The sequence below is a fragment of the Limnobacter sp. genome, assembly GCF_036846585.1.
Taxonomy (GTDB): Bacteria; Pseudomonadota; Gammaproteobacteria; order Burkholderiales; family Burkholderiaceae_B; genus Limnobacter.
Genome location: NZ_DAIUBR010000004.1, coordinates 57273 through 114807 on the forward strand (window position 1 = coordinate 57273; position 57535 = coordinate 114807).

General features: G+C 53.8%; 56 protein-coding genes (2 of these 56 only partly in view). 28 read left to right on the plus strand and 28 right to left on the minus strand.

The features are described from left to right. The 4 genes in view from V7028_RS03150 to V7028_RS03165 are tightly spaced (at most 24 nt apart) and all read right to left on the minus strand, a layout consistent with a single transcriptional unit that may run on beyond the window. Positions 1-167: the start of a type II and III secretion system protein family protein gene (locus V7028_RS03150; RefSeq protein WP_334118652.1), read on the minus strand. Its footprint begins 1195 nt before the window's first position; the window shows 167 of its 1362 coding nt (coding positions 1-167); it begins with the start codon at positions 165-167; the stop codon falls past the left edge of the window. Next, positions 164-1126, minus strand: a complete 963-nt coding sequence (cpaB, locus tag V7028_RS03155) for a Flp pilus assembly protein CpaB (RefSeq protein ID WP_334118653.1) — start codon at positions 1124-1126, stop codon at positions 164-166. Before cpaB ends, V7028_RS03150 begins: the two co-directional genes overlap by 4 nt. Before the next feature lie 24 nt (positions 1127-1150). Next, a complete protein-coding gene (locus V7028_RS03160) occupies positions 1151-1645 on the minus strand; it encodes a TadE/TadG family type IV pilus assembly protein (protein WP_334118654.1) in 495 nt (164 codons plus the stop codon). 21 nt (positions 1646-1666) lie between these two features. After that, positions 1667-1852, minus strand: coding sequence for a Flp family type IVb pilin (locus tag V7028_RS03165; RefSeq protein ID WP_334118655.1), 186 nt, complete (start codon positions 1850-1852; stop codon positions 1667-1669). A gap of 250 nt (positions 1853-2102) precedes the next feature. Between V7028_RS03165 and V7028_RS03170 the strand changes: the two genes are divergently transcribed. From V7028_RS03170 to V7028_RS03190, 5 genes are all read left to right on the plus strand, one after another. Next, positions 2103-2846, plus strand: a complete 744-nt coding sequence (locus V7028_RS03170; RefSeq protein ID WP_334118656.1) for a hypothetical protein — start codon at positions 2103-2105, stop codon at positions 2844-2846. A 107-nt stretch (positions 2847-2953) separates the two neighbouring features. Beyond that, positions 2954-6541 (plus strand): indolepyruvate ferredoxin oxidoreductase family protein, encoded by a 3588-nt coding sequence (locus tag V7028_RS03175; protein ID WP_334118657.1) that lies wholly within the window; start codon positions 2954-2956, stop codon positions 6539-6541. After that, positions 6516-7451: a PPK2 family polyphosphate kinase gene (locus V7028_RS03180; RefSeq protein ID WP_334118658.1), complete on the plus strand. Its 936-nt coding sequence runs from the start codon at positions 6516-6518 to the stop codon at positions 7449-7451. Before V7028_RS03175 ends, V7028_RS03180 begins: the two co-directional genes overlap by 26 nt. Positions 7452-7496: 45 nt before the next feature. Continuing rightward, positions 7497-7841: a hypothetical protein gene (locus V7028_RS03185; RefSeq protein ID WP_334118659.1), complete on the plus strand. Its 345-nt coding sequence runs from the start codon at positions 7497-7499 to the stop codon at positions 7839-7841. A 589-nt stretch (positions 7842-8430) separates the two neighbouring features. Next, on the plus strand, positions 8431-8742 hold the full coding sequence (locus V7028_RS03190; protein WP_334118660.1) for a hypothetical protein: 312 nt from the start codon (positions 8431-8433) through the stop codon (positions 8740-8742). Between the two features lie 12 nt (positions 8743-8754). On the opposite strand, the gene rfaE2 is transcribed toward V7028_RS03190, so the two are convergent. From rfaE2 to folE2, 11 genes are all read right to left on the minus strand, one after another. Further along, entirely contained in the window at positions 8755-9249 is a 495-nt protein-coding gene (rfaE2, locus tag V7028_RS03195; protein WP_334118661.1) for a D-glycero-beta-D-manno-heptose 1-phosphate adenylyltransferase, read from the minus strand. Positions 9250-9263: 14 nt separating this feature from the next. Continuing rightward, positions 9264-10127 carry a ferritin-like domain-containing protein gene (locus tag V7028_RS03200; protein WP_334118662.1) on the minus strand — a complete coding sequence of 288 codons (864 nt, stop codon included), beginning with the start codon at positions 10125-10127 and terminating at the stop codon, positions 9264-9266. 132 nt (positions 10128-10259) lie between these two features. Continuing rightward, positions 10260-10736: a nuclear transport factor 2 family protein gene (locus V7028_RS03205; protein ID WP_334118663.1), complete on the minus strand. Its 477-nt coding sequence runs from the start codon at positions 10734-10736 to the stop codon at positions 10260-10262. Next, a complete protein-coding gene (locus V7028_RS03210; RefSeq protein WP_334118664.1) occupies positions 10733-11530 on the minus strand; it encodes an SDR family NAD(P)-dependent oxidoreductase in 798 nt (265 codons plus the stop codon). The genes V7028_RS03205 and V7028_RS03210 overlap by 4 nt, the downstream gene beginning before the upstream one ends. A gap of 12 nt (positions 11531-11542) precedes the next feature. Further along, on the minus strand, positions 11543-12109 hold the full coding sequence (locus tag V7028_RS03215; RefSeq protein WP_334118665.1) for a DUF3833 domain-containing protein: 567 nt from the start codon (positions 12107-12109) through the stop codon (positions 11543-11545). Then, positions 12106-13506, minus strand: coding sequence for an MFS transporter (locus V7028_RS03220; protein WP_334118666.1), 1401 nt, complete (start codon positions 13504-13506; stop codon positions 12106-12108). Before V7028_RS03220 ends, V7028_RS03215 begins: the two co-directional genes overlap by 4 nt. Before the next feature lie 12 nt (positions 13507-13518). Continuing rightward, positions 13519-14091: a chalcone isomerase family protein gene (locus tag V7028_RS03225; protein WP_334118667.1), complete on the minus strand. Its 573-nt coding sequence runs from the start codon at positions 14089-14091 to the stop codon at positions 13519-13521. Further along, on the minus strand, positions 14088-15314 hold the full coding sequence (locus V7028_RS03230; RefSeq protein WP_334118668.1) for a cyclopropane-fatty-acyl-phospholipid synthase family protein: 1227 nt from the start codon (positions 15312-15314) through the stop codon (positions 14088-14090). The genes V7028_RS03225 and V7028_RS03230 overlap by 4 nt, the downstream gene beginning before the upstream one ends. Then, the gene (locus tag V7028_RS03235) at positions 15311-16138 is read right to left on the minus strand and encodes a DUF1365 domain-containing protein (RefSeq protein WP_334118669.1); all 828 of its coding nucleotides are present in this window, start codon (positions 16136-16138) and stop codon (positions 15311-15313) included. The genes V7028_RS03230 and V7028_RS03235 overlap by 4 nt, the downstream gene beginning before the upstream one ends. Next, positions 16138-17451: an NAD(P)/FAD-dependent oxidoreductase gene (locus tag V7028_RS03240; RefSeq protein ID WP_334118670.1), complete on the minus strand. Its 1314-nt coding sequence runs from the start codon at positions 17449-17451 to the stop codon at positions 16138-16140. Before V7028_RS03240 ends, V7028_RS03235 begins: the two co-directional genes overlap by 1 nt. 86 nt (positions 17452-17537) lie before the next feature. Continuing rightward, the gene (gene folE2 / locus V7028_RS03245; protein WP_334118671.1) at positions 17538-18335 is read right to left on the minus strand and encodes a GTP cyclohydrolase FolE2; all 798 of its coding nucleotides are present in this window, start codon (positions 18333-18335) and stop codon (positions 17538-17540) included. A gap of 282 nt (positions 18336-18617) precedes the next feature. On the opposite strand from folE2, the gene V7028_RS03250 reads away from it, so the two are divergent. From V7028_RS03250 to V7028_RS03305, 12 genes are all read left to right on the plus strand, one after another. Next, positions 18618-19559 carry a MerR family transcriptional regulator gene (locus tag V7028_RS03250; RefSeq protein WP_334118672.1) on the plus strand — a complete coding sequence of 314 codons (942 nt, stop codon included), beginning with the start codon at positions 18618-18620 and terminating at the stop codon, positions 19557-19559. Positions 19560-19564: 5 nt separating this feature from the next. Continuing rightward, a complete protein-coding gene (locus V7028_RS03255; protein ID WP_334118673.1) occupies positions 19565-19738 on the plus strand; it encodes a DUF2256 domain-containing protein in 174 nt (57 codons plus the stop codon). 1 nt (position 19739) lies between these two features. Then, on the plus strand, positions 19740-21281 hold the full coding sequence (locus V7028_RS03260; protein ID WP_334118674.1) for a cryptochrome/photolyase family protein: 1542 nt from the start codon (positions 19740-19742) through the stop codon (positions 21279-21281). A gap of 172 nt (positions 21282-21453) precedes the next feature. After that, positions 21454-22623 (plus strand): CCA tRNA nucleotidyltransferase, encoded by a 1170-nt coding sequence (locus V7028_RS03265; RefSeq protein WP_334118675.1) that lies wholly within the window; start codon positions 21454-21456, stop codon positions 22621-22623. 13 nt (positions 22624-22636) lie between these two features. Next, a complete protein-coding gene (locus V7028_RS03270; protein WP_334118753.1) occupies positions 22637-23203 on the plus strand; it encodes a TIGR00730 family Rossman fold protein in 567 nt (188 codons plus the stop codon). 4 nt (positions 23204-23207) lie between these two features. Then, a complete protein-coding gene (locus V7028_RS03275; protein ID WP_334118676.1) occupies positions 23208-23957 on the plus strand; it encodes a sulfite exporter TauE/SafE family protein in 750 nt (249 codons plus the stop codon). A gap of 43 nt (positions 23958-24000) precedes the next feature. Continuing rightward, positions 24001-24390, plus strand: a complete 390-nt coding sequence (locus V7028_RS03280) for a hypothetical protein (RefSeq protein WP_334118677.1) — start codon at positions 24001-24003, stop codon at positions 24388-24390. Between the two features lie 4 nt (positions 24391-24394). Next, a complete protein-coding gene (locus tag V7028_RS03285) occupies positions 24395-25027 on the plus strand; it encodes an FMN-binding negative transcriptional regulator (protein ID WP_334118678.1) in 633 nt (210 codons plus the stop codon). Positions 25028-25095: 68 nt separating this feature from the next. After that, positions 25096-26349 carry a DUF2254 domain-containing protein gene (locus tag V7028_RS03290; RefSeq protein ID WP_334118679.1) on the plus strand — a complete coding sequence of 418 codons (1254 nt, stop codon included), beginning with the start codon at positions 25096-25098 and terminating at the stop codon, positions 26347-26349. 57 nt (positions 26350-26406) lie between these two features. After that, positions 26407-28146, plus strand: coding sequence for an arginine--tRNA ligase (argS, locus tag V7028_RS03295; protein WP_334118680.1), 1740 nt, complete (start codon positions 26407-26409; stop codon positions 28144-28146). Between the two features lie 130 nt (positions 28147-28276). Next, the gene (locus V7028_RS03300; RefSeq protein WP_334118681.1) at positions 28277-32257 is read left to right on the plus strand and encodes an FAD/FMN-binding oxidoreductase; all 3981 of its coding nucleotides are present in this window, start codon (positions 28277-28279) and stop codon (positions 32255-32257) included. Beyond that, on the plus strand, positions 32254-32712 hold the full coding sequence (locus V7028_RS03305) for an HIT family protein (protein WP_334118682.1): 459 nt from the start codon (positions 32254-32256) through the stop codon (positions 32710-32712). The genes V7028_RS03300 and V7028_RS03305 overlap by 4 nt, the downstream gene beginning before the upstream one ends. Before the next feature lie 35 nt (positions 32713-32747). Here the strand turns inward: V7028_RS03305 and V7028_RS03310 are convergent, their stop codons facing one another. From V7028_RS03310 to phoB, 4 genes are all read right to left on the minus strand, one after another. Continuing rightward, on the minus strand, positions 32748-33089 hold the full coding sequence (locus V7028_RS03310) for a hypothetical protein (RefSeq protein ID WP_334118683.1): 342 nt from the start codon (positions 33087-33089) through the stop codon (positions 32748-32750). After that, positions 33086-34966 (minus strand): adenylate/guanylate cyclase domain-containing protein, encoded by a 1881-nt coding sequence (locus V7028_RS03315; RefSeq protein WP_334118684.1) that lies wholly within the window; start codon positions 34964-34966, stop codon positions 33086-33088. Before V7028_RS03315 ends, V7028_RS03310 begins: the two co-directional genes overlap by 4 nt. 251 nt (positions 34967-35217) lie before the next feature. Continuing rightward, on the minus strand, positions 35218-36564 hold the full coding sequence (gene phoR / locus V7028_RS03320; protein WP_334118685.1) for a phosphate regulon sensor histidine kinase PhoR: 1347 nt from the start codon (positions 36562-36564) through the stop codon (positions 35218-35220). A gap of 40 nt (positions 36565-36604) precedes the next feature. Beyond that, on the minus strand, positions 36605-37312 hold the full coding sequence (gene phoB, locus V7028_RS03325; RefSeq protein ID WP_334118686.1) for a phosphate regulon transcriptional regulator PhoB: 708 nt from the start codon (positions 37310-37312) through the stop codon (positions 36605-36607). 184 nt (positions 37313-37496) lie between these two features. Between phoB and V7028_RS03330 the strand changes: the two genes are divergently transcribed. The 7 genes from V7028_RS03330 (at position 37497) to cysM (ending at position 44544) form a co-directional block, all read left to right on the plus strand. Continuing rightward, positions 37497-37922, plus strand: a complete 426-nt coding sequence (locus V7028_RS03330) for a DUF971 domain-containing protein (protein ID WP_305564791.1) — start codon at positions 37497-37499, stop codon at positions 37920-37922. Between the two features lie 4 nt (positions 37923-37926). Continuing rightward, on the plus strand, positions 37927-38667 hold the full coding sequence (ubiE, locus tag V7028_RS03335; protein WP_334118687.1) for a bifunctional demethylmenaquinone methyltransferase/2-methoxy-6-polyprenyl-1,4-benzoquinol methylase UbiE: 741 nt from the start codon (positions 37927-37929) through the stop codon (positions 38665-38667). After that, positions 38664-39695: a Tim44 domain-containing protein gene (locus tag V7028_RS03340; RefSeq protein WP_334118688.1), complete on the plus strand. Its 1032-nt coding sequence runs from the start codon at positions 38664-38666 to the stop codon at positions 39693-39695. Before ubiE ends, V7028_RS03340 begins: the two co-directional genes overlap by 4 nt. 77 nt (positions 39696-39772) lie before the next feature. Next, entirely contained in the window at positions 39773-40480 is a 708-nt protein-coding gene (locus tag V7028_RS03345; RefSeq protein ID WP_334118689.1) for a ubiquinone biosynthesis accessory factor UbiJ, read from the plus strand. Continuing rightward, positions 40477-42072: a ubiquinone biosynthesis regulatory protein kinase UbiB gene (gene ubiB / locus V7028_RS03350; RefSeq protein ID WP_334118690.1), complete on the plus strand. Its 1596-nt coding sequence runs from the start codon at positions 40477-40479 to the stop codon at positions 42070-42072. Before V7028_RS03345 ends, ubiB begins: the two co-directional genes overlap by 4 nt. Before the next feature lie 61 nt (positions 42073-42133). Beyond that, on the plus strand, positions 42134-43579 hold the full coding sequence (locus V7028_RS03355) for a sodium:solute symporter family protein (protein ID WP_334118691.1): 1446 nt from the start codon (positions 42134-42136) through the stop codon (positions 43577-43579). Positions 43580-43641: 62 nt separating this feature from the next. Then, the gene (gene cysM, locus V7028_RS03360) at positions 43642-44544 is read left to right on the plus strand and encodes a cysteine synthase CysM (protein WP_334118692.1); all 903 of its coding nucleotides are present in this window, start codon (positions 43642-43644) and stop codon (positions 44542-44544) included. Here the strand turns inward: cysM and mltB are convergent. Then, the gene (mltB, locus tag V7028_RS03365) at positions 44541-45596 is read right to left on the minus strand and encodes a lytic murein transglycosylase B (protein WP_334118693.1); all 1056 of its coding nucleotides are present in this window, start codon (positions 45594-45596) and stop codon (positions 44541-44543) included. The genes cysM and mltB overlap by 4 nt on opposite strands. A gap of 115 nt (positions 45597-45711) precedes the next feature. Between mltB and V7028_RS03370 the strand changes: the two genes are divergently transcribed. Further along, complete coding sequence (locus tag V7028_RS03370) at positions 45712-46635, plus strand: histone deacetylase family protein (RefSeq protein ID WP_334118694.1); 924 nt, start codon at positions 45712-45714, stop codon at positions 46633-46635. 173 nt (positions 46636-46808) lie between these two features. On the opposite strand, the gene V7028_RS03375 is transcribed toward V7028_RS03370, so the two are convergent. Both V7028_RS03375 and V7028_RS03380 read right to left on the minus strand, forming a co-directional pair. Beyond that, complete coding sequence (locus V7028_RS03375) at positions 46809-47156, minus strand: hypothetical protein (protein WP_334118695.1); 348 nt, start codon at positions 47154-47156, stop codon at positions 46809-46811. Then, positions 47153-47641 (minus strand): hypothetical protein, encoded by a 489-nt coding sequence (locus V7028_RS03380; RefSeq protein WP_334118696.1) that lies wholly within the window; start codon positions 47639-47641, stop codon positions 47153-47155. Before V7028_RS03380 ends, V7028_RS03375 begins: the two co-directional genes overlap by 4 nt. Before the next feature lie 204 nt (positions 47642-47845). Here V7028_RS03380 and V7028_RS03385 point away from each other — a divergent pair, with 204 nt between their 5' ends. From V7028_RS03385 to V7028_RS03395, 3 genes are read left to right on the plus strand one after another with little or no spacing between them, the layout of a single operon-like run. After that, positions 47846-48595 (plus strand): electron transfer flavoprotein subunit beta/FixA family protein, encoded by a 750-nt coding sequence (locus tag V7028_RS03385; protein WP_334118697.1) that lies wholly within the window; start codon positions 47846-47848, stop codon positions 48593-48595. Between the two features lie 10 nt (positions 48596-48605). Further along, a complete protein-coding gene (locus tag V7028_RS03390; protein WP_334118698.1) occupies positions 48606-49535 on the plus strand; it encodes an electron transfer flavoprotein subunit alpha/FixB family protein in 930 nt (309 codons plus the stop codon). Positions 49536-49572: 37 nt separating this feature from the next. Next, entirely contained in the window at positions 49573-51378 is a 1806-nt protein-coding gene (locus V7028_RS03395) for an acyl-CoA dehydrogenase (RefSeq protein WP_334118699.1), read from the plus strand. 9 nt (positions 51379-51387) lie between these two features. Here V7028_RS03395 and fba read toward each other — a convergent pair whose 3' ends face one another. The 6 genes in view from fba to cbbX are tightly spaced (at most 32 nt apart) and all read right to left on the minus strand, a layout consistent with a single transcriptional unit that may run on beyond the window. Further along, complete coding sequence (gene fba / locus V7028_RS03400; RefSeq protein ID WP_334118700.1) at positions 51388-52434, minus strand: class II fructose-bisphosphate aldolase; 1047 nt, start codon at positions 52432-52434, stop codon at positions 51388-51390. A 20-nt stretch (positions 52435-52454) separates the two neighbouring features. Then, entirely contained in the window at positions 52455-53153 is a 699-nt protein-coding gene (gene gph, locus V7028_RS03405) for a phosphoglycolate phosphatase (protein WP_334118701.1), read from the minus strand. After that, positions 53140-55188 carry a transketolase gene (gene tkt, locus V7028_RS03410; RefSeq protein WP_334118702.1) on the minus strand — a complete coding sequence of 683 codons (2049 nt, stop codon included), beginning with the start codon at positions 55186-55188 and terminating at the stop codon, positions 53140-53142. The genes gph and tkt overlap by 14 nt, the downstream gene beginning before the upstream one ends. A 32-nt stretch (positions 55189-55220) precedes the next feature. After that, positions 55221-56096 (minus strand): phosphoribulokinase, encoded by an 876-nt coding sequence (locus V7028_RS03415; RefSeq protein WP_334118703.1) that lies wholly within the window; start codon positions 56094-56096, stop codon positions 55221-55223. 10 nt (positions 56097-56106) lie between these two features. Next, positions 56107-57159 carry a class 1 fructose-bisphosphatase gene (locus V7028_RS03420; RefSeq protein WP_334118704.1) on the minus strand — a complete coding sequence of 351 codons (1053 nt, stop codon included), beginning with the start codon at positions 57157-57159 and terminating at the stop codon, positions 56107-56109. 25 nt (positions 57160-57184) lie between these two features. Further along, positions 57185-57535 carry the end of a CbbX protein gene (gene cbbX / locus V7028_RS03425; protein ID WP_334118705.1) on the minus strand. The gene runs 570 nt beyond the window's last position, so the window shows 351 of its 921 coding nt (coding positions 571-921); its start codon lies beyond the right edge, outside the window; it ends in the stop codon at positions 57185-57187.

The following is a 57535-nucleotide window of genomic DNA, read 5'->3' on the forward strand; positions in this document are numbered from 1 at the left end:
CTGATTACCTTTTGAAACCCAGTGCTCAGTGTCAATACGAAAGGCGCAGCGCTGGGTGCGGCTTCCGGGGTTTGCCCTGTGGCAATTTGTGGTGCAATCAATCCTGTCGATGCAATCAACGCGATTGCCGCAAGCACGCGTTTCAGTGGGACCTTTTTATTGTTCATCGCGCTGTTTCCCGGGTTGTTTCTCCACCGCGAATCATCTCCACTGTGGCAGCTTCTGCACTTCGTTGTGACGTTTGAGGTGGTTTTTTATTTTCTTTGGTGTTGCTGCTACCTGGTAACACGGTGTTGCCCAGGGAGGTACCTGCAAATGCCTTGTCGCTGGCGCTCAATTCAACCGGGGGTTGGGGCTTCAATACTTTTCCGTCGGCCGACTTCACGGGCAAGGGTTTCAGCACCGTGTCCGCTTGCGGGTATTTGGCAAGGTCCGGTACTTCTTCGTCTTCCGGGCCACGCAGCACCACAAACAACTCACCTTGCGACTGGGCAATGGCCAGTGTGTTGATGTCGGCGGTGGGTACCTCCACCATCAGGGCGCGTTGACGAACCTGTTTGTTGTTGACGTCTTTCTCGTTGGTGTTGGTGGTTTCTGGTGCGTTAACCAGTTGTTCACCCACCGACAGCACGCGCAACCTGGGCATTACCATGCGCGACAGGGTTTGTTCTACATCCCGGGTGTTGGATTTGAAAATCGAGAACACGTCCACGTAGTCGCCGGGTTTGATTTTGCCAGTCGCCACATTGTTCTCATCCAGCCGCAGGGCGAAAGCGCGGTAACCTTCACGCACTTCAGCAGCCACCGCGCCAGATTCAAAATATTGGTTGGTAACTGGCAGGCCTTTGCCGATGTTGAACAAGGGTTTTTTGCCAATGACATCGCCAATGTCTGTGAAAGCACCATTGGGTGCGATTGCAAATTTGTCCACCTTCAACATGTCGGGGGTGACAGGCTTGCCAAACTGAATCTCGGTGGTGCTGACCACCACAGGAAACCTTTCAAGCTCGGTTTTGATGGCGTCACCACTTTTTTGAACATTTTGCCCGGAAAGAAAAGCCATGACCATGAAGATCAGCCCAACGCCCAACAGCAGCAGTGCGAATATTTTTGTTTTACCTGACATGTCGCAAAAGACTCCCGGTTCAAATTAAAGTGCGTTGGTGTTTTGGTACAAAACAACGGCGGTGGCGCCCAGTTGTTGTGGCAAAAAAGTGTCCGAAAAAGGAATGTTGGATAAAAACGGATTTTCGGCAGGGTTGAAAAAACCGCGAAATTCCAGGCAATTCAATGAAGGGTTGGTGCCAGCGCCCAAGGCGTTGCCACAATCGGCTGCACCAGAAAGTTGCTGGGATGAAAAACTGAACCCCGCCGGGTAAATGGCACTCGGCAGGGAATTCAACAGCAGTTGGCGTGCTGCGGCTTCGGGGTCGGCAGTACTGCCCGCAATAGCAACACTGCGGGCGCCTTGGGAAACTGCCGAACTTAACGTGTGCTGAACCATGAACACCAGGCTGAAACCCACGATCCCGAAAATAACTGTGAGTATGATGGGCAACATCAGGGTCAACTCCACAAGCTGGGCTCCGCGCTGTTGTGAAGCGCGGTGCGTTCCTTGAAAGCTGGGCCAGGTATTGTTTGTCATCACGCTAGGTTATTCACGAAATCAGGTTGTTGCGGCAGTGATTTTAGCAATGATGGCGTCGAAAGCCGTGTCCAAACCAGTACCCAATACGGCAAATGCCGCCACCGCAATACCCACCACCAACGCTGCAATCACCGCGTACTCAATCAGTGATGCACCATCTTCTTTACGCTTCAAAACCAATCGTTTGTTTGTTACTTTGATCATGAAATTCACTCCTTCGTGAAAACATCGAACTCAAGGTCGAATATCCCCATAATAGGGGTACACCATTTGGATCAAAACAGAGATCAGAACGTAGATTTGGCCGTCTATTCACGATTTTGACCCCAAGGTTCAAAGTAATCGTAGGCAATTACACCCAAAATGATTACACCCTGTGAGTTACGATAGTAAACCAAGTCTGTAATTTGTTGCTTGTTCCTGTTAGAAACAATTTGCTTTTGATGAATTATTCATGCTGAAGACCAGTTTACCCAGAACCCTTTTGGGGCCCCTCCACGCCGCGTTTGGTTTTGTAACGGGTGGAGTGCCCGAATCCAAAGAGCCCGGCAAGGCAAAAAGGCCTTACGACCGTTCGAAGGAGATTACCCAAAAAGCCTGCGCCAAGGCGGCTGCTGTGTCGGGTGGGCTTGCCTTGCCTGTTGGTCCGCTGGGCATGTTGACCGTGTTGCCCGACCTGGTACTGGTGTGGCGCATTCAGGCACAAATGGTGGCTGACATTGCCGCGGCGTTCGGTCACGAAAAACCACTGACCGAACAAGACTTGATGAGTTGCCTGTTCAGCCATGTGGCGGGAACCGCCCTGCGGGAATATGAACGGGCCATTCCGATCGAGCACGAGGACAAGCCAGGTCAATCCATCCTTGATTTGATTGATCGTTTCACACGCAGCGGCAGCCGGGATCTGGCCGTGCGGGTTTCAAAACAAATCGGGCAAGCCGTGATTGAACGCGTGGCCAAGCGGGCGGCTTCCAGAATTGTGCCTTTGGCGGGGGCGGCCATTGTGTCGGCTTACGCTGCGCTGGACACCAAGGAAGTTGCACGCACTGCGGTGGAGATGTTCTCGGGTGACAAACTGCCTGCGCGCAAAAACAGGAAAAGCTATCCACGCGCTGAAGAAATGTTCAACGCAGACACTGTTAAAGACATCCATCTGGATGACGATGTGTTTGTAAAGCCCGACCCATCGGGGGCTTGAACGCCCATGGGCTCTGTGTAAAACTGAAGCAAGCCCCGCGCTTCCCACAAGGCAACGCGGCACCTCACATTCGCAGGAGCCTATCCGTTCCGTGGAGGATTGTGGTCATGAACGCCCCGTATCACCCGCTACACCGCGCTGTTTCGCTGCAAGACAAATACATCCTTCCGAAAGGCCGAATTTACATTACCGGCACCCAGGCACTGGTTCGCCTCACGCTGCTGCAGGCCGAGCTGGACCGCCTCAATGGGTTGAATACCGGTGGTTTTGTATCGGGTTACCGTGGTTCACCATTGGGTGGGGTAGATCAGGCTTTCTGGGCTGCCAAACAATTTATAAAGCCAGCCAACATTTATTTTCAGCCCGGTTTGAATGAAGATCTTGCCGCCACCTCGGTGTGGGGCAGCCAGCAATTGAATCTGTTTCAGGGGGCAAAGGTCGATGGCGTATTTGGCATGTGGTACGGCAAAGGGCCGGGTGTAGACCGCAGTCTGGATGTGTTCAAACATGCCAATGCGGCGGGCACGTCGAAGCACGGCGGGGTGCTGCTGGTGGCTGGTGATGACCATGCTGCGAAAAGCTCCACCTTGCCGCATCAATCGGACCACGTACTGAAAGCCGCGATGATCCCGGTGTTGTTTCCCAGCAATGTGCAGGAAATTCTTGATTTCGGCATATTGGGTTATGCCATGAGCCGTTACGCAGGTGTGTGGGTTGGCTTCAAAACCGTGGCCGATGTGGTGGAATGTTCTGCCGTGGTGGACATCGACCCACAGCGCCAACGCATTGTGTTACCCAGTGATTTCAGCATGCCTGAAGGTGGCTTGAACATTCGCTGGCCCGACACAGCGCTGGCACAGGAAGCCAGGCTGATTGACCACAAGCTGTATGCCGCGCTGGCATTTTGCCGCGCCAACAAAATCAACCGCACCGTGATTGATTCACCACACGCCCGCATCGGCATTGTGGCCACAGGCAAGGCGTACCAAGACACGCTGCAGGCTTTGAGCGACTTGGGTTTGACCCCCCAACGCTGTGCCGACATTGGTTTGCGTGTGTACAAAGTGGGCATGGTGTGGCCGCTTGATGCGGTGGGCATTCGGGAATTTGCCCAAGGCCTGCAGGAAATTCTGGTGATCGAGGAAAAGCGCCAGCTGGTGGAATACCAGATCAAGGAAGAGCTGTACGCCTGGCGGGAAGACGTTCGCCCCAAGGTGTATGGCAAGTTTGATGAACGCCTTGCACAGGACGGGCGCGAGGGTGGGGAATGGTCGCTGCCACAGGGCAATTGGCTTTTGCCAAGCCACAATGAGCTGGACCCGGCGCTGATTGCGCAGGCCATTGCCAAGCGGCTGCTGCACCTCGCGCTGCCTGAGGATATTCAGGCCTACATCGGCAACCGGATTCGCGCCATTGAACAGCGCCAGCAGGTGGGCCATGCCAATCATTTGCCCGTGGAGCGCAAACCTTACTTTTGTTCAGGTTGCCCGCACAACACCTCCACCAAAGTACCGGAAGGAAGCCGTGCCATGGCGGGCATTGGTTGCCACTACATGGCAGTGTGGATGGACCGCAGCACCGAAACATTTACGCAAATGGGGGGCGAGGGTGTGCCCTGGATCGGGCAGGCACCCTTCACGGAAACACAACATGTGTTTGCCAACCTGGGCGATGGTACCTATTTCCATTCCGGCATTCTGGCCATTCGTGCCAGTGTGTCTGCGGGCGTGAACATTACCTACAAACTGTTGTACAACGACGCGGTTGCCATGACCGGCGGGCAACACCTGGACGGCACACTAACTGTGCCGCAACTGACGCGCCAGCTGGCTGCCGAGGGCGTTGCGAAAATTGTGATTGTCAGCGACAACCCGGATGCGCACCGCCGCAATTTGCAGCACGATCTGAAAGCCGACGGCATTGATGTGTTCGATCGCCGCGAGCTGGACGCCGTACAAAAAATGCTGCGTGACACCCAAGGCACCACTGTGCTGATTTACGAACAGACCTGTGCCTCGGAAAAACGCCGCAGGCGCAAACGCACCGACCCGGCAACAGGGCAGCCACTGTTTCCCAACCCCGCCAAGCGCGTGTTGATCAACCCACGCGTGTGCGAGGGCTGTGGCGATTGTTCAAAGCATTCCAACTGTTTGTCGATTGAACCTGTTTCCACACCTTGGGGTGTGAAGCGAACCATCAACCAGTCCACCTGCAACAAAGACTACAGCTGCCTGGAAGGGCTGTGCCCAAGTTTGGTGACCGTGGAAGGCGGTGAGCTGAAACAGCATTCAGGAACTGCCGATGCGGGGGTAATTTCCAAAGCGTGTGCTGAGCTTTCTCAGCCCGAGTTCACCATTCACCCAGATGATTTGAATCACCGTTACGCCGTATTGATCAACGGTGTGGGTGGCACGGGTGTGGTGACCATCGGTGCCTGGTTGGGCATGGCGGCGCATTTGCAGGGTATGGAAGCCTTGGGGCTGGACATGGCGGGCCTCGCGCAAAAAGGCGGGGCGGTGTTCTCGCATTTTCAGTTTGCCCCAAGCGGGTTCGCACTGGCGTCATCAAAAATTCCGGTGGGCGAAGCCGACCTGATGATTGGCGGCGACCTGTTGGTGTCAGCCCATGAAAAAACGCTGGAACTTTTGAACAACAATGCCTTTGCAGTGGTAAATACCGACACCCCGCCCACCGCAGACTTCATCAGCCAGCGCGACTGGTGCGCCCCGGTGGATGCGATGCACGATGACATTGCACGCGCGTTGAGCAACCCACAAAAGCAATACCAGCCTATACGCGCCCAGTGGCTTGCAGGCCAATTGTTGGGCGACACCGTGTATGCCAACGCCCTGTTGTTGGGGGTGGCTTGGCAGCGCGGGTATTTGCCCCTGCATTTGGCTGCTTTGCGCAACGCCATTGAATTGAATGGCGTGAAAGTTGCCGAGAACTTGCTGGCCTTTGATTTGGGGCGCTTGGCTGCGCAGAACCCCGATGCCTTGAACGCACTTCTCAACAACGCGGACACCCCCCGCAAAGCTGAAACGGCAGATGACATGCTGCAACGCTACCAGGCGGAGTTGCAGCAATATCAAAACCAGGCATTGGCCGATCGGTTCAACGCCAGGGTACTGCCTTTGCGTGAGGTGTTTGAGTCGCAAGGACAGGCCCACCAGTGGGTGCGCCTGTGCAGCACGTATTTCAAACTGTTGGCATTCAAGGATGAATACGAGGTGGCCCGCCTGCACACCGACCCGGCTTGGGTGAAGGGTGCAATGGGGCAGTTTGAACCCAAGGCACGGTTGTATTTTCACTTTGCACCCACGTGGCTGGCAGGTGACAGTGCGCGCCCGCGAAAAATAAAACTGGGTCCCTGGATTCAAGTGGTGCTTAAGGCATTGGCGGCGGTGCGAGCTATTCGGGGCACCTGGATGGACCCGTTCAAGGGTAGTTTAGAGCGTAAAAACCAGACTTTACTCGTCGGCTGGTTTGAAACATGGATAGAACTGATGCACAATAATCCTTCAATGTTGCACCACAGCAAAAGTGTGGGGCAAGTACTTGACCTGTTTAACCAAGTGAAAGGTTTCGGTCAGGTACGTGTTGAATCATTTGATAAAGTGCGGTTCGAGATTCAAAAGTCCGTGGAATACAAGCCCAAGCTGGATCAGTATGACCAAAACAGACAACAAACCTGACACCAAAGTCGCCAAACGAAAAGAGTCCAAGCGCTCTGAGAAAGTACTCCCCCACGCCTTGGTGCCGGAAAGCCAGTGGGAAATTCTGGGCCAGGCCTGCATGGTCAATGGCAAGGCAGTACGTTTGCGCCAGTGGCCCACGCGCTATGGTGACATGCCTTCCAATGAGGACATGCACGAGCGGGTGGATCAATTGTCCGATCGGCTCAATGAATTGTTGACCTGCCTGTACGCGCAGGGCGAGCACAAATTGCTCGTGATTTTGCAGGGCATGGATACGTCCGGCAAAGACGGTGCGGCGCGCGCCATCATGCGTTCTGTGCACCCCATGGCTTTGCGCATGGTGTCATTCAAAGAGCCTTCTGAACAAGAGGCCGCACATGATTTCCTGTGGCGTGTTCATCCCCATGTTCCGGGTACTGGGCAGTCGGTTATTTTCAATCGCTCGCATTATGACGGCATCATCATGCCCATCATTCACAACAATGTGCCTGCCAGCTGGATTGAAGAGCGCATTCGGCAAGCCAACGACTTTGAACGGCTTTTGGTTGAAACAGACACCACTGTGCTTAAGATCTTTTTGAACATTTCACGCGAGGAACAACACCAACGCATGATCGACCGCTGGGAGTCCGTGGACAAACGGTGGAAGCTGACTGAAAAAGACCTGCATTGTGGTGAGAATTACAGCATGTATGCCAATGCATACGAGCAGGTGCTGGAAAAAACCTGCACCAAGCATGCGCCGTGGTGGATTATCCCTGCTGATCACAAAGGGCTGCGCAATATGTTGGTGGCTGAAATTCTGGTGGGCACGCTGGAGAGGATGGGGCTGGCTTGGCCGGAACCCGATCCGGCTGTGGTCAAAAGCGAGTTCTGGAAGAAAACGTCAACCGCCCATGGATCGTAATCGTTATTATGGTTCCCAAACAAACTTTGACAGGGGACTTTACTTATGAATAAAACGACTTTGAAATTCGCCATTGCTACCAGTGCGCTTGTGTTTTCTGCATCATCCATGGCTGTTGGCCTTGGGGTCAATGCAGGGGTTGGCGTGAATGCCAAGGTGCCCGGTGTATCTGTGGATGCAGACGCAAAGGCGGATGCAAATGCAAATGCCGATTTGAAAGGCAAGTCCAGTGCAGCCGTCAAGGGTGCGAAATCTCAGGGCGATGAAATGCGCAATGAGGCCGGTGCCTTGCATTCTGAAGCGAAAGGCGAGGCAGGTAAACGCACGAACCAATTGAAGTCGGCAACGGATGTGAATGCAAATGCCGACGTGAAAGCTGACAAGAAATAATTTTCAGTTAAATTGCTGTGCTTAAAGATGCCCCTTCGGGGGCATTTTTTTTGAATTTGTGGGCAGGGAATATTTTCTTCGAACATTATTCATGCCTCAGTCAAGTGATGCGTTTGTCTGGGTTTTGACGCTTTTACAGGCCCTCGATATGCTTTGAGCCAAGTTAAACGATAAGCGAGGTTGGATATGCAGTTCCGTTTGTATGCCGTGGGCTTAAATGTGGGTATTCCAAAAACCATTTTGGGAGTGGATCTGGTTTCTTTCATTTGTCTTCAATTGCGGTCGTCTGCTGGAGGGCCACAGCGCACGTACCAGATGATCGAAGGTGCTACTTGGGTAATCCCAGTGGTTCCATGTTACTAAGCGCTATCAGCACGCACTGGCACAATTTGTCGGTCGGTGAGTCCAGGGCAACAGTGACCATTCGATCATTAGACTCTGACAATCGTCCAATTCTATTCACTGAAAGAGTCGCAATTGATGTTCAAGGTGTCTTGTTGGCTGAACTGAAGTTTACTGGCAAATTCCGGTTGATGACCAAAGGATCAAGAGGTTCAGGTAATCAACAACTTAGCAAGGTTTACGGTCTGTGAAAGTTGCTCTACTCAAGGCATTTAATTTCTTTTTGTTGCTTCAGATTGCCCTGATGTGCCTTTCATTGGCATTTGTCGATCAAGCATTAATGGCTTGGTGGACAGATTCGGCCTTGAATTCCGATGAGCCTGATTTGCTGCTTATGTGGTCGCCGCCAGTTGTTTCAGCACTGGTTCTCGTCGCTGTAATCACCAAGGAGTTTAGGTTGGAGTCTATTTCAACCCGGCTGATGCTGAACATAAGCGCACTTTTGGTGTTGTTTGCTTTTGCTTATGCTTGGCTTTACTGGTCGTTACTCTATGTGTAAGAAAAATCAGGCTTAAAGTTTGCGAATTTTTTCCAGTGTGGCGGTGGTGCTGCGTTCGTGTTCAAACGCAATTGAAAGTGCGGTACCGCCCCAGCTTTGTACTTCTTTGGCACCCACCATTTTTTCAACAGGCCAATCGCCACCTTTCACCAATACATCCGGGCGTGCCGCCAAAATTGCATTCAATGGTGTGTCTTCTTCGAAGTAAGTTACCAAAGCCACGCATTCCAGTGCGGCCAACACATGCATGCGGTCAGCTTGTGTATTGATAGGGCGGTCTGGCCCTTTGCCCAGGCGCTTCACGGATTCATCCGAATTCACCGCCACAATCAGGCTTTGGCCTTCCTGGGCTGCCTGGTCCAGGTAAGTGACATGCCCGCGGTGTAGCAAATCAAAAACCCCGTTGGTGAACACCACGGGGCCTTTGAGTTGTTTGGCGCGCTCAGCCAATTCTGAGGGGTGGCACACTTTTTTTTCAAAGCGTGCCGGCTTTCCGGTTGTTGTCATGGTTTACAGGTCTGTCAGGCCGCGTTGCCAACAGGCGGTTCTGTTGCACCCAAGCGCGCCATCACTTCTTTGCGGTAGCGGTTCAGGTCTTGCACCGATTCAAAGGTGCGTTCAAACAGCAGACTCATGTTGTGCAAAATGCGGTCAATCACTTTCTTTTCCCATTCCGCATCAAACCGAATTTGACCGTCCAGCCAGTTTTCCAGCCAATCGGGGTCGGGCAAGCGGCTTTGCACCGTGTCGTTGGGGAACAAGTCTTTGTTTACATGCAAATTAGTGGGGTGCAGTGGTTTTTGGGTGCGACGGGCCGAGGCCATCAATACACCAATTTTGCTGAATGCGGCACGTGCACTGTCGCCGGCCTCCACCAAGGCTTTTTTCATGTAACGCAGGTAAGCGCCGCCGTGGCGAGCTTCATCGTGGGAAATGATTTTGTAGATCTGCTTGATCACGGGTTCGGTATGCCAATCCGAGGCGCAACGGTACCAATGGTTCAGGCGAATTTCTCCGCAGAAGTGCAGCATCAGTGTCTCATGCGGCGGGGCCGGGTCGAATTCAAAGCGCACGGCATGCAGCTCTTCTTCGGTTGGCAGCAAATCGGGGCGGAAGCGGCGCAGGTATTCCATCAAGACCAGCGAGTGCTTTTGTTCCTCGAAGAACCAGATCGACATGAATGCCGAAAAATCACTGTCGTGTTTGTTGTCGCGCAAGAACATTTCAGTGGCGGGCAGGGCCGACCACTCGGTGATCGCGTTCATCTTAATGGTTTGGGCCTGCTCTTCAGACAGCCTGGAGGCATCGAACTGGTCCCAGTGGATGTCTTTTTCCATGTTCCAACGAACGGACTCCAATGATCTGAATAATTCTGGATACAACATGTTGTTCCGCCTTCACTGAATTGATCTGACTTTATGATTTTAACAAGACATGTCATGAAGCGCATGAAGATTTGGTGACACGGGGCATTTATGTGCACATTTGTACGCTGAAAAATGCATTTACCCGTTGATTTAGCCTGCCTGTTTCTTCAGCCAGCGCATAAGCCCGCCCAGAACCGGGATCTTTTCGTAAAGTTCTTCAGCCGTATCCCAGTAGTCCCTATGGGATTGTACAAGCCCGTTTTGGTTCAACAACAGGTGTGATGAACCCTTGATGCACTGTACTTGCCCCGCCTTGAAGCGCTTCATTTCAAACAGAAAATGCCAGGCCATGAACACCTGCTGCCCCGATTCGAATGCCGTGTGCACGACAAAGCGCGGTTTGTCCACCTGGTGGAACATGTCTCCAAAAATACGTTGAATGTCTTCAACCCGGTTCACTTCGTTGAATGGGTCTTTGAAGTAAGCATTCGTCGCATAGAACGTGGGCATGTCGGCCACTGTTTGCTCGGTGATGTGTTCAAAAAAATCAATCAGCCTTCGCAGTGGAACGGACAGCTGTTGGCGTTCCAGCGGAGCCAGTCCACTTGGTTTATTTGGCGTACTCATTGCTCCGCAACCGGTTTGTTTTTGTTGGCTGTCATTTTGCGCACCGCTGCAAAATACAGGGAATACGGCAGAATTCGCAAGGTTCGCAGGGTCCGTGTGAAAGCTTTGGGGAAGTGGATCTCGAACTCGCCTTTTTCAAGGCCGGTGATGATTTCCTGTGCGGCTTTTTCAGCGGTGATCAAGAAAGGCATCGGGAATGTATTTTTGCGAGTCAGCGGGGTATCCACAAATCCTGGATTCACTACACTGACGCCCACATGGTGCGGTTGCAACTCAACATGCAATGCTTCGGCCAGGTTGATCAACGCTGCTTTGGTGGGGCCATAGGCCAGTGAATTGGGCAGACCGCGATAGCCCGCCACGCTGGAAACAATCGCGATGTGCCCCGATTGCTGTTCAAGCAATTTGGGCAACGCATTGGCCAGCACATGCATGGTGCCGTTCAGGTTCACGTCAATTTGCTGGCGCACCTTTTCAAGATTGAATTCTGTCACTGACATTTCTGAATAAGTGCCCGCCATCAGCACAATCAAATCCACACCACCCCAGGCACCCAAGACACTTTCAAATGCGATCTTCACCGCATTTTGTTGTGTAATGTCCAGCGGCAACGCGGTGGCGTGCCTCAGCTCGCCAGCCAGGGTGGCCAGTTTGTCGGTGCTGCGAGCCGACAGCATTTGCCTGCAACCCAGTTGGTCCAGCTGGCGGGCCAAAGCCTCACCAATGCCGGTGGAGGCACCTATCAACCACACGCGCTTGTTATCCCATTGTGTCAATTTCGGGTTGAAAGCCATGGCAAATCCTTTTTAGTCGCGCTTGCGAAAGCTTAACAACACTTCGCCCATTTCAATGCCAAACTTGCTCATGGTGGCGCGGTTCAGCATCACTTTGTCGTCCATCTGGTACATCCAGTCGTCAAATTGCACTTCATAGGTGCTGCCATCCACGGGCAGCAACATGGTGTACTTCCACTGAAAAGCATTGCCGGAAGTTTCGCCATTCGCCTGCCCCAGCACATCACCCGCAGTGCCGGTGTATTTGTTGCCGTCTTTTTTCAGGGTCCACACGCGTTTTTGGGTGGTGCCGTCAGAATAGGTGAAGTCTTCGTCCAGCACGCCGGTGTTGCCATCCCAAGTGCATTTCATCACCACAGTGAATCGCTTTACCACTTTGCCGGAACGGTCTTGAAACACGCCCCAGGCATCAACGGTACCATTGAAATATTCCTTCAGGTCCAGCGCTGGTTTTTCCTGTGCATAGTCGCTGGGCTGGGGGCTGGCGCAAGCGCTCAATATCAATGCCCCGGCCAGCGCCAGAAAGCCCAGTTGGAGTTGTTGAACCCATCGACGTATTGTTTGAATGCTGTTTGTCATGCGGTGCTCCCGATTGCGGTGTTGGATGTTGTGGTGTTCAGGCTGGCCAAACCACTGCGCCCCAACAATACGATGGCCAGTAATTTCAATGCGCAGGGCACCAGTGCGTAAACCCAGATCAATGGGTCGCCTGCAATTTGCTGCAGAAGACCCATGTTTTGATACGTGTCAGTTGTGGCCATGTCTGCGGAATAATTAAACCATTGCAAGGTGCCTAGTGCAAAGCTGGGGGCCAGCGCCAGGTTGAATTTGTTCACCCAGTTCCACAAGCCAAAATACGTGCCTTCGGTTTTGCCGCGTTCGCCGTTTTCCTCGATCAATCGTGCAACCAGCGCAGCGGGCAATGACAGGTCTGCACCCAATGCGAAGCCTGTCAGTACACACACCAGCAAATAGCCCGCCAAGTCGCCTTCGCCCAATACAATCACGACGATGAAAGCGGGAATGGAAATCACCATGCCCAGCAACCAGGCGCGCGCTAAACCAATTTTACTGGCCAGCCACACCCAGAATACGGTGGAGGCTGCGCCCATCAGAAAATACACGGCAAGTACCCATTGATCGGAATCGCCCAAACCCAAGCGGTCGCGCATGTAAAACGGCACCAACGTGGCAGGCAATGCAGCGGCCAGGCCATTGCACAAAAACACGCCCATCAGTTTGCGAAAGTTGCGCTGACGCATCGGCTGCACAATGTCGGCAAGGCCTTTGCGAATCGCTTTCGCGATACCAGCTTGCGCATTGTTGAATGTCTGCACCAACGCGCTTGCTGAGTGCTGTGCTGTTTGTTGGGCTGCCCGGTCAGGTTGTGGCGAAAATTTCAGCAGCAGGAACATGCCCATAACCAGCATGATTGCAAACACCATGAAAATCAGCCCGGCATTGGTTTCAAGGGCCAGCGACACGGCAAACACCACGCCCAGAATGCCCACGCCTTCACGCACGGCCACGAACGTGGACCGTTCCTTGTCGGTGTGGCCCAGTTCAGCGCCCCAGGATTGATAGGCAATGCTGGCAAAGCTGTAGCCAAGGTGCACCACAATCAGGCTGACCATCAGGCTTGCGGCGTATTCAACCGGGTTGTTGCCCAAGGGGAAAAATACACCAGCCATGCCCAGCAGCAACAGTGGCACTGCCAGCAACAAGGGAAGGGCGTAGCGGTTACCCTGTCCGCTTCGCCGGTCAACCCACAAACCAATGGCCGGGTCCAGCAAGGCATCGAGCAAACGTGAAAGCAGCAGAATAATGCCAACCCAGGCCGATGGGACTTCGTAAATTCTGGAGTACAGGTACGGCACCTGAATGTAAATGGGCACGGCCACCGCACCCAGTGCCCAACCCAGCACGCCATAATTGAGCAGGTCTTTGGCGCTGGTACGGGTGTTGGTTTGGCTCATGTTGGCTGTTGCTTAGCGTTTTTTCAATCCGATCAGTTCACGGCGCATTTCAGGCGCAGAAGTTTTGGGATCAAGCCATATTCCCATGAAGGCCTCAGCCAGTTCCGGGTCGTCTATTTTCGCCAGTGGCAATCCATTGCGAAAGAAATGGACACCCTTGCCCGGGGTGTGCAAGGCGCTCAATGAATGGCCTTTTTCTACGTTTGGCATGATGGCGGTCAACTTGGCCAGCCACACCTTGCGCTTTTCTTCGGTGCCCGCGCCGATGTCTTCCATTTCATCGATGCTGCGCTCGGCAATGTCGCTGCCGTCAAAGCTGCGCGCGTATTTCAGTTCAAGCCACGACGGGTCGCGTTTGTAATTAAACCCTTCGGGCTCAGCACTGGACCACAGCTGCCCGTCGTATACACGCAGGCCAAACCAGCGCAAGGTGCCCCAACCCATCAGCTTGGCGTTCTCGATGGTTTGGGTGACTTGCTTGGGTGGGGGGTTCAAATTCTCATTGGCATTGGTCGCAGGTGCCAGGCCCAGCAGGGCGGCACACAGCAATACATGTTGAATAATTTGAGCCGGGTAAAACTTCATTGGTTCTCCACTTTTTCAAGGTAAAACTGAATCACGTCTGTGCTTTCATATTCGAAACCGGCTTCGCAGTACGCCAGATAAAATTCCCAGGTGCGAATGAAGGGGGCGTCGAATCCCTGGTTTTTCACTTGCTCCAGCGTTTTCATGAACTGGGCACGCCACTGGCGTAATGTTTCAGCATAATCTTTCCCGAATGCTTTTTCGGCGACCACGCGCAAACCGTGCTTTTCTGCCATCGATCTGAATCTGGCCGGTGAGGGCAGCATGCCGCCCGGGAAAATATATTGCTGAATAAAGTCGGTTGATTTGCGGTAGCGTTCAAACAAGGCGTCGTCAATCACGATGGTTTGAATGGCGGCCTTGCCACCGGTTTTCAGCAAACGGTTCACCGATTGAAAATACGCAGGCCAGTATTCTTCACCCACGGCCTCAAACATTTCAATGGATGCAATGTGGTCAAATTGGCCGCGGCAATCGCGGTAATCCTGAAGGCGGAAATCGGCCTGTTCGCCAAAGCCCTGTAGGGCCAGGCGCGTTTTTGCGTAGGCCAACTGCTCAGTGGACAAGGTCAGTCCGACCAAGTTTGCACCAGCTTCGCAAGCCTTTTCGGCAAACCCACCCCAGCCACATCCAATTTCCAGCACCTGCTCACCGGCTTGCGGGTTCAGATAATTCACCATGGCCATGTACTTGGCGTGTTGTGCCTGTTCCAGGCTCAGGCTGGTGTCGCCATCAAACAGCGCGCTGGAATAGGTCATGGTGGGGTCCAGCCAAAGCTGGTAGAACGGATTGCCCAAGTCGTAGTGAGCGTGAATGTTCTTTTTGGCCTGTGTTTTGGTGTTGCGGTTCAGCAGGTGCTTGATTTTGTAAGCAATGCTGCCCAAAAAGCTGCCGTAAATGACCTTCTCGACTGCTTTGCGGTTTTCCAGAAACACGCCCAGCACTGATGCGATGTCGTGGGTTTCCCACTCGCCTGCAATGTAAGCTTCTGCAAAACCGATGTCGCCTGCCTTCAGTGCGCGTTGGCAAACCGCCCAGGAGTTCAGTTTGATCTTCGCGCTGGGCTGGTCATCCTGACCGCCAAACAGCAGGTGCACACCTTCAGGTGTGATCACTTCCAGGCGACCCTTTTTCAGTTTCGTCAGCAGCTTCAGTGTCCACTGGGCAGAAGAGGGGGCGTGGCTTGGCAGTTGGAACTGCGAAAATGTAATGGCTTGTGTCATGCGTCGAATTCGGTCTGCGTAATGGTTTGACGGGGTGGTGCGGGTTTGCCATGAAACTTCGCGCCTTTGAGCAGCAGCTTGATGGCTTGCCAGTGAATTTTTGCGATTACGGCCAATGTAAACCAGCCGTATTTCAATAAGGTTTTACCCCAAAGCGGGGTGCTTGGATGCACCAGTTCACCGCTAACGCTGGTGCTGAGTTGCTGTACTGTGCCTTCAAAATAATTAATGCGTGCAATGACGCGGTCTGCACCGCCTGCGAACCGGAATTCATAGCGGCCGGAAACCGGGAAAAAAGGCGATACATGGAATTCTTTTTTTGCGTGCAACAACAAGCCCCTGTTTAGTGGCGCATTGCTGCCGGGTTTGTTGAGCAGGTAAAAATGGCGTTCGCCGAAGGTGTTGTTCACTTCACACAGCACCGCACGGCACTGTTGCGCTTCATTGTGGAAGTACCAAAAGCTCACCGGGTTGAACACATACCCGAACACTTTGGGGAAAGTGTGCAGGTGGACGTCTCCGGGCAGGGATTCACCCGATTTGAGTTCAATTTTCTGGACCAGCTGTTCTACAAATTCCGGAAACTTCAGGCTGTGTTTTTCCATGCCGTATTGGCTGGCTGACACCGACACAAGGCCTTTGCCATCGACAACCGGGTACCTGGGCAGGCTACTGCCAGGTTTGTGGGCCGGGGCACAGCCAAACACCAAGCGCACAAAACATGCGCCGGTGGTGAATTCATTCGGTTTTGGTTTTTCACGGCGATGCTTTACCAGCCCCCAGGCCAGTTTGACTTCGCGCAATTGAAAACGCCCTTGTGCCATCAAGCAACCTTTTGTCTGGTTGTGGTCAGTTTATTGATCAAGGCATGAGCTGCGTTCAGTCCTGAAGTGTGGCCATCTTCGTGAAAGCCATACTTCATCCATGCGCCAGCCAAATAGACATTGTTCAGGCCTTGAAGCCGCCCCAAGGCCTGTTGGGCCTGAACCGCTGCCAGGTCAAATACCGGGTGCGAGTAATGGATTTCGTGGAACACCTGATTTGCATCGGGGACAACAATCGGGTTCAGGGTCACGAAAACCGGTTTTTCCACAGGAAGTGGTTGAAGCAGGTTGCTCCAGTAGGTGACTGACACACTGGGTTGCGGGTTCAACACATCGCTCAGGTAATTCCACGACGACCAGGTGCTGCGCGTTTTGGGCATCAGCTTGGTGTCGGTGTGCAAATACGCCACATTGGGCTGGTATTTGATGTGTTGTAACTGTTCTTTCTGCGCCTCGTTGCCTTTGATGATCGCCAGGGCTTCGTCGCTGTGGCAGGCCACAACCACGTGGTCAAAGGCTTGATGACCAAGTCGCGTGGTCACAACCGGTTTTGCGGCCGTGGTGTCCACTTCTTGCACTGGCGTGCTTTTGTGGACCACATTAATGAATGGCAAAATTTTATTCACATAGTTGCGGGCGCCATTTTTCACGGTGAACCATCTTGGGCGGTCGTTGACCTGCAGCAGGCCGTGGTTGTGGCAAAACTGGATGAAGGTGGCCAAAGGGAAAGCCAGCATCTGCTCGCTGGGGCATGACCAAATGGCAGCAGCCATCGGGATCAGGTACCAGTCGCGAAATTCGGCGCTGTACTTTTCTTCGATCAGGTAATCGCCCAAATGCATTTTGGCTTTGCTTTGAAACAGGTCGGCACGGCCTGCCTCGGTCACCATGGCGGTGGCTTCTTTGTTGAAGCGCAGAATGTCCAGCAACATGCGGATAAAGCGCGGGCGCAGCAAATTGCGGCGTTGCGCAAACACGGTGTTCAGGTTGGTTCCGGACCATTCAATATTCAGTTCTGGCAAACAGACGGAAAACGACATGTCCGATTCAACCGTCGTCACGTCCAGTTCATCGAACAGGCGGATCAGGTTGGGGTAAGTACGCTCGTTGTACACAAGAAACCCGGTGTCCACTGCCACAGGTGTGCCGTCTACCTCAATGTCCACGGTGTGGGTGTGCCCGCCGATGTAATCGTTGGATTCAAACAGTGTGACGTGTGCGTGGTCGCGCAGGGCATACGCAGCGGTCAGGCCGGAAATGCCGCCGCCGATAACGGCAACTGTTGGCAGGTGATCTTTTGCAATCTGGGTCATGAATAATCTGAAAAAATGAATGGTGTAATTAACGCTAGCATGCTAACCCGATATTGATCATGAAACACGGTGCAGGTTCTCAGACCTCAACGGCGTTTGTCTTCCTCAATCCAGGCCACCGCAGAATGGTTGTGAATTGATTCAAAATTCTCGCTTTCAATTCGGTAAGCCAAAACTTTTTTGTTCGCTTTCAGGCGAATGGCTACATCGCGAACCAGGTCTTCTACAAACTTGGGGTTGTCGTATGCGCGTTCGGTGACATATTTTTCATCGGTACGCTTGAGCAATCCCCACAATTCACAAGAGGCCGATTCTTCGGCCATCCGGATCAAGTCTTCCACGGCGAGCCCGTCACCGGTCAGGGCGCGAATGGTGATGTGGCTGCGCTGGTTGTGCGCCCCGTATTCCGAAATGTTTTTCGAACACGGGCACAGGCTGGTCACTGGCACCACAACACCAATGAACACGTCGGTGGATGCACCATTGTTGTTTGCTTCCAGTGTTACTTCATAATCCAGCAAGCTGGCCACGCCTGAAACCGGTGCGACCTTGCGCATGAAATAAGGAAATTTCATGGTGATCGTCCCCGCGCTCGAATCCAGCCGATGCAGCATGTTCCCCATCATCTGCCTCATCCCTGCCGGATTCAGTGCACTTTCCTGCGTCTGCAGAATTTCAAGAAACCTCGACATGTGGGTGCCTTTGACATTGGCCGGCAGAAAAACCGACATGTCAATGATGGCCACCGAGGGCTGTGGGCCTTCGAGTGTTTCCACAATAATGGGGTGTTTGATAGCCCGCACCCCCACGCGCTGGATGGCAATGTTGCGCATGTCGGCACGGGATTGTTCGTCTGGCAGGTAAAGTCCTTCAGGTGCGTTCATGATAAAGCGTTCCAATAATAATTACTGCACTGTGATTGGGTGTGCATCAAGTGCACGGCGAACTATATTGTTGGTCTTGAGACTTTGGGTTAGACAGACTGTCGAGCATACAAGCTATGGTATCTGCCAGAATGTCTCTGTATGTGTGGTGAAATCTCAGCCAATGTGCTAATTTGATTGCAAATCGAGGTTTCGGTTCCATTATTATTCGTTCAGTTGTGCAAGTCAATTTGTCTAGGACAAAGAAATGATGTTGAAGTTTCAAAGCAGTCGGGTTGCGGTATGAATGAGCGTGCAGATTTAAACCAGCCATCGTTTTCAATTGCGGCAGTGGAACGAGACACCGGTTTGCCGAAAGACACCTTGCGGGTATGGGAAAAACGTTACAAATTTCCCCAGCCCGGGCGCGATTCCTTCGGTGAGCGCATTTATTCAATTGACCAGGTCGAAAAACTTCGCGTTATCAAACGCCTGCTTGACGGAGGCCATCGCCCAGGCAAAATTATTGGCTTGCGCATTGATGAATTGGTGAAGCTGGCCGAGGTCAGCAGTGCCGGTTCCCGCATGAATGTGGCACCCGACAGCCTGGACGAATTGAATGGTTACATGGAGTTGATCAAGCGTCACGATGCCGAGGAATTCCGTCAGGCTATGTCGCGCCTTACCCTTGCCCTGGGTTTGCGCCGCTTTGTGGTTGAAATAGTGACCCCCATGAATGCCATGGTGGGCGATGCCTGGGCGCGTGGCTACTTTGAAATTTTTGAAGAGCACATTTACACCGAAACCATTCAAGTGGTGTTGCGCAACGCGCTAAATACCATTCCGCCGACCCGAAAAGGGCCGCGCGTGCTACTGACCACCTTGCCCAACGAGTTGCATGGTTTGGGCTTGCTGATGGCGGAATGCATTTTTTCCATGGAAGGTGCGCAGTGTGTTTCGCTGGGTACCCAAACACCCATTTACGACATTGTTCTGGCTACCCGTGCACAGAACATCAACATTGTGGCCCTTTCATTCTCGGTCATCCAGAGTTCACCCGCGGTGCTGGAAGCCGTGGCTGAGCTGCGTGAAAAGCTGCCGCCCACAGTTGAAATCTGGTGTGGTGGTTCATCCACTGCCTTGCGCAAAAAACCTTCCGAGGACTTCGTGCTGTTGTCCAGCCTGGAATCCATTGGCGAGTCCATCGCGGACTGGCGCCTGCGCAACAAACTCAATCAGCATTAATTCCAGTGGCGGGCAAGCAGCAATCGTTCAAAGGCAATAAATCGTATTTGCCGAGCAAACCGTGCACTGTTTGCGGCAAAGACATGAGCTGGCGCAAAAGCTGGGCCAAGAATTGGGGTGAGGTGAAATATTGTTCAGACGCTTGCCGCAAGGCGGTGCCAAGAACGGGTAGCAAATAACATGAGCAGCACATCGAAAGCCGTGGTGGTGTTGGGCGATCAACTCGACCTGAACAACCCCGCATTGTTGGCCAACCCCCCGGAATCTGCCCACATCGTGATGGTTGAATCGCCTTGCGAATCAACGGTGGTGTGGGTGCACAAGGTGCGTATTGCCTTGTTTCTCAGTGCCATGCGGCATTTTGCCGATGCGTTGCGCAAAGCGGGCTACACCGTGCATTACCGGCGCCTTTCTGACACGGGCAAGAACAGCCTTGTTGATGAGGTAGAGCAGGTGTGCCGGCAACAGGGTTACACCAGCATTGACATGGCCGAGCCCGGTGAGTGGCGACTGGAACAGGATTTTCTGCAGCTTGCCAAGACAGCCGGCCTTAGACTTCGCTTGCTGGAAGACACGCATTATTTGTGCAGCCGCGCTGAATTCGCCAAGTGGGCCAGTGGCTACAAGCAAATGCGCATGGAATATTTTTACCGCGAAATGCGCAAGCGAAGCGGCGTGCTGATGGAAGGCGCCGAGCCTGCTGGTGGCAAGTGGAATTTCGATGCCGACAATCGCAGTGCTTTTCCAAAAGCAGGGCCTGGCGACATTGCACCGACCGCAGCGTTTGAACCCGATGACATTACCCGGCAGGTGTTTGCAGACGTAGAACAATATTTTCCTGCGCACCCCGGCACGCTTGCCAATTTTCAATGGCCTGTTACGCGTGAACAGGCTTTGCGGGCACTGGACACGTTCATCGAAAACCGCTTCGCCAATTTCGGTGCGTATCAGGACGCCATGTGGACCAATACACCATTTGGCTGGCACTCGCTTGTTTCCAGTTCCATCAACCTGCATTTGCTGCACCCGCTGGAAGTCATTCAAAAAGCCGAAGCTGCATACCGCGCGGGCAAGGTGGATGTGGCCAGTGCGGAAGGCTTTATTCGCCAAGTTCTGGGGTGGCGTGAATTCATGCGCGGCGTGTATTGGCTCGACATGCCCAGGATGCGGGAAGACAACTATTTGCAAGCCACGCGAGATTTGCCCAAGTGGTTCTGGACTGGCAATACCCACATGAATTGCCTGAAAGATTCCATCGGGCAGACGCTGGATCACGGTTATGCGCACCACATACAACGCTTGATGGTGATTGGCAATTTTGCCCTGTTGGCGGGCCTTGTACCGCAACAGGTAGAAGACTGGTTTCTGGCGGTGTATGTGGACGCAGTGGAATGGGTTGAATTGCCCAACGTAGCGGGCATGGCCCTGTTTGCCAATGGTGGGCGCTTTACCAGCAAACCCTACATTGCATCGGGTGCTTACATCAAGCGCATGAGCAACTACTGTACGGGTTGCAAATACAACCCGGCTGAGAAAGCTGGTGATAATGCCTGCCCTTTCACCACCCTGTATTGGGGTTTTCTGGACCAGCACGAAAAAATGCTGTCAGCCAACCCCCGCACTGGATTGATGGCCAAAAACATCGCACGGCTTGATGATTCCCAACGCACCGCACTTCGACAAAAAGTGGCCGACACCTTCAAGAATATTGAACAACTGTAAGCCCATGACTTGTTATGGTGAAACCTGTCAAACAGGTTCAAGGAGTACGGTATGGGTTTGTTGGTAGACGGGCTATTGACTTCGGGCGCAAGCACAACCGCACGCGCTTGCCCTCAATCCACGGGGGTTGATTCAATGGTAACCTTGGGCAACATTCTTATCTGTGTTGCCCATGGTCCGCCATCCTGAACTTCAAGGTTTTCAAGCCGATTCCGTTATTGCCCGCCTGCCGGATTCTGTTCAGGTATTTGTGGTCGGTGGCGCAGTGCGTGACGCTTTGTTGAAACGCCACAGCAGCGACAGAGACTGGGTGGTGGTTGGCGCAACGGTTGACAGCATGCTGGCTGCCGGTTTTACGCCCGTAGGGGCTGACTTCCCCGTGTTTCTTCACCCAATTACCAAAGAAGAATATGCCTTGGCCCGCACCGAACGAAAAAGCGGACATGGCTACAAGGGCTTTACCTTTCATGCCAATCCAACTGTCAGCCTTGCGGAAGACCTGGCGCGCCGCGACTTCACAGTGAACGCAATGGCCATGAGTTCGGCAGGCGAGTTGATTGACCCCTACGGTGGTTTTACCGATCTTCAACACAGGGTGATGCGCCATGTCAGCCCTGCCTTTGTGGAAGATCCTTTGCGCGTGTTGCGTCTGGCCCGTTTTCTGGCGCGTTTTCTTGATTTTACTGTGGTCGATGAAACCATTGCCTTGTGCAACACCCTGCGTGAAAGCGGTGAATTGACGCACTTGGTTGCCGAGCGAATTTTTGCAGAACTGAACAAAGGCATGGAGGAAGAAAAACCCTCGCGCATGATCAAACTGCTGACCAAGCTGGATGCATGGTTTGAATTGGGCGGTTCTCGCGCGTTGCTGTTTGCCCGCCTTGAGGACAGTCGATTAAAAACCGTTGATCAGTTGGGCACAGCATTTGACCGATGGGTTTATCAGTTGGCGCAGCTGGCTGAAAAGAACGAAGTCAAGCAGTTGGCCGATCATTGGCGGATTCCCAAAGAAATTCAGCAGGCTGCGATCGTGTTTGTTGAACTTGAAAAATTTTGGCAGAACGCGAAGTTTGATGCCGCAGATTTTGGCGATTTATTTGATCGAGTCGACCTGTATCGCAGGCCAGAACGACTTGAAGATGTACATCGCCTGTTCAAGCAGGCCAAAGGCAGCAAGGCAGAATTCCGGCTGGTTGATTTGGCTGTTGAACAGGTGCGCTCCGGTGTTTACAAAAAATTCATTGCTAACGCGATCCAACAAGCTGGGCCTGATGTGGTGGTGGCTCAAGTGGTCACGGAGGCACGCCGTTTCTGGTTGGATCTTATTCATGCGGCCTACTGAGTCAATTGTGATGATGAAAAAAATCTGTGTGTATTGTGGTTCAAGCCAGGGTAGCCGGGCTGAGTATGCGGAGGGCGCAAGGGCCCTGGCACGGGCATTGGTCAGCAATGACTTGGGCCTCGTGTATGGCGGTTCAAACCTGGGTTTGATGGGTGTGGTTGCCCAAGAAGTGCTGGCACAAGGTGGTAGCGCAATCGGTGTTATTCCAGAATCATTGGTCACCAAAGAATTGGCGCACCCCGCACTGACTGAGCTGATAGTGACCCGCAACATGCACGAGCGCAAGGCCATGATGGCTGAGCTGTCTGATGGTTTCATTGCCTTGCCCGGCGGCTTGGGAACCTTCGAGGAGTTGTTTGAAATCCTGACCTGGGCTCAACTAAGTTTTCATCACAAACCCGTGGGTGTGCTCAATGTGAATGGCTACTACGATGGTTTGCTGTCGTTTCTGGACCATGCACACAGCGAAGCATTCATTCGCACCCAACATCGTGACATGTTGATGGCCAGTGCTTGTCCCGTAGAACTTCTGGGGGCTTTCAGGAAATACGACGCTCCGGCAGTTGTGAAATGGGTGTAGCGCAGTGATTGCACTTAACGATTACACCCTGATTGTGGGTATGGCTTTTCTGGTCGCCGGGTTTGTGAAAGGCGTCACGGGTATGGGCTTGCCACCTATTGCTATTGGCTTGATGGCTGTGGCGGTGCCGCCTGTGCAGGCTGCCGCCTTGATTGTGATGCCCTCCATGGTCAGCAATGTGTGGCAAATGTTGGTTGGGCCCGGTTTTTTCAAAGCAGTCCGTAGATTTGGCTTGCTGTTGCTCATGGTGTGTGTGGGTGCAGCGTTTGGCGTGGGTGTGCTAACCGGTGAATCGCCAGCCTATGCAACACTGGCTTTGGGCCTGGTCTTGTTTGTGTATGCCGTGCTGGGCTTGTTTAAGTTCAATATGCATGTCAAGCCGCAAAACGAACCCTGGGCATCGCCTTTGGTGGGTGGGCTTACCGGGTTTTTGGCAGGTGCAACCGGTGTGTCGTCGGTGCCTTCTGCGCCCTATATGAATTCGCTGGGCCTTCACAAAGACGAGTTACTGCAGGCCTTGGGTCTGGTATTCACCATGGGCACTTTTGCCTTGGCGGTGGGTTTGTACGTGAACGGCCGCTTCGAATTGGCCGCTGCCTGGGAATCAACGCTGTGCCTTCTTCCCACGATGCTGGGCGTATTTGCGGGCCAGAAGTGCCGCGCACTAATCGGTGCAGAAACATTCAAAACGGTTTTCTTTGTGGGGTTGTTGACCTTGGGTGCCTACATGATTGTCCGTGTGCTTTGGCTGTAGGCTGATATACACTGAAGGCCACACAAAAGCCGGGGAGAAAAACATGCGGCGCATGCTTGTTGCAATGTGCGTGTTGGCAGGCCTGACTGGCCTTGCAGGTGCAGGCTTGGTTCAGGCGGCACCCATTTCAGCCGAGAAAGCGGTCGCCCGTTTGGATCAGGAAGTACAGGTTCAAATGAAGGTCCGGTCCAGTAAATTGCGCACAGATCGCGATGAAGTTGACCTGAATTCACACACCAATTTTCGTGACCCTGCCAACCTGGCCGTGGTCATCGATGGTCGCGTGGCCGCTTGGTATTCCTATCAAGGAATACACGACTTGCCAAAATTCTTTTTTGGTAAAACCATTGTGGTGTCGGGTCTGGTTGAGCAATTCGCCGATCAAACCCGAATTCTTGTAGTCGACCCAGCCCAGATTCAAATCGTGAAATAAGCCCATGTATTTACCCAAGCAGTTTGAAGAAACCTCGACCCCTGTTTTGCTGGGTTTGATCAAAGCCCACCCACTGGCCACGGTAATTACCGTGTCGGCCTCGGGGCTGAATGCCAATCACATTCCCATGGTTCTGGCCGAGAATACCGATGGGCAAACGGTGCTGCGTGGCCATGTGGCGCGCGCCAATCCAATCCTGGCTGATTTGGAAGTGTCGCCCCAAACACTGTTGGTGTTTCAAGGGGCTGAACATTACATTACGCCTTCTTGGTATGCCACTAAGGCAGAAACGGAAAAAGTAGTGCCCACCTGGAATTACGCGGTGGTGCATGTGAAAGGACAAATGCGTGTTGTGGATGATGCAGCTTGGCTACACCAGCAACTGGAAGATTTAACTGCACAACAGGAGGCAGGGCGAACCATGCCCTGGTCTGTGAATGATGCACCCGCCGGGTTTCTGGATCAAATCAAGCAGGCCATTGTGGGTTTCGAGGTTCAAATCGAGAGCATGGTTGGCAAATGGAAAGTGAGCCAGAACCAGCCGCCTGGAAACAGGGCCACAGTTGTGCAGGGGCTTGAAGGTGAGGGCACTGACAAGGCCCTGCAAATGCGTGATCTGGTGAAGAAAAACCTTTGAGCCTTGCAAAGGCATTTTGCCTGGGTGGGCAAAAAGAAATAAATCAATTAGTCAGAGGGTCGATTGTCATGAATGAAAACTGGTTGTTTCATCTGAACAGAGTTCGAGAAAAACTTTGGGTGAAGCCTTTGTTCATGTGTCTGCTGTCGATCGCGGCAGCTTTTCTCGCTACCTTGGCCGATCGGCCAGGCGTGGGGGAATGGTTGCCCCCGGTCAGCAAAGAATCCGTTGAAACCCTGCTTGAGCTTGTGGCCTCTACCATGCTGGTTATTGCCATGTTTTCGGTGGGTTCAATGGTGTCTGCCTACACCTCCGCCAGCAGTTCTGCCACCCCCCGGTCTTTTCCGCTGGTGGTGGCCGATGACACGTCTCAAAATGCATTGTCCACCTTCATTGGCGTGTTTATCTTCAGTGTGGTGGCTTTGATTGCCTTGAAAAATGATTTCTACGAACAGGCTGGTGTCTTTGCGCTGTTTGTACTCACTATCTTTGTGTTTGCAATCGTGATCCTCGCCTTCATTCGCTGGGTGGACAGCATTGCCCGTTTGGGGCGTTTGGGCAACACAATCGACAAAGTTGAGGCAGCCACGTCGGCCGCCTTCCAGCAGCGGCTTGATATGCCTTATCTGGGTGGCCAAATGGCCACCGGGGCGCCGCCGAAAGGGTTGCCGGTTATTAGGCAATCAATTGCCTATTTGCAGCGGATTGACATGCTCAAATTGCAATCGCTGGCCGAAAAATTTGAGGTAAAAGTGCATGTTCTATCGCTTCCCGGCACCTTCTGCACGCCCAGTCGTGCCGTTGCAGTGCTTGAACAGACAACGCAATCTGAATCGCTGTCCGATGAGTGTTTAAAAGCAATTGGTGAATGTTTTGTGCTGGCTGACAACCGCACTTTTGATCAGGACCCAAGGTTTGGTGTGGTTGTGCTGTGTGAAATTGCCAGCCGGGCCTTGTCGCCGGCTGTTAATGACCCCGGTACTGCGATCGACGTGATCGGCACACTTGTGCGCCTGTTCCATCAGTGGGTCAATTGCAAGCAGGGTACGGTCCTCGAGGTTCAATATGATCGAGTCGTCGTTCCCGGTTTGCTTGAACAAGACCTTTTTGACGATGCTTTCACCGGAATTGCCCGCGATGGCGCCGGTACCGTTGAAGTGGGTATTCGGTTGCAGAAAGCCTTTGAGTGCTTGTGCGCACTCGATTACAAGCCGATTTCAGAAGCGGCTGCTTTTCATTCACGCCTGGCATTGGCTCGAAACGAGCTCGCCATGGCTTTGCCGCAAGACATTGAGGCAGTCAGAAGCGCAGCCAGGTTCTAGGCCCGGAATCCTTGGTACAATCAGGGGCTTAGCTCAACACAGCCCCAACACCTCCCCATGCTTGCCCAACAACGAAATACGCTGATCGCCGCATTTGAAGCGGCCGCTGCTGCTGCCCTCAACCAGCCTTTTGAGGGTGTGGTTACGCTAGAAAAGCCCAAAGACCCCAGCCACGGCGATGTGGCCTGTAATTTGGCCATGCAAATGGCCAAGCCCGCCCGCCGCAACCCGCGTGAACTGGCCCAACTGCTGGCCGAGCATGTGAAAGCCAACCCAGCCTGTTCTGGTTTGGTTGATGCCGTTGAAATTGCAGGCCCAGGGTTTATCAATATCCGCCTTGGCCAACAAGCCCGCGTGGCGGTGGTGGCAGAGGTGCTGAAGCAGGGCGCTGAATTTGGCAAATCCCCTGCCCATGCTGGTGAAACTGTGCTGATCGAATTTGTATCTGCCAACCCCACTGGCCCATTGCATGTGGGCCACGGCCGCCAGGCCGCATTGGGCGACGCCATGGCCGCAGTCATGAAAACCCAAGGTTGGAAAGTTCACAAAGAGTTTTATTACAACGATGCCGGGGTGCAAATTCAAACCCTGGCCACGTCCGTCCAGGCTCGCGCCAGGGGTATTAATCCCGGTGATGCCGCATGGCCTGAAAGTGCCTACAACGGCGATTACATTGCCGACATTGCAAACGATTTCCTGGCTGGCAAAGAAGTGAAGGCAGCCGATGGCGAGCCGGTGAAAGGCAGTGGCAATGTAGAAGACTTCGAATCCATTCGCGCCTTTGCCGTGGCTTACCTGCGCGCCGAGCAAGACCTTGATTTGAAGGCCTTTGGTGTGAATTTTGACCAGTTTTATCTGGAAAGCTCGCTGTATTCCGAGGGCAAGGTTGAAGATGCGGTGGCAAAAATGGTCGCTTCCGGCAAAACTTTTGAGGAGGGGGGGGCACTGTGGCTGCGCTCGACCGATTACGGCGACGACAAAGACCGGGTCATGCGCAAATCCGAAGGCGGCTACACCTATTTCGTACCCGATGTGGCCTACCACATCCAGAAATTCAAACGTGGCTTTGGCAAAGTGATCAACATTCAGGGCACCGACCACCATGGCACCATTGCCCGTGTTCGTGCTGGTTTGCAGGCCTGCAATGTGGGTATTCCACAGGGCTACCCTGACTACGTGCTGCACAAAATGGTCACTGTGATGAAAGGCGGTCAGGAAGTGAAAATTTCCAAGCGTGCTGGCAGTTACGTCACTGTGCGCGATCTTGTTTGCTGGTCGGGCGGTGTGGATGAAAGCCAACCCATGCTGAGCCAGCCCGAAGCGTTGACCAAAGGCCGCGATGCGGTGCGCTTCTTTTTGGTCAGCCGCAAAGCCGACACAGAATTCGTGTTTGATGTGGATTTGGCCTTGGCACAATCCGATGAAAACCCTGTGTATTACGTGCAGTACGCCCATGCCCGCATTCATTCCATTCTGGATCAGGCTGAAGTGGATTTGAACACCCTAGACAAGGCGGATTTGACCCTGTTGGGCGCACCTTCCGAGCTCGCTTTGCTCAGAACGTTGGTTTCTTACCCGGACATTTTGTCCAAGGCAGCCGAAGAGTTGGCGCCGCACCACATCGCGTTTTACCTGCGCGAACTGGCTGCCGCCTTCCACACCTTCTACAACGCCGAGCGGGTTCGCATTGACGATTTGCCGCTGAAAACCGCGCGCGTGGCCTTGCTGGTGGCTGTGGCCACCGTGTTGGCCAACGGCTTGGCGGTGTTGGGGGTTTCAGCGCCCAAGCGGATGTAAAAGTTACAGGAAGAAAGCCGCAAAACCCTTGTGTTATAAGGGTTTTGGGAGAAAATTGAGGAGGCGCCACTCTAGGCGCAACTACCCGCTTTTTGTTACCATGAAAGGCTAAGCAGTCCAAAGGTTTTACATGAACGCACCCGTTGAATTGAACACATTGAAACCCTCAGCCGGCGAAACCGCTCGCCTGCGGGAAATTCCATACAACTACACCTCGTTTTCGGACCGTGAAATCGTGATCCGTTTGCTCGGCGAGTCGGCCTGGAACATTCTTCAAGAGCTGCGCCAGGAAAGAAAAACCGGCCGGTCAGCGCGCATGCTGTTCGAAGTGCTGGGTGACATCTGGGTGGTGCGCCGCAATCCGTATCTGCAAGACGACCTGCTGGACAACCCCAAGCGCCTTACTGCGCTGATCGAGGCGTTGTTTCACCGCTTGAGCGAAATTGATGCCCGCCGCGTGGAAGTGAAAGAGGCCGCAGTTGAAGCCGATTCACAAGATCGCAGCGCAAAGGTGCGTGAACTGCTGACAGCCGCAGAAAAAGCCGTGTTTGAATTCCAGCGCGAACTGGAAGCCATGGCCGTATTGCGTGGTCGTGCCCGCAAGATATTGGGCGAACACACCGCGAAAGACAACATCAAATACGATGGTTTGTCCCGTGTTTCCCACGTGACCGACGCCACTGACTGGCGCGTTGAATACCCGTTTGTTGTGCTTACGCCCGATCGCGAATCTGAAATTCCAGGTTTGGTGAAAGCCTGTATCGATTTGGGCCTTACCATTATTCCTCGTGGAGGCGGCACAGGCTACACCGGTGGCGCAGTGCCCCTTACGGCCTTGTCTGCCATCATCAACACCGAAAAGCTTGAAGAGCTTGGCCAGGTGAAAATGGAAGTGCTGCCGGGCTTGAGCGAAGAATACGCTACCGTGTTTTCCGGTGCGGGTGTGGTGACCAAGCGTGTGTCGGAAGCGGCCGAAGCCGCAGGCCGCGTGTTTGCCGTCGACCCCACCTCGGCTGAAGCCAGTTGTATTGGCGGCAACGTCGCCATGAACGCAGGCGGCAAGAAAGCCGTGTTGTGGGGAACAGCGCTGGACAATCTGGCCTGGTGGAGGATGGTCGACCCGCAGGGCGACTGGCTTGAAGTAACGCGGGTGAACCACAACCTGAGCAAAATTCACGACGCACCGCAGGCAGATTTCGACCTGGTGTGGTCTGATGGCCGCTTGGCACCCAATGCCAAAATTCTGAAAACCGAACGCCTGACTGTTGAAGGCGCGCGTTTCCGCAAGGTGGGTTTGGGCAAAGACGTGACCGATAAGTTTCTGGCCGGCCTGCCCGGCATTCAGAAAGAAGGTTGCGATGGGCTGATTACGTCAGCGAAGTGGATTTTGCACCGCATGCCCAAGCACACCCGCACAGTGTGCCTGGAGTTTTATGGCCAGGCCCGCGACGCAGTGCCTTCGATTGTTGAAATCAAGAACTACCTAGATACCGAGGGCAAGGCCATGGGCGCCATTCTGGCGGGTCTTGAGCACCTCGACGAGCGCTATTTGCGCGCGGTGAAGTACAGCCCGAAATCCAAGCGTGGCGCATTCCCGAAAATGGTGTTGTTCGGCGACATCGTGGGCGACGATGAAAACGCAGTGGCCCAAGCTGCTTCTGAAGTGGTGCGCCTGTCCAACGGCCGTGCTGGTGAAGGCTTTGTGGCGGTCAGCCCTGAGGCCCGCAAGAAGTTCTGGCTTGACCGTGCCCGCACGGCGGCCATTGCGCGCCACACCAACGCCTTCAAGATCAACGAAGACGTGGTTATTCCCCTGCCGCGCATGGGCGAGTACACCGACGAAATTGAGCGCATCAACATTGAGTTGTCGATTCGCAACAAGCTGAAACTGGTTGCCGCGCTGCGTTCATTTTTTGAGAAGCCGCTAACACTTGGCAAAACAGACGAAGTTGATTCCACCAAACTGTCGACCGAAGACCTGGTGGGCGACCGCGTGGGCCGTGCCGTTGAATTGCTTGATGCGGTGCACGAGCGCTGGAGCTGGTTGCTGGGCAATATGAACATGCCCCTGGCACAAGCCAACCCGGTGTTGAAAACCTTGGGGCTGGGTCATCTGGATGCCGCGCTTGAAAAGCGTTTGGCTGAACAGCCCGAGGCCACTGTGTTTGATGTGCTGCAAGATCGCACCATTCGCGTTAGCTGGAAAACCGAGTTGCGCCACAACCTGAACCGCATTTTCGAGGGCGGCGTGTTTGTGCCCGTGATGGAAGAATGCAAGGCCATTCACAAGCAGGTGCTGCGTGGCCGCTTGTTCGTGGCGCTGCACATGCACGCTGGCGACGGGAACGTGCACACCAACATCCCGGTGAATTCTGACGACTATGAAATGCTGCACGAAGCGGAACACACCGTGGACCGCATCATGCAAATTGCGCGCAATCTGGATGGTGTTATTTCCGGTGAACACGGCATTGGCATTACCAAATACCAATACCTGACCAAGGAAGAGCTGCAGCCTTTCCAGGATTACAAGCAGCGCATTGACCCAGAAGGCCGCTTCAACAAAGGCAAGTTGTTGCCCGGTGGCGACTTGACCAACGCTTACACGCCCAGCTTCAATTTGATGGGCCATGAAAGCCTGATCATGAGCCAAAGCGACATTGGTTCAATCGCCGATTCCGTGAAAGATTGTCTGCGTTGCGGCAAGTGCAAGCCTGTGTGTTCTACCCACGTGCCGCGTGCCAACTTGCTGTACAGCCCGCGCAACAAAATTCTGGCCACATCACTGTTGGTCGAGGCTTTCCTGTACGAAGAACAAACCCGCCGTGGTGTGTCCATCAAGCATTGGGAAGAATTCGAAGATGTGGCCGACCATTGCACGGTGTGCCACAAGTGCTTGACGCCTTGCCCTGTTGACATCGACTTTGGCGATGTGTCCATGAACATGCGTGCCTTGTTGCGCAAGATGGACAAGAAAAGCTTCAACCCCGGCACGGCCCTGGCCATGACTTTCCTGAATGCGAAAGACCCGGCCACCATCAAGGCCCTGCGCGTGGGCATGACCGGCATTGGCTACAAGCTGCAGCGCGGCGCCTACAAAGTGGCCAAATCGCTGGGCATGTTGAATAAGCAAACGGCCAAGCCGCCCGCCACAGTGGGCAAGGCACCGATACGTGAGCAGGTGATTCACTTCATCAACAAGCCCATGCCCGGTGGTTTGCCCAAGAAAACTGCGCGTGCCTTGCTTGATATCGAGAACAGCGATTACGTGCCAGTGATTCGCAACCCGAAAACCACGCAGGCCGACACCGAGGCCGTGTTTTATTTCCCCGGTTGCGGTTCCGAACGCCTGTACAGCCAGGTGGGTTTGGCCACGCAAGCCATGTTGTGGAACGTGGGCGTGCAAACCGTGTTGCCACCCGGTTATCTGTGTTGCGGTTACCCGCAGCGCGGGGCAGGGCAGTACGACAAAGCAGAGAAAATGATTACCGACAACCGTGTGCTGTTCCACCGCGTGGCCAATACACTGAACTACCTCGACATTAAAACCGTGGTGGTCAGCTGCGGCACGTGTTACGACCAGTTGCAGGGTTATGAGTTCGAGAAGATTTTCCCCGGCTGCCGCATCATCGACATTCATGAATTCCTGATGGAAAAAGGCGTGAGGCTGGAGAACGTCACCGGTACGCAGTACATGTACCACGACCCTTGCCACACGCCCATGAAAACCTACGACCCGCTGAAGGTTGTCAACCAGTTGATGAACAGCGAACTGCAAGGCCAGAACATCACCAAGAACGACCGTTGCTGTGGGGAATCCGGCACCTTTGGTGTGTCACGTCCCGATGTGGCCACGCAGGTTCGATTCCGCAAGGAAGAGGAAATGCGTAAGGGCGCAGACAAGTTGCGCGAGAAGGCACCCCAGGCGGATGTGAAAATTCTGACCAGCTGCCCGTCCTGCCTGCAGGGCCTGAGCCGCTACAGCGACGACGCCAACCTTGAGGCCGACTACATTGTGGTGGAAGTTGCCAAGCATGTGTTGGGCAAAGACTGGTTGCAGAACTACGTGAAAGACGCCAACGACGGTGGCATTGAACGCATTCTGGTATGACCGATCACCTTGAGCAAACCACCAATTGCCTCCTGTGTGCTACACCGGGTGGTGATTGGGTGTTCAACTGCAGCAAGTTCCGCGTGATCGAAGCGATGGATGCCGATTACCCCGGCTTTCTTCGTTTGGTCTGGAACGACCATGTGCGCGAGTTCTCTGATTTAAGTCGCGAAGACCGTATGCTGTGCATGGATGCGGTGGTGGTGCTTGAGCAATTCGTGTTGCGTGTGTTCAAAGCCGACAAAGCCAATATTGCCACCTTGGGCAATGTAGTGCCGCATTTGCACTGGCATGTCATTCCCCGTTTCACTGACGATAAACACTTTCCTGCGCCCGTTTGGGCTACTGCCAAGCCGGGTGTTTCATTGTCGCCCCGCCAGCAGTTGGTACTTGATTCCAAGCCGAAATGGATGCTGGCGCTGCGGGCTGAGTTGTTGGCGGCGTTTCCGGGCTAAGTTGCAGCCCGTGTGCTCAGCTAGAAAAAAATTTGTCAGTCGGCACTGTGTTCGTCTGTGGAATCTTTGCGAATAACAACACCTCCAGCCACTGGCTTATGCTTTTTCTGCCTGGTGCTTTCTTCATCTTGCGGCGCTCTCATCATTTTCTCAGAGCTCTGCGGCGACATTGCAGGCGGTCTTGGCGGCGATGGCATCGCCGACGGTCTTACGTCTTCCGTTTTCTGTTCTTGAATGTCCTTGGTGTCGACATCGCCAGATTCAGCTTGCCCAGTATTAACCTGCAAAGTGAGCACAACAGCTGTCAAAGCGATACATGAGTTTCTCGAACAAGCAATCAATGCGTTCATTCGGTACAATTTAAAAGGCTTGATCATCGCTTCATTTCCATTCCAAAAACCGCCATGTCGGCTCGCCCCTTTAACGCTTGCGGCCCAAAATTTGTCATTTTTAGATTACCTAAATTCGGAAACTCGGCAAAGTGTTTATCAACAGGCATTGAAGCTTCTTGATTCATCCTCTCAGCAAATGCTTTCGAGCACAATACATATGTGCCCAGGTCTTTGCTCAAACTTTCAATTCGCGCAGTGGCGTTGACCGTATCACCAATCGCCGTGTATTCGAAACGATCCGGGCTTCCAATGTGACCAATCACCGCCCACCCAAAATGCAATCCAATGCCGATTTGAATGGGTTGCTGCCCCCTTGCTTCAAGCGTCTTATTGAAACTTTCTAGTTCATTCTGCATTTTCAGGGCACAACAGGCAGCTTGCGTGGCAGGCCTTAGTAACGAATTGGGTGCACCAAAAAAGGCCATCAAACCATCTCCGATGAATTTGTCGACAGTGCCCCCAGACTCATGCACCACACGTGTCATCCGTCCAAAATAATCATTGAGCAACTGCACCACTTGCTCGGCTGAGTGCTTTTCTCCGAAGCGAGTAAATCCACGAATATCTGAAAAAAGAATGGCAACTTCAACTTCTTTGCCTTGCCCGGACCCGTCAATCGATCCCTTCAATATTCCATCAAGCACTGAAGGGCTGACATACCCTCCAAATACTTTTTTAAGTCGCCGCTTTTCAGACAAGTTAACAATATTGTCAAACACAAGTCGAAAAACCACCAGTGAAGCCCCGCACACCCACACCAAACTCAAAGGCAACCACAAAGACAGGTTCATCAGCAGCGCTTGAACTACGGTAGCACTGAGCATCGTCACAAGCACTGACAACTCAAACAAACGCTGTGATGGTAGCCACCACAAAGCCGCTGTAACAAGGGTTAAAACAATCGGAATCCAATCAGGCAGTGCCGTTATACCCCGTTTACTAACAATGTTGCGAAAAATTTGAGCGTGAAAAAGAACACCCGGCACGTAGGTTGTGTCCCCCAACCAAGCTGCCAAAGGATGCGGTGAAAAATGACTGTCTATGTTTTGCATTACCGCACCAAAAAGCACAGGCCGACCCTCAAACCGGGAGTTAAGCCACTCTTTGTCGCCACGCTCACTTGCCTGAATCACATCCATCATCGGGATGTAATCAAATTTTTCGCCAATACTGAAATCAATCCACCCGGCTTTAACTCCTGGCAAACCCATGGCCACAGCCATTTCATTGGCCAAACCGTGTTTTGTCTCGTCTGGCTGGCACACTGAATCTGGAAGTGTCCGGATCATTCCGTCCACATCCTGACAAAACATCGCGGAGGTTACCGCCTCAAACTTGCCGGGTTGGCTGTCCAATACTTTTTGAAAATCAGGGTGAATCGGGCTGAAATCTGATTTCTCTGAATCCCATACCTTGATCGCAACAATCGGTACTGAACGACTTGCGTTGGCAAGGCCCTGTATCAACCGTTGATGAAAATTAACTTGCGGATTGTCCGCAAGGTAGATCGAATCAAAACGTTTAACGGGAAAGGCAAAATCAACCCCGATTACAGCCGGTTTGGCTGAAGCCAAAGCCTCCAGCAATTTGGCAATCCAAACATGACTAAGGGCAATTGGCGTTTCGACCTGATCAACAAATTGATCGTCCATACCCACAATCACAGGATTCAGGCGAGGCAGTAACTCGCTGGCTTTGTTGTTTGAAGATTGGGAGAAACGAATCTGCAAACGTTGCTGAGCATCCAGCGTTGCAGTGTCCAACTCGGGCAACAATTCAACCCAAGACAAACCCAAAAGAATCGCAACCAATACAATGGGGCAAAGTGCTCGAATTAGATTGATCTGAGGTGCTTTTAGCATAAGAGCAAGTGTACCGCAGGACCCTGTTTTCGGGCCTAACCCTTGATGCAAGATTTACTTGAAAACAAAGGTTAAAAGCGTGCCTTTGTCGATTACGTGGGTTTGCTGGGGACTTACGGTGACGCTGTGTGTTTCGCATGTCCCAAAGCCAGAAGCATCAAGCCGGAATCAGAAGACCTGCTTGGGCAAGGTGGCGCAGCATTCTAGTCGACGAGCGCAGCACCTCACGCAACAACCGCACCACGCGTCGCTCAACCAGCCGTCGCTTCAGCAACCGCAGGCTTTGAAGCCGCACCAGCCTTCGCCAGCGGCATCAGAATGGTGAAGGTACTGCCCGCATTCGGCCGGCTTTCAATGTCCAGTTCACCATCGTGGCGTTGCACCACATGCTTTACGATCGCCAGGCCCAAACCAGTACCACCGCTTTCGCGTGAACGGCTGCGGTCTACGCGGTAGAAACGTTCAGTCAGGCGGGGTATGTGTTCAGCCGAAATGCCAATACCCGTGTCGCGCACTACAAATGCGGCGCAGGGCTTGCCGATCTCGTTTTCTGCTCGTCGCAGGGTGATGCTGATTTTTCCTTTCTCTGGCGTGTAGCGCACCGCATTGGTCACAATGTTTGAGAACGCGCTGAATATTTCTGTTGAATTGCCAAAGCCATTCAGGCCTTTTTCCACTTCGACTGAAATTTCGTGCTTGCCAGCAGACAGCTGCTGCGCTTCATCGCCGGTTTTTTGGGCAATGCCGCTCAAATCAACCGGTTCGCCACCTTCACCAGCATTGGGCGATGATTCCAGCGCCGACAGCGCCAGCAGGTCTTCCACCAGGTTTTGCATGCGGTTGGCCTGGGTGTACATCAGGTTCAGGTACTCGGTTTGCTGCGCTTTGCTCAAAGGCAGGTCACGAAAAGTTTCCAGAAAGCCGCTGAGCACGGTCAACGGCGTTTTCAATTCATGCGACACATTGGCAATGAAATCACGGCGCATGCGTTCAAGCTTTTCAACCTGGGTTACATCGCGCGAAAGCACCAGCATTTGTTGGTCACCGTAGCTGACCAGTTGCACGGAAAGCACTTTGCTGCGGCTGCGCGGTGCGGTCATGATCAAAGGCTGTTCCCATGAGCGGCTGCGAATGTATTGGGAAAAATTCGGGTTTCGCACCAGGTTGATCAATGGTTGCCCAATGTCGCTGCCCAGTTTCAGGCCCAAGTGGTCTTGTGCGGTGTCGTTGCACCAGGAAATATGGCCTTCGGAATCGAGCGTGACCACGCCATCGGGCAGCGCCTGCGCGGCGGTACGAAATGAAACCAGGGCATTGGTCAGTGCCTGCTGCTGGCGCTGGTGCAGGCGAAGGTAGCGAAACAGTTTGGCGGCCAGGTCGTCCCACCAGCCCGACACATCGGGCACGTTTTCAACCTTGAAATTGTCCAGCCACTCAATAATTCGCAGGCCAGACCGTACGTGCAGAACATACACAAACAGCGAGGCCAGAATAGACCCCGCCACTGCCCCTTTGTGGCCAGCAAGCATTTGGCCCACGATGGCGGCTGCACCCAGCACCATGGCCAATAAAATCAATCGAAAAAGGATGAATGCCATAGGTGCGTATTTTAGGGGAATATCCCGCCGGGGGGAGCCCTTAGTTCAATGCACTTTCATTTTGCGTTGCAGTAAAACGGTAGCCTGCTCCCCGAACCGTTTCAATCAGGCGGTCGTGGCCTGAAATGGTCAGTGCCTGGCGCAGGCGTCGAATGTGTACGTCCACGGTGCGCTCCTCCACAAACACGTGGTCGCCCCACACCTGGTCCAGCAACTGGGTGCGGCTGTGCACGCGCTCGGGGTGGGTCATGAAAAAGTGCAGCAGGCGGAATTCTGTGGGGCCCATGTCGATAATCTTGTCGTGGCCCATGATGCGGTGCGTCACCGGGTCCAGCTTCAAGCCATGTACTTCCACAATGTCGTCGGTTAGTTGGGGCGCGCGGCGGCGCAGCACTGCCTTGATACGGGCCAGCAGCTCCTTGGGTGAGAAAGGCTTGGTGATGTAGTCATCCGCACCCGCTTCAAGGCCGTCAATCTTGTCCTGTTCTTCCGTGCGGGCTGTCAGCATGATCACGGGTACCGCGCGGGTGCGCTCGTGGGCGCGCAGTTCATGGGCAAACTGAATGCCGGTTTTTCCCGGCAGCATCCAGTCCAGTAGCACCAAGTCGGGCAGTTCGGCGGTGATCAGGGTTTTGGCCTGGTCTGCATCGGTGGCGCGCAGCACTTTGTGCCCAGCAAAGCTAAGGTTCACCGCAATCAGTTCTGCAATCGCCGGTTCATCTTCTACAACTAAAATTGTGCTGGACATCGTGCTTTCCTTTTCTCTGGCTTGTTTGGTCTTGAGCAATGCCACCTAAAGTAGTGGATTAACATGACAGTAATATGACACTTGAATGAATCGTCATCAAATTAATCACTGAGCCTGTTGCAAGCCGTAGCCCGCTGCGATGAGATACACTTGAGGATTATGTATCCCAAAGATTCAACGCAGCATGGAAACCACCAACATTCCTACCCCGACCCGCATTGTGGTTCACCAGAAATCACGTGTTCTCGAGATCGAATTCGACACCGGCGCGTGCTTTAACCTGCCATTCGAGCTGTTGCGTGTGTATTCACCTTCAGCCGAGGTGCGCGGCCACGGCCCCGGTCAGGAAACCCTGCAAGTGGGCAAAAAAGAAGTCAGCATCACCAATCTGGAGCCCGTGGGCATGTATGCGGTCAAGCCCTTTTTCTCGGACGGTCACGATTCAGGCCTGTTCAGCTGGCAGTACCTGCTGTGGATGGGTGAAAACCAGGAAGGCCTGTGGGAAGACTACCTGGAGCGCATGAAGGCCGCCGGCGCCAGCCGCGAACCCAATGCCCCTGAAAATATTCCATTTGAACAAAAGAAGGGCGGCGCCTGCGCAAGCCACTAAAACCATGAACGATAAAATTACCGATTTCGGGTTCGAGAAGGTTCCCGAGGACCAGAAAGCCAAAAAAGTGGCCGAGGTGTTTGACTCGGTGGCCGCCAAATACGACATCATGAACGACCTGATGTCGGGCGGCATGCACCGCCTTTGGAAAGCCAGCACGGTTCGCGCAGCGGGTGTTCGCCCCGGCATGAAGGTGCTGGACATTGCCGGTGGTACGGGCGACCTCAGCAAGGCTTTTCTTGACAAAGCAGGCCCCAGCGGCGAGGTGTGGCTGACCGACATCAATGAAAGCATGTTGCGCGTTGGGCGCAACCGCATGATCGATCATGGGTATTTGCCCAAAATGGCACTGTGCGATGCTGAAAAGCTGCCATTTCCCGACAATTACTTTGATGTTGTCACGGTGGCATTTGGTTTGCGCAATATGACCCACAAAAATGTGGCGTTGGCTGAAATGCGCCGTGTGGTCAAACCCGGCGGCAAGGTGTTGGTGCTCGAATTCTCGAAGGTAAACCCATTGTTGGCACCTGCTTACGACCTGTATTCCTTTCAGGTGTTGCCAAAAATTGGTCAAATCGTGGCGCAAGACAGCGCCAGTTACCAATACCTGGCCGAAAGCATTCGCATGCACCCGGATCAGGAAACCCTCAAGGGCATCATGCTTGAAAGCGGTTTCGACCAGGTGAAGTACACCAACTTCACGGCCGGTGTAGTCGCCTTGCACCAAGGAACCAAATTCGCTTGATCCGGTCTATCCGCTACAAGCAAATTATCAATATTCTGGAGGCTTTTGCTTTGAAAACCCGTGTTTGGTCTGTCCGATTGTCTGTGTTGGCTGTGGTTGCAGCCTTTTTAAGTTTAAGCGTGTTGCCCACTGATGCGGAAGCACGCCGTTTGGGCGGTGGTGGCAGTTTTGGCCGCACGGCGCCTTCCCAGTTCCAGAAAACCAGCCCAACCTCACCTTCAGGTACCACATCCACGGCGCCCAGCAAGCAGCAGGCGACAAACTCCGGAACATCCACCACCGGCGCGGCAGCCCCTCGCAACCGTTTTCTCGGCCCATTGGCCGGTTTGGCGGCAGGTTTGGGTTTGGCGGCCTTGTTTAGTCACCTCGGTTTTGGCGCAGGCATGGCAGAATTTCTGGGCACCATGCTGTTGATCGCAGCCGCCGTGTTTGCGGTTGTATTTCTGGTGCGCATGTTGCGTGGGCAGCAGGCCAGCAAGCAGCGGCCTGCCTACAGTGTGCCCGGCGGCGCCACTGGCAATAGCAACAGCTACCGTCAAGGCCCGGTGAATGATCCCGTGCCGGGCATGGGGCAGCCCGGTGGCAATCAGGGTTTTGGCACGTTCGGTACTGCAGATGCGTTTGATGCACCCATGCCAGCAAGCACACCGCTTAAAGAATTGCCTGCCGGCTTCGATGAAGCCAGTTTTGTGAACAGCGCGAAGAAGTTTTTCGTGACCATGCAAGGTGTGTTCGACAAGGGCGATGTGGGGGGGCTGCGTGAATATTGCAGCGACGAGGTGGTTGATCACCTGAAAGTTGAAATCGAATCTCGCGGCAATGCTGTGAACCGCACCGATGTGGTTACCCTGGATGCCCAGTTGATTGGTTTCGAGACCGATGTGGATGAGCAAATCGCCACGGTGGCCTTCACGGGCATGCTGCGTGAAGAGCAAGATGCCGCAGCGGCAGAAATCAACGAGTTGTGGATCATGTCCCGCCCAGTATCTGGCGGTGGCTGGGTGCTGTCAGGCATTCACAATCTGTAATTTTTGAACCCACCCGCCGGGCTTGGCCTGCCCGGCTGGGTTACACTCAAACAAATTTTGATTGTTGGAAGTGTGCCTTGGCCAGTCCCCCCGAATTGCTTTTCCAGTTTGCCTCCAAATTGTTTTCTGCTGGCCCGTCCAAAAGCCTGGCAGCAGCTGGGGGCTTGTTGTCTGCGCCCTTGGGTTTGATGTCGGGTGCGGTCACTCAAATGGTGTGTCTGGTGTTGAACCACCTGCTGGACCAGCAGCGCAGCAGCAAATTCAAGTTGCAGAAAGAAGCGGGCAAAGTGCTTGGTCTCAGCATTTTGCCCATGCAGTTGAAATTGCGCGTGAACGACCAAGGTTATTTTCAGCCCAGCACGGCCAGCAACGGCGTTGCCGCACCGGCAGACACCCAAATTTCCATGCAATGGGCCGACCTGATCGGTTCGGTCAGCAACCCCAATGCCATGTCCAGAAAGGCCGCCATTGAAGGCGACATGGATTTTGCGCAAACGGTATCCACTGTTATCAATGACCTAAGCTGGGACCCCGAACGTGATTTGGCCCGTGTGGTGGGCGATGCGCAGGCAGTTTGGGTGATGAATACCCTGTCGGCCTTTGGCACGAATGCCCGCGATGTGGCGCAGCGCTTTAAAAACAATCTGCGTGAATACGTGGTGCATGAAAAATCCATGACCCCGACCGCGTCTGAATTTGATGCTTTCCGTGGTGAAGTAAACCAGCTGCGCGACGAACTGGCCCGCCTTGAGAAGCGTTTGGCCAAGCTGGGTGGGCAGCCATGAAGCTTCGCCGTTTGGCACGCATTGTTCTGGTTGCCAGAAAATATGGCCTGTTCCTGACAGCGGCCGATTCCATCAACAACGGTTTAGCCAAGTGGTTCCTTACCCTCATTTCATCGCGCTCTCATGTGCAGGCCTCTCGGGGTGAACGCATGCGAAGGGCGCTTGAAGACCTTGGCCCACTGTTTGTGAAGTTTGGTCAATTGCTGTCAACCCGACGCGACCTGTTGCCTGAAGACGTGGCCGATGAACTTGCCAAGTTGCAAGACCAGGTGCCTGCATTCTCCTCTGAGAAAGCGCGTGAGCTGATTGAGGCCAGCCTTGGCCGACGGATTGACGACATGTTTCTGGATTTTCAGAACATTCCCGTGGCCAGCGCATCGATTGCGCAGGTCCACTTTGCCGTGATTCGGGCCGGTGACCTTGAAGGCAAGAAAGTGGCGGTGAAAGTGCTGCGCCCCGGCATGATCGAGGTGATTGACAAAGACCTCGCCTTGATGAAAACCGCGGCCCAGTGGATTGAAAAAATTTCATCCGATGGCAAGCGATTGAAACCTCGTGAGGTGGTGGCCGAGTTCAATAAGTACCTGCACGATGAGCTGGATTTGATGCGTGAAGCGGCCAATGCATCGCAGTTGCGCCGCAACTTTTCAGCGGAATCAGGCAGCGGACACTTGCTGCGTGTGCCCGAAATGTATTGGGACTATTGCTGCAGCACCGTGATCACCATGGAGCGCATGCACGGTATTCCGATTTCGCAGAAAGAACGGCTGCTTGAACACAATATCGATTTGAAAAAACTGTCCCGCGAGGGCGTTGAAATTTTTTTCACCCAGGTGTTTCGCGACGGTTTTTTCCATGCGGACATGCACCCCGGCAATATTTATGTGGGTGATCAGCCAGAGGATTTCGGCCGCTACATTGCGCTGGACTTTGGCATTGTCGGCACGCTGAGCGATGTGGACAAACAGTATCTGGCGCAAAACTTTCTGGCTTTCTTCCGGCAAGACTACAAACGTGTGGCTGAACTTCACGTGCAATCGGGCTGGGTGCCCAAGGGCACGCGCATTGATGAACTGGAGTCGGCCATTCGGGCCTGTATTGAACCTTTCTTTGGCAAACCCTTGAAGGAAATTTCGCTTGGGCAAGCCCTGATGCGCCTGTTTCAAACATCACGGCGCTTCAATGTGGAAATTCAACCACAACTGGTGTTACTGCAAAAAACCCTGTTGAACGTGGAGGGCTTGGGCCGTCAGCTTGATCCCGATCTTGATCTGTGGAAAACCGCCAAGCCCTACCTTGAGAACTGGATGCACCAGCAGATCGGCTTCAAGGGTTTTCAGTCTTCCCTGCAATGGGAGGCCGCACAATGGTCGCAAATTTTGCCAGCCTTGCCGCGTTTGCTGCACCAAAACCTCACCCAGTCCAATGACCGGGTTGACAACCAGATCGAGCAACTGGTCAAGCAGCAAAAGCGGCTGAACCGTGCTCTGTTCTGGATGGTGCTAATGCTGGCGGTGCTGTTTGGTGTGGTGGCACTTGATTTGCTGTGGCCATATTTAGTGGGTTATGCGGGTCCCCAAGGCTTGTTCTAGCAGCGCGCACGTTTCTTGCCTATAATCCGCATCATTTCCTGTTGACTGGTGGGTTTTCACAATGTTGCTTGCCTCTGTAGTTGCGTACTTGCTGGTGTCCGTCCTGATTGGTCTGTATGTCGCCCGAAACGTCAAAAACACGGCCGATTACGCCGTGGCCGGCCGACACCTTTCCTTGCCCATTGTGACCGCCACGGTGTTTGCCACCTGGTTTGGTTCTGAAACCGTGCTGGGCATTTCTTCCACCTTTGTGGAAGAGGGCTTGAGCGGTATCGTGGCCGACCCTTTCGGCGCTTCCATGTGCCTTATTCTGGCCGGCTTGTTCATCGCTCCCAAAATTTACCGCTTGAACCTGCTGACCCTGGGCGATTACTACCGCGTGCGCTACAACCGGGCCGTGGAAGTATTTTGCAGTGCCTGCATTGTGGTGTCTTACCTGGGTTGGGTTGCCGCACAAATCAGCGCACTGGGTTTGATCTTCAACGTGCTCAGTGATGGTGCGGTTTCACAGGAATGGGGCATGGTGATTGGCGCCAGCGTGGTGCTTATTTACACTCTGTTCGGCGGCATGTTGTCTGTGGCTGTGCTCGACTTCATTCAAATGGTCGTGATTGCGGCTGGTCTGGTTTACATCATGTGGATTGTGGCCGACCTGGCCGGTGGTGTGGGCACGGTGGTTGATCACGCCGAGGCTGCGGGCAAGTTGCAGTTTTTCCCCGAAGAATTCAGCTACGTGATGTGGGTGCCATTTGTTGGCGCATTCCTGACCATGGCGTTTGGCTCCATTCCCCAGCAGGATATTTTCCAGCGAATCAGCTCGGCGAAAAATGAAAAAACGGCGGTGCGAGGTGCAGTGCTGGGTGGTTCCCTTTATTTCTTCTTCGCCTTTATTCCGGTGTTTCTGGCCTATGGCGCCATCATGATCGACCCCGCCACTTTCACCGCCATGGTGTCGGAAGACTCGCAAATGGTGTTGCCCAACCTTGTGCTGAACCACACGCCCCTGTTTGCGCAAATCGTGTTTTTTGGTGCCTTGCTGTCTGCAATCATGAGCACCTCAAGCGCCACTTTGCTGGCGCCCGCGGTTTCCTTCTCGGAAAACATTGTGAAGGTGGCTTTCCCGAAAATGGACGACAAGGCTTTGTTGCTGACCATGCGCGTGTCGGTGTTTGTGTTCACCATCATTGTGGTGGCCTTTGCCATCAACAGTGAATCGTCAATTTTCGAGATGGTCGAAAGTGCCTATGAAATTACGCTGGCTGCGGCGTTTGTGCCGCTGGTGTTTGGCCTGTACTGGAAAAAGGCCACCTCGCAAGGTGCGGTGTTTTCCATCATTGTCGGGGTCAGTAGCTGGTTGATTGCCAAGAACTTCTTTCCAAGCGAAGTGTGGCCCCCCCAGTTGCTGGGCATGGTGCTGGGCTTGTTCACGATGATTATTGCATCCTTGTTGCCGCAGTGGATCGAGCACCGCCCCGCCTTGCGTGATGGCGTTGTGCATGCACACTGAGCACGCACCGGCCAACAGCAGTAAAATAACCGGATTACCTTTTTGAAAAAAGTGATCCGGCTTTGAAATACCTCACCATTGAAGACACCATCGGCAGCACCCCTCTGGTGCAATTGCAACGCTTGCCGGGCAAGGCCAATGCCGACCGTGGCAATGTGATTCTGGGCAAACTGGAAGGCAATAACCCGGCGGGTTCGGTCAAAGACCGCCCTGCAATTTACATGATTCGCCGTGCCGAAGAACGCGGCACCATCAAGCCCGGCGACACCCTGATTGAAGCAACGTCTGGCAACACCGGCATTGCGCTGGCCATGGCGGCTGCCATTCGTGGGTATCGAATGGTGCTTGTCATGCCTGAACACCTCAGCATTGAACGTCGCCAAACCATGCGTGCCTTTGGCGCGGAAATCATTTTGACCCCACAAAAAGGCGGCATGGAATACGCACGCGATTTGGCGGAACAAATGCGCGATCAGGGCAAGGGCGTGATCCTCGACCAGTTTGCCAACGAGGACAATCCGCTGGCCCACTTCGAAACAACTGGCCCCGAAATTTGGCGCGACACAGCCGGCAAAGTGACCCATTTTGTGAGTGCCATGGGCACAACAGGCTCGATTATGGGTGTGTCGCGTTACCTGAAAAGCCAGAACCCGAATGTGCAAATTATTGGTGCAGAACCCAGCGAAGGTTCGCAAATACCCGGTATTCGCAAGTGGCCGAAAGAATACTTGCCAAAAATTTACAAGCCCGCCGGTGTCGACCGCGTGGTGCAGGTTACCCAGCTTGAAGCCGAAGACATGGCACGCAAAATGGCAGCGGAAGAGGGTATTTTTTGCGGTATTTCGGCTGCAGGCGCTGCGCACATTGCCCTGAAAATTGCAGAGGAAGTAGAAAACGCCACCATCGTGTTTATTGTGTGCGACCGTGGTGATCGGTATTTGTCGACGGGTGTGTTTCCCGCTTAGTTCAACATATCTCTTCTTAGCTTCAACGCTTCGCTCAATTCAAGCACGGCGTTGGCATAGAAAGAACTTCGGTTGTAGCGGGTCACGACGTAAAAGTTTTGCCCGCCTGCCACAAACGCAGGTTCAGCTTCGCCACGCACCAGTTCAATCAAGGCCAGTTTTTCATCGGGCAGGGCGTTGCCATTAAGCTTCACGCCTTTTTCCTGCATCACGGCGGGGGCGAAGGTGGGCACAATGTCGGGGGCCAGCAGTTCGGTCAGGTTGTCGGCATGCTGAATGTTGACCAGCACGCGGGTGGCTTTGCCGGTTTCCCAGCCATGCACTTTCAGGAAGTTGGCCACGCTGAAAATGGCGTCTGTCCGGCTGTTGAACAAGTCCACAATGCCGTCTGCATCGCCATCTACTGCATACGCTGTCCAGGAACTGGGCATGAATTGCCCCAGCCCAATGGCGCCGGCATACGATCCTTTCACTTCCAGCGCATCCAGGTGGGTTTTGTTGCACAGGGCAATGAAGGCCTCCAGTTCACTGAGGAAAAATTCTGAACGGTCTTTCTGACCCTCGGGGTAGGCAAAGGCCAGTGTGGCGAGTGAATCAAGTACCCGGTAGTTGCCAATGTGTTGCCCGTAGATGGTTTCCACGCCGATGATGGCCACAATTACTTCTTGTGGAACACCATATTTGGCCTCGGCTTCTTTTAGAATTCCGGCATTTTCATTCCAGAATTCCACACCTTTACGAATTCGATAGGGTTCTACAAAGCGGCTGCGGTAGGTGTCCCAGTTGCGTACCCCCTTGGTTTTTGGCGGCCTCACCGCTTGTACCACCTGGGGCAACAGTGCTGCTTTTTGCAGCAGGGCAAGGGTGTCCGCCACTGAAATGCCTTCTTTTTCCTGCAGGCGCTTGGCCATGGCCATGGCTTGCGCGTTGTCGGCAAAATTCACCCGGTTGGTGTCTTCTGCCTGCGCGGCTTGAGTGCACAGCGCTGTGCTGATTAGAATGGAGGCAATGTATTTGAATATTCGATGAGTAGTCAAAAAAGGAGTCAGCATGTCCGGTCTAGGCGTGATAAGCGGTAAACAAGGTCGACCCGGTGCGTGTTCGCAGTCAATGACAGGTCCTTTATTCACTATAACCCAGCATCTACATGCTGTTTGGGCCTAAACCATGACCACTGCCTTTATTTCCCATTCTGATTGCGCCCTGCACAACCCGGGCCTGGGCCATCCTGAAAGCATGGCCCGCCTGCGGGCCATTCGTGATCGGCTTGAATCGTCTGAACTGTGGCCACATCTGGTGCATTGTGAGGCCCCAGAGGTGCCTTGGTCTGCGGTCACTGCCGTGCATGCTCCTGCCTACGTTGAAAGCATTAAGGCGCGTTTTCCCTTGAAGCGAAACATCGACATTGATGGGGACACCACGTTGTCGGAATTCTCGCTCGGCGCGGCCCGCCGCGCTGCCGGTGCCTGCGTGCATGCGGTTGATCTGGTCATGGCGCATGCCGTGAACAATGCCTTTTGTGCCGTGCGCCCGCCCGGCCACCATGCCTGCGTGGACCGTGCCATGGGCTTTTGCGTGTTCAACAACGTGGCCATTGCTGCGCAACACGCCATTGATGCCTACCGGCTGGAGAGGGTGCTGATTGTGGACTTTGATGTGCACCACGGCAACGGCACCGAACATGTGTTTGCCAACAATCCCAAGATACTTATGTGTGGCACTTTTCAATCGCCGCTGTACCCGTTCAGCGGTGGGTTGGATGTTGCAAGGAACATGATCAATTGCCCGATTCAACCCGGGGGGGGGCGGGAGGAAATCAAGCATGCCATTCAAACCCACTGGGTGGATGCCATTGACCAGTTCAAGCCCCAGTTGGTGCTGGTGTCAGCGGGCTTTGATGCGCATGAAAGTGATCCGCTTGCGGACATGACCCTTACCACTGAAGACTATGGCTGGATCACCAAATTTCTGGTTCGCGTGGCCGATGAATACTGCGATGGCAAATTGGTCAGTACGCTGGAAGGTGGTTACGAGCTGGAAGCCTTGGCTGATTCCGTGTATGCCCATGTGGAGGCGCTGGCCGCAACATGATTTGTTCAACGCCAGCACCTTATTCGGAAGAACGGCTTGCCGAAATGCTGGCACGCAATGCCGAGTGGGCAGGGCAAATGACTGCGCAAGACCCTGACTATTTCAAACGCCTTTCTGTTGGCCAAAGCCCGGCGTTCACGGTCATTAGTTGTTGCGACAGCCGGGGCGGTTCATTAGGCGGGGGTTGTAACTTCAAGCATATGAATAATCGCTGCAAAGTAGGCCGAAAAAGCCAGAATCGTAATCAGATTGATACCTATTTTCTTAGAAAGTTTGATGCTGAAGAATTCTTTTGCGATCAAGCAAATCACGACTACGCCGCCAATCCAAGGAGTGAACTTGCTATTTAATCCAATTAACGGAATGTATGCAAATAGCCAGGACACACCATCAGCCTGAATTGTGAGGTTTTGAAATAGACCGTCTGATACAGGTACGCCAAATCCAGTGGACTGGATGGTTATCGCGATTGCAATTGTAAGGAGGAGCAAATTAATTGCTCTGGTTAAAAGCGCCTTCATTTGATTGTGCATTCTAGAGAGGCTGAACCATTGTGATGGACAAGTTTACCTCGCACTTTGACGTCAGAAAGTTGCAGACCTTTTGACTGGACGTCGAAACGGGCCCACAGAGTTTCTACGTTTCCACTTGTATCCAGCAGGCTTAGTCGGACATCGGCTTTGCCGGCACCGAACATGGCTCCTATGACTTCAATTTCTATGGTTTTGCCAAGCATCCGCTCGGCGCCACAGATCCAAGGGTGCTGTTTGCTATCAACAAATGTCCACTCTGTCGACATCATTGAGAAAATTGCACTGGCAGAGCTGCTTTTTAAGCTCATGGTGTCTTGAATTTTGAATATCTGAAGTGGACCGTTTTCCCCAGGGCGGATAGAAATGAAACCTATTGTTGCGATGTTTAGGCCTGTACCAAAAAGCGGTAGAGCGAGACCAACAGAATTACCTTTAATTTTTATAAACATGATGATCAAGTGTGACAATGACAAGCAAGTGTCTTGTTAAAGAGATCAACTGTCAAAAGTCATCGCTCAATGTAGGTATCAGCTTTATTTCTTGTCACACACATGACTCGACAGATCGACGCCTAGAGGGTAAACTCTATGAAAAATCGAACGATCGTGCGTTTTTTCTCAAAACGCTTCGTATAATCCAATCATCTATTCTCCAATTTCAACAAAGGGATGGCTTGCATGAAGATCCTGGTACCCGTTAAACGCGTAGTCGATTACAACGTTAAAGTTCGCTGCAAAAGCGATGGCTCTGGTGTAGATATCGCCAACGTGAAAATGTCCATGAACCCCTTCGATGAAATCGCTGTTGAAGAAGCCACGCGCCTGAAAGAAGCCGGCGTGGCCACCGAAGTGATTGCAGTTAGTTGTGGCGTTGCCCAGTGCGTGGAAACCTTGCGCACGGCTGCCGCCATTGGCGCAGATCGCGGTATTCTGGTTGAAACCGATGTGGAATTGCAGCCACTGGCTGTTGCCAAAATCCTGAAAGCCATCATTGAAAAAGAAGGCATCGATTTGGTGATCATGGGCAAGCAAGCCATTGACGACGATTGCAACCAGACTGGCCAAATGCTGGCTGCTTTGGCCGACATGCCACAAGGCACGTTTGCATCCAAAGTGGTGGTTGAAGGTGGCAAGGTAAACGTAACCCGCGAAGTGGATGGTGGCCTGGAAACAGTCAGCCTGAGTTTGCCAGCGGTGGTAACAAGTGACTTGCGCCTGAACGAGCCACGTTACGTGACACTGCCCAACATCATGAAAGCCAAGAAAAAGCAGATCGACACGATCAAGCCTGCTGACCTGGGTGTGGATGTTGATCCGCGCATCAAAACACTGAAAGTGAGCGACCCTCCCACACGTTCCGCTGGTATCACCGTGCCCGATGTGGCCACGCTGATTGACAAGCTGAAGAACGAAGCGAAAGTGATCTAAGGAGCAAAAAATGTCAGTACTCGTTATTGCCGAACACGACAATCAAAGCATCAAGCCCGCCACGTTGAACACCATCGCTGCGGCCCAGAAAATTGGTGGCGACATCCACGTGCTGGTTTCCGGCAAGGGTTGTGGCGCCGCTGCTGAGCAGGCTGCCAAGGCAGTTGGCGTGGCCAAGGTATTGGTTGCAGATTCCGATTCACTGGGTGACCAGTTGGCCGAAAACTTTGCAGCACAAATTCTGGCCATTGCCGGCAACTACGGCCACATTCTGGCACCTGCCACCAGCGTGGGCAAAAACGTGTTGCCACGTGTTGCTGCCAAGCTGGATGTTGCGCAAATTTCCGACATCATCAGCGTTGAAAGCGCTGACACATTCACGCGCCCAATTTACGCGGGCAACGTGATCGCCACCGTGCAGTCCTCTGACTCAACCAAGGTCATCACCGTGCGTACAACTGCATTTGACCCCGTTGCTGCAGAAGGCGGTTCCGCTGCCATTGAAAACCTGAGCGCTGTTGCCGATTCCGGCAAGTCCACGTTTGTAAGCCGTGAAGTGGCCAAGAGCGATCGCCCTGAATTGACTGCCGCCAGCACCATTATTTCCGGTGGTCGTGGCATGGGTTCTGCTGAAAACTTCAGCGTGCTGAACCCCTTGGCAGACAAGCTGAACGCAGCCATTGGCGCATCACGCGCTGCGGTAGACGCAGGCTACGCACCCAACGACTGGCAGGTTGGTCAAACCGGCAAAATCGTGGCGCCCCAGTTGTACATGGCCTTCGGTATTTCCGGTGCCATTCAGCACCTGGCGGGCATGAAAGACAGCAAGGTGATTGTGGCCGTGAACAAAGACCCCGAAGCACCGATTTTCGGCGTGGCCGATTACGGCTTGGTGGGCGACTTGTTCGACGTGGTGCCCCAATTGACTGAAAAACTGTAAGCCAACAAAAAACGCAAAGCTGTATCAGGAGACGACAATGAGTTACAACGCCCCAGTTAAAGACATGATGTTTGTCTTGAAAGAATTGGCCGGTTTGGATCAGGTATCGCAGTTGCCCGGATGTGAAGACGCAACCGAGGAAACCGTGGATGCAGTGCTGACCGAAAATGCGAAGTTCACCAGCGAAGTGGTCGCCCCGCTGAACTGGTCGGGCGACGTAGAGGCCGCCAACTGGAAAGACGGCGTTGTAACCACTGCAAAAGGCTTCAAAGAGGCCTTCAAGGCCTTTGGCGAGCAAGGCTGGCAAGGTTTACAGCACCCCACCGAATTCGGTGGACAGGGGCTGCCCAAGCTGGTGGCAACACCTTGCATGGAAATGGTCAACGGCTCCAACCTCAGCTTTGCGCTGTGCCCCTTGCTAACCGATGGCGCTATTGAAGCGCTGTTGGTGGCAGGCAGCCAGCAACAGAAAGAAATGTTCCTTCCCAAAATGATTTCCGGCGAATGGACCGGCACCATGAACTTGACCGAGCCACAGGCCGGTTCTGATCTGGCCATGGTTCGTTCAAAGGCCGTGCCGCAAGGCGATGGCACTTACCGCATTTCTGGCCAGAAAATTTACATCACCTACGGTGAACACGACATGGCCGGGAACATCGTGCACCTGGTGTTGGCCCGCACACCCGATGCGCCTGAAGGCGTGAAGGGCATCAGCCTGTTTGTGGTGCCCAAATTCATGGTCAACGACGATGGTTCCTTGGGCAAGCGCAACGATGTGTACTGCGCATCGATTGAACACAAGCTGGGCATCAAGGCTTCTCCAACTGCTGTTCTGCTGTATGGCGACAACAAAGGCGACGTGGGTCAGGGTGCCATTGGCTACTTGGTGGGCGAAGAAAACAAAGGCCTGCAATACATGTTCGTGATGATGAACGCTGCCCGCTTCCAGGTGGGTGTGCAGGGTATTGGTGTTGCCGAGCGTGCTTACCAGCAGGCTGTGCGTTACGCCAACGACCGTGTTCAGTCCCGCCCTGTGGATGGTTCTTCCAGTGAGGCGGTGGCCATTATCAACCACCCCGATGTCAAGCGCATGTTAATGAGCATGCGTTCACAAGTTGAGGCTGCGCGCGCCATGGCCTGTGTGGCTGGTGCGGCATATGATGCTGCGCATTACCATCCTGATGAAGCCACACGCAAACAGAACATGGCCGTGTATGAATTCATGGTGCCGCTGGTCAAGGGCTGGTCAACAGAAATGAGTATTGAAGTGGCATCTACTGGCGTGCAAGTGCACGGTGGCATGGGCTTCATTGAAGAAACCGGCGCGGCGCAGTACTACCGCGATGCAAAAATTCTGACGATTTATGAAGGCACTACCGCCATTCAGGCCAACGACCTGGTGGGCCGCAAAACGTCACGCGACGGCGCTGCGATGGTGAAAACCCTTTGCGCGGACATTGCGCGCACCGTGGTTCAGTTGAATGAATCGGGTTCTGCACATGCAAAGGCAGTGGCAGCACGCCTGGACGCAGCACGTGCTTCATTCCTGGACGCGGCCCAGTTTGTTGTTGACAACATGAAAGGCAACCCCAACGCCGTGTTTGCCGGTTCAGTGCCTTACCTGAAACTGGCGGGTACCACAGTGGCTGGCTGGCAAATGGCGCGTGCGCTGTTGGCTGCAGAAGCCAAAATCAAGGCTGGCGAAACAGACAGTTTCTACAGCGACAAGATTTTGACTTCACGCTTTTTTGCAGACCACGTGCTGAACGCCGTGCCCGGTCTGCGCGACAGTATTGTGAATGGCTACCAGGCTGTCACGGAAATGGCGGTTGCCAATTTCTGATCAACTGGTTCAGGCACTCACGGCGTAGTTTCGCGCCATGGCCTCCAGAGGGACTGCCCGAATTTGCTGGGCACGCCCCTCGCAGCCGAAAGCCTTGAATCGTTCTTCACACAGCAATTGTGCCGCCTTGCGGGCGGCGATCAAGGCCTTGCGCGGGTCGAATTCAGACCGTGCCGTGGCCATTTCACGGCGCATGGCACCGGTCATGGCCAGGCGAATGTCGGTATCAATGTTTACCTTGCGCACACCATGTGCAATGCCCCGTTGAATTTCCTCCACTGGCACGCCATACGTTTCCTTGATCTCGCCACCAAACTCGCGAATGATGTCCAGCCAGTCTTGCGGCACACTGGATGAACCGTGCATCACCAGGTGGGTGTTCGGAATCACGGCGTGAATGGCTTCAATGCGCGCAATGTCCAGAATGTCGCCACTTGGTTTGCGTGTGAACTTGTACGCGCCGTGGCTGGTGCCAATCGCAATGGCCAGTTCATCGACCCCTGTCAGTTCAACAAATTCTTTGGCCTGTGTCGGGTCGGTCAGCAATTGTGAATGGTCCAGCGCACCTTCAGCACCGATGCCGTCTTCTTCCCCGGCTTGCCCGGTTTCAAGCGACCCAAGGCAACCCAGTTCGCCTTCCACCGACACGCCAATGGCGTGGGCCAGATCACAGACCTGCCGGGTTACTTGCACGTTGTAGTCGTAGCTTGCGGGTGTTTTTCCATCGCTCATCAGCGAACCATCCATCATCACGCTGGTGAATCCGGAGCGAATTGCTTGCTGGCAAATGGCTGGGCTGGTGGCGTGGTCCTGATGCAGAACAACCGGAATGTCCGGGTGGCTTTCAACAGCGGCCAACACAAGGTGGCGCAGGTACGCTTCGCCGGCATATTTTCTTGCACCGGCTGAAGCCTGCAGTATCACCGGGCTGCAGGTGGCTTGCGCGGCCTGCATGATGGCCTGCACCTGCTCCAGGTTGTTCACGTTGAACGCCGGTATTCCATAGCCATATTCGGCTGCATGGTCCAGCAATTGTCGAAGGGAAACCAGTGCCATGTTCAAACTCCTGAATTTGTTTAATGATTGATCAATGCGGTGCGGTTCAGCACGTGTCCGCGCAGTTCGTCAAAGTGATTGATCAACAAGTCGGGCTTTGACGTTGAAACCGGCTTGCCGCCGTTGTAACCAAAGCTGACCGCAATGGCGTAGACCTGCGCAGCGCGGGCGGTTTGCACATCAATGCTGGAGTCGCCAATGTGCGCCGTGTCACAGGCCCGCACATCAAAATGCGTCATGCAATGGTTCAAGGGCAATGCGTCCGGTTTTTTCTTGCTCAAGCTGTCTCCTCCGACCACGCCGTCGAAGTAATCAAGCAGTCCTGTGTTTTTCAACACCTTGATTGCAAAAAAGTGTTCTTTGTTGGTCACCACCACCATGGGAATGTTTTGGCGCTTGAACGCCTCCAGTGCATCCAGCACGCCGGGGTAGGGCTGCCCGCGTGTGCCGCTGACTTCGCCGTAAATGGTGTTGAACACGGGCATGATGTCTTGCAGCAGAAAATCCAGTGTGGATTCCGACGTGGGTGCCACCACACTTTCCAGTGCTTTGCGCATTAGCTCGTAGGTGCCGTGGCCTATCAGGTGCTCAATCTGCGCATCAGGCAGTTCGCCGTAACCACAGGCCACCAGTGCTTCGTTGCAGGCCTGCACGATCTCGGGTGCGGTGTGAACCAGCGTGCCGTCCAGGTCGAAGCTCAGCAATTTATAGCGTGACATCGTCGACCTCCGTGTTTGCGGGCTCGTTGTGTTCCAGGCGCTGAAGCACTCGGTTCACCACATGTTGGGTAGTCAGCCCGAAATGCTGAAACAGCTCGACAGCGGGCCCTGATTCGCCGAAGGTGTCAATGCCCATTACATCGCCCTTGAAGCCAACGTATTTCCACCATCCCTGTGTGCAGCCCGCTTCAATGGCAATGCGCAACACGGAATCGCCACGTTCCATCATCAATACCTTTGCACGGTATTCCTGGCTTTGCCGGTCAAACAGATTGGTGCAGGGCATTGAAACAATTCGCACGCCGATGTTTTGTGATTCCAGTTGGTTCGCGGCAATTCTTGCCACATGTACTTCACTGCCGGTGGCTATCAGCAGCACGCGCACTTTGAATTTTTCACTTTGGTACAGGCTGTAGCCACCTTTGAATGCCCCAAGTTGCTGTGCGGCTTCGGTCACCATGGCTGGCAGGTTTTGGCGCGACAGCAGCAACGCGCTGGGTCGTTTGCGCTGACGCAATGCGCATACCCAGGCCACGCTGGTTTCCAGCGCGTCGCAGGGGCGCCAGGTGTCAAGGTCGGGTATGGCACGCAGGGACCAGGCGTGCTCAATGGGTTGGTGGGTGGGGCCATCTTCACCAAGGCCGATGCTGTCGTGGGTCAGCACGTGCACCACGGGCAAGCGCATCAGGGCAGACATGCGAATCGCGTTGCGTGAGTAATCGCTGAACACGGCGAAGGTGCCGCCATAAGGCCGCATGCCGCCATGCAGTGCCAAGCCATTCATGATGGCGGCCATGGCAAATTCACGTACGCCGTAGTTGACGTGGCGCCCACCTTTTTCACCGGCGCGAACTGCACCGCAGTCGGTGAAATTTGTAAGGTTGCTTCCGGTCAGGTCGGCAGAACCACCCAGCAATTCAGGCAGGTCCGGCGCAAGTGCGTTCAGGCAGTTCTGGGATGCTTTTCGTGTGGCCATGGTTTGTGCCTGCTGGCAGGTTTGCGCCATGTGGTTTGCCGCTTTTGCTTCAAAGTCATCGGGCAGTTCACCCGTTTGTCGACGATTGAATTCGTTGTACAAATCGGGATGGGCTTTTGCATAGTTGTGCATCATGCGTGCCCAGCTTGCCTGGGCTTTTTCGCCTTTGGCCGTGTTGTCCCAGGCTTGTCGAATTTTCTCGGGGATGACAAACGGTGCGCTGGCCCAGTTCAACTGTTCGCGCACAAGTTTCAGTTCGTTCTCGCCCAGCGGTTCGCCGTGGGCACGGGCGGTGTTGACGCGGTTGGGTGAGCCTGCACCGATGTGCGTGTTGCACACCAGAAAGCTTGGCGTCGGGGTTGATTTGGCACTGGCAATTGCGCGCGACACGGCATCCACATCGTGCCCATCAATGCCTTCAATCACATGCCAGCCATAGGCCCGGAAACGCTCGGCCGTGTCGTCTCCAAACCAAGGGGTAATCTGTCCGTCAATTGAAATTCCATTGCTGTCGTACAACACAATCAGTTTGCCCAGTTCAAGCGCGCCAGCGAGCGAACACGCTTCGTGGCTGATGCCTTCCATCAGGCAGCCGTCACCGACAAAACAGTAGGTGTAATGGTCCACCACGGGGAAATCATCCTGATTGAAATGGTCGGCCATCAGCTTCTCTGCCAGCGCCATGCCCACTGCATTGGCCAGGCCTTGCCCCAGTGGTCCGGTGGTGGTTTCAACACCGGGGGTGATGTGGGCTTCAGGATGACCGGGCGTTTTGCTGTGCAGTTGCCTGAAGCGTTTGAGTTCGTCCATGGGCAGCTGGTAGCCCGTCAAATGCAAAAGGGCATAAACCAACATGGACGCATGGCCATTGGACAACACAAACCGGTCGCGATTGGGCCAGGCGGGGTCGGCCGGGTTGTGCGCCAGGTGTTCGCCCCACAGTGCAACCGCCATTTCTGCCATGCCCATGGGTGCGCCGGGGTGCCCGGAATTGGCAGTTTGCACGGAATCCGCCGCAAGCATTCGGATGGCATTGGCCATTTCGTTGTGAAGTATCATGGTCGGGTCTCCTGATTCAAAAGAAATGTGGTTCAGCTGTATTGCGCGCGTTTGATCTCCATCAGACGAACTATCAAAGGGGTCAGGATAAGCTGCATGGCCAAGTCCATTTTTTGCCCGGGCACAACGATGGTGTTCGCCCTGGACATGAAGCTTTGATCAATCATTGACAGCAGGTACGGAAAATCAATTCCGCGCGGATTCTTGAAGCGGATCACCACGAGGCTTTCACCGGCGGTGGGAATGTCGCGCGCGATGAAGGGGTTGGATGTGTCCACCACGGCAACCCGCTGGAAGTTGATGTCGGTGTGCGCGAATTGCGGGCACACATAATGTACGTAGTCGTGCATGCGCCGCAAAATGACGTCCTGCACCGCTTCCATTGAATAACCGCGGTCTTTGGTGTCGCGGTGTATTTTCTGGATCCACTCCAGGTTAATGATGGGCACCACGCCAATTTTCAGATCGGCAAATTGGTGCAGGTTGATCTCGCCGTCCTGTATACAGCCGTGCAATCCTTCATAAAACAGCAGGTCGGAATCCTCAATGTGATCGCGCCAGGGGGTGAAGGTGCCGGCTTCCTGTTGGTAGGGCGCTGCTTCGTCGTCGTTGTGCAGGTAGTACCGTGTTTTAAAATGCCCGGTGCGTGCATAGGCGTCAAACTGCTTGCCCAGCTCGGCCCACAAATTGGCCTGTGGACCAAAATGGCTCAGGAAGCCGCCGTTTTCTTCGGCACGCCTCATTTCAGCTTTCATTGCCTTGCGGTCATACCTGTGAAATGCGTCGCCTTCGATGACGGCAGCACGGTAACCTTCACGGCGAAAGATGTTGTCGAAAGTTCGTTTCACTGTGGTGGTGCCTGCGCCGGAGGAACCTGTAACCACAACAACGGGATGGCGTTTGGACATGGTGCCCCCCTCAAGCCTGAACGAACAGGGACCTGCTCTTGAACAACTGTAGCGTCACGTTTTCGCTGGGGTCCTCGTGGTAGCTGTGTATGATTTCAATCTCGTTGCTTGAGCCAAAAATCACTGGAATTTTTTGATGAACAAGGTCGGGCACAACATCCATGATGCGCTGTGTCCCGGTGATGGCCTGTCCGCCCGCCTGTTCCATCAGGAAGGCAATGGGCGCTGCCTCGTAGGTCAGCCGCAGGCGGCCTGCCACTTGGGGTTCTTTGTTGTCGCGCGGGTACAGGTATACCCCGCCACGGCACAAAATGCGGTGTGCATCGGCCACCATTGCACCCACCCAGCGCATATTGAATGCTGTGCGTCGCGGGCCGTTTTGCCCTGCAATACATTCACCAATATAGCGTTGAACCGGTTTTTCCCAGTACTGCTGATTGGAGCAGTTGATGGCAAATTCCCGTGTGCTTTTCGGCACCTGAATTTGTGTGCGCGTGTGGATCCAGTCGCCGGTCTGGGGGTTCAGTGTGAAAGAATCCACGCCTGCACCGGTTGTGATCACCAGCACGGTTGCCGGGCCATACAACACATAGCCTGCTGCAAGCTGCGATGTGCCTGGTTGTAAAAAAGCCGCTTCTCCCGGAGGCGTTCCTTGATAGATATGCGGCAACACGGAAAAGATCGTCCCGATGGAACCGTTCGGCTCGACATTTGACGATCCATCCAGTGGATCAAACACCACCAGAAAGTCCCCTTCGCACTGGTGTGCAGGGTTGCATTCCGGTTTCTCCATTTCTTCACTGGCCCAGGCAGCCACGCGAGGGTATTGGTGCAGTGCGCGTGCCATCAGTTCATGGCAATAGATGTCGAGTTTTTTCTGGTTCTCGCCATGAACATTGGCAGTTTCAACCAGGCCATACAAGCCCTGCACCTCGCCCATGGTGACAGCTGTTGAAATGTCCCTGCAAACATCGACAATCACTTGCAACACGGATGCCAATGCCGGATTGCTCTGCTTTTGCGTCCAGTCTGCGAAAGTGCCTTGTGATGTTTTCTTGTCCATAACGGTGTCTCCAGGTTTGGTTGTTTTAATGTTCATTTGATCGGAATAGTCGGCTGCCCTTGATGTCCTCCACCTCCAGCGTGCTGAGGTCGTTTGCCGAGTAAGTTTTGTTTCGGTCTGTAAACAGGCGGCTGGCTTGCCGCAAACGGGCGCGGTCCAGTGCGTTGCGCACACTGCGTGCATTGGCAAAGTTGGGTTGTTGCAAACGCAAGTTCAAGTACTGGTCAAATGCTTCCCGGGCTCCCGAGCCGAATTGGTACGCTTGCGCGTCCAGCATTTTGTCGCTGATCGAGAGCAGTTCATCTGCCTTGTAATCCGGAAAGTCTAGGTGGTGGGCCACGCGTGAACTCATGCCCGGATTGCTTTTGAAAAAGGT

Coding starts and splice junctions, on each gene's coding strand:
- phoR (WP_334118685.1), bottom strand. CDS start 36,564: ATGGCATTCATCCTTTTTCGATTGATTTTATTGGCCATGGTGCTGGGT.
- V7028_RS03305 (WP_334118682.1), top strand. CDS start 32,254: ATGACCGATCACCTTGAGCAAACCACCAATTGCCTCCTGTGTGCTACA.
- V7028_RS03200 (WP_334118662.1), bottom strand. CDS start 10,127: ATGTTGTATCCAGAATTATTCAGATCATTGGAGTCCGTTCGTTGGAAC.
- V7028_RS03230 (WP_334118668.1), bottom strand. CDS start 15,314: ATGACACAAGCCATTACATTTTCGCAGTTCCAACTGCCAAGCCACGCC.
- tkt (WP_334118702.1), bottom strand. CDS start 55,188: ATGATACTTCACAACGAAATGGCCAATGCCATCCGAATGCTTGCGGCG.
- V7028_RS03260 (WP_334118674.1), top strand. CDS start 19,740: ATGAGCAGCACATCGAAAGCCGTGGTGGTGTTGGGCGATCAACTCGAC.
- mltB (WP_334118693.1), bottom strand. CDS start 45,596: ATGCTGACTCCTTTTTTGACTACTCATCGAATATTCAAATACATTGCC.
- V7028_RS03205 (WP_334118663.1), bottom strand. CDS start 10,736: ATGAGTACGCCAAATAAACCAAGTGGACTGGCTCCGCTGGAACGCCAA.
- V7028_RS03170 (WP_334118656.1), top strand. CDS start 2,103: ATGCTGAAGACCAGTTTACCCAGAACCCTTTTGGGGCCCCTCCACGCC.
- fba (WP_334118700.1), bottom strand. CDS start 52,434: ATGGCACTGGTTTCCCTTCGACAATTGCTGGACCATGCAGCCGAATAT.
- V7028_RS03390 (WP_334118698.1), top strand. CDS start 48,606: ATGTCAGTACTCGTTATTGCCGAACACGACAATCAAAGCATCAAGCCC.
- V7028_RS03180 (WP_334118658.1), top strand. CDS start 6,516: ATGACCAAAACAGACAACAAACCTGACACCAAAGTCGCCAAACGAAAA.
- argS (WP_334118680.1), top strand. CDS start 26,407: ATGCTTGCCCAACAACGAAATACGCTGATCGCCGCATTTGAAGCGGCC.
- ubiB (WP_334118690.1), top strand. CDS start 40,477: ATGAAGCTTCGCCGTTTGGCACGCATTGTTCTGGTTGCCAGAAAATAT.
- V7028_RS03250 (WP_334118672.1), top strand. CDS start 18,618: ATGAATGAGCGTGCAGATTTAAACCAGCCATCGTTTTCAATTGCGGCA.
- V7028_RS03185 (WP_334118659.1), top strand. CDS start 7,497: ATGAATAAAACGACTTTGAAATTCGCCATTGCTACCAGTGCGCTTGTG.
- V7028_RS03330 (WP_305564791.1), top strand. CDS start 37,497: ATGGAAACCACCAACATTCCTACCCCGACCCGCATTGTGGTTCACCAG.
- cpaB (WP_334118653.1), bottom strand. CDS start 1,126: ATGTCAGGTAAAACAAAAATATTCGCACTGCTGCTGTTGGGCGTTGGG.
- folE2 (WP_334118671.1), bottom strand. CDS start 18,335: ATGAACGCACCTGAAGGACTTTACCTGCCAGACGAACAATCCCGTGCC.
- V7028_RS03175 (WP_334118657.1), top strand. CDS start 2,954: ATGAACGCCCCGTATCACCCGCTACACCGCGCTGTTTCGCTGCAAGAC.
- V7028_RS03395 (WP_334118699.1), top strand. CDS start 49,573: ATGAGTTACAACGCCCCAGTTAAAGACATGATGTTTGTCTTGAAAGAA.
- V7028_RS03385 (WP_334118697.1), top strand. CDS start 47,846: ATGAAGATCCTGGTACCCGTTAAACGCGTAGTCGATTACAACGTTAAA.
- V7028_RS03220 (WP_334118666.1), bottom strand. CDS start 13,506: ATGAGCCAAACCAACACCCGTACCAGCGCCAAAGACCTGCTCAATTAT.
- V7028_RS03235 (WP_334118669.1), bottom strand. CDS start 16,138: ATGGCACAAGGGCGTTTTCAATTGCGCGAAGTCAAACTGGCCTGGGGG.
- V7028_RS03160 (WP_334118654.1), bottom strand. CDS start 1,645: ATGACAAACAATACCTGGCCCAGCTTTCAAGGAACGCACCGCGCTTCA.
- ubiE (WP_334118687.1), top strand. CDS start 37,927: ATGAACGATAAAATTACCGATTTCGGGTTCGAGAAGGTTCCCGAGGAC.
- V7028_RS03355 (WP_334118691.1), top strand. CDS start 42,134: ATGTTGCTTGCCTCTGTAGTTGCGTACTTGCTGGTGTCCGTCCTGATT.
- V7028_RS03300 (WP_334118681.1), top strand. CDS start 28,277: ATGAACGCACCCGTTGAATTGAACACATTGAAACCCTCAGCCGGCGAA.
- V7028_RS03280 (WP_334118677.1), top strand. CDS start 24,001: ATGCGGCGCATGCTTGTTGCAATGTGCGTGTTGGCAGGCCTGACTGGC.
- phoB (WP_334118686.1), bottom strand. CDS start 37,312: ATGTCCAGCACAATTTTAGTTGTAGAAGATGAACCGGCGATTGCAGAA.
- V7028_RS03290 (WP_334118679.1), top strand. CDS start 25,096: ATGAATGAAAACTGGTTGTTTCATCTGAACAGAGTTCGAGAAAAACTT.
- V7028_RS03420 (WP_334118704.1), bottom strand. CDS start 57,159: ATGGACAAGAAAACATCACAAGGCACTTTCGCAGACTGGACGCAAAAG.
- V7028_RS03270 (WP_334118753.1), top strand. CDS start 22,637: ATGAAAAAAATCTGTGTGTATTGTGGTTCAAGCCAGGGTAGCCGGGCT.
- V7028_RS03165 (WP_334118655.1), bottom strand. CDS start 1,852: ATGATCAAAGTAACAAACAAACGATTGGTTTTGAAGCGTAAAGAAGAT.
- gph (WP_334118701.1), bottom strand. CDS start 53,153: ATGTCACGCTATAAATTGCTGAGCTTCGACCTGGACGGCACGCTGGTT.
- V7028_RS03240 (WP_334118670.1), bottom strand. CDS start 17,451: ATGACCCAGATTGCAAAAGATCACCTGCCAACAGTTGCCGTTATCGGC.
- V7028_RS03215 (WP_334118665.1), bottom strand. CDS start 12,109: ATGACAAACAGCATTCAAACAATACGTCGATGGGTTCAACAACTCCAA.
- V7028_RS03310 (WP_334118683.1), bottom strand. CDS start 33,089: ATGATCAAGCCTTTTAAATTGTACCGAATGAACGCATTGATTGCTTGT.
- V7028_RS03265 (WP_334118675.1), top strand. CDS start 21,454: ATGGTCCGCCATCCTGAACTTCAAGGTTTTCAAGCCGATTCCGTTATT.
- V7028_RS03370 (WP_334118694.1), top strand. CDS start 45,712: ATGACCACTGCCTTTATTTCCCATTCTGATTGCGCCCTGCACAACCCG.
- V7028_RS03225 (WP_334118667.1), bottom strand. CDS start 14,091: ATGAAGTTTTACCCGGCTCAAATTATTCAACATGTATTGCTGTGTGCC.
- V7028_RS03210 (WP_334118664.1), bottom strand. CDS start 11,530: ATGGCTTTCAACCCGAAATTGACACAATGGGATAACAAGCGCGTGTGG.
- V7028_RS03285 (WP_334118678.1), top strand. CDS start 24,395: ATGTATTTACCCAAGCAGTTTGAAGAAACCTCGACCCCTGTTTTGCTG.
- V7028_RS03375 (WP_334118695.1), bottom strand. CDS start 47,156: ATGAAGGCGCTTTTAACCAGAGCAATTAATTTGCTCCTCCTTACAATT.
- V7028_RS03415 (WP_334118703.1), bottom strand. CDS start 56,096: ATGTCCAAACGCCATCCCGTTGTTGTGGTTACAGGTTCCTCCGGCGCA.
- rfaE2 (WP_334118661.1), bottom strand. CDS start 9,249: ATGACAACAACCGGAAAGCCGGCACGCTTTGAAAAAAAAGTGTGCCAC.
- V7028_RS03315 (WP_334118684.1), bottom strand. CDS start 34,966: ATGCTAAAAGCACCTCAGATCAATCTAATTCGAGCACTTTGCCCCATT.